The following is a 56,900-nucleotide window of genomic DNA, read 5'->3' as shown; positions in this document are numbered from 1 at the left end:
CATCGAAAAGCGCACGCCGCGGGTCACCAGCTTCTTCTTCCGGCCGTCGCGGCCCTTCGCCTATCGAGCCGGGCAGCATGTCGATGTCAGGCTGACGGCGCCGGATGGTTATCAGGCGCGCCGCTCCTATTCCATAGCCTCCGCGCCCAGGACGGACGGGGCGATCGAGCTGGCGATCGAGAAACTCGATGATGGCGAGGTCTCGCCCTTCTTCCACGAGGTCGCCGCGGTTGGCGACGAGGTCGAACTGCGCGGGCCGCTCGGCGGGCATTTCGTCTGGCCCGATGATGATGGTGGGCCACTTCTGCTGGTCGGCGGCGGCTCGGGCGTCGTGCCGTTGATGTCGATGGTCCGCCATCGCGCCGCACGAAAATCGACGGTGCCCGTCGTTCTGGTCTTTTCGGCGCGCGTCTGGGACGAAGTGATCTTTCGTGACGAGCTGATCGGCCTCGACGACCGCGAGGACGGCTTCGGCCTGGTGCTGACCCTGACGCGCGAAGCCGCGCGCCGGCCGGCCGACTATTCACGACGGGTGGACGTCGCGATGATGGTGCAAGCCATGGCCCGGCTGCCCGAGCCGCCTGACACCGCCTTCGTCTGCGGCTCCAACGCTTTCGTTTCGGCTGCCGCCCAAGCGCTGACCGATGCCGGCGTTGCGGCTGAAATCATTCGCACCGAACGCTACGGGGTCTGAAGGAGGGTCGCTTCGCAGAGGTTGCGCTTGTCGTTTTTCGACGCGTGCCTCTCGTCCCCTCCGGTCTCAGCCGGCCGGCGAGAATTCTGCCGACAGCAATTGGAAAGGCAGTGCGCCATAGGTGGCGACGGCGGCTGCGTCATTCCATTCGCGAAACTGCCGCGACGGCCGCGCCTCCAGCGTCAAGGCCTGTTGTGAGCCGTCCAGCCTCACCTTGCCGCGAAAATGCAGCACCCTTTCCTTGCCGGATCGGCTGATGACCATGGCACGCAGGCGAGCAACATGGTCGTCACCGGCATTGATCTCCATCTCGATGCGGCGCCGGACCGGCGGGACAGCGATCCTGACGGTGACGTCCAGCATTATATCACCGGTTTTCTGCGGACCCGCGATAGCCTGCGAAAACACCAACGGCGCTCGCGCGGCTGGCGGCTTGCGCCCGACCAACTTGCCGCGCCAGGCCTTGGCCGGCGGCTCCTGTTGCAGCCGGCCGCTCTTTCGCTTCAGCCGCAATTGCTTGGCAAGGCCGCGCGACAGCCAGACCAGCCTGCCGAAATCGGTACGCGGCTTGGCCTGCAGCACGGCCGACCAGCGCGAAAGGCCGGTGCGGTCGGCCATCGCCAGCACGCGCGCCAGCACCCCATCCGGCACCGCCACGCCGATACCCAGCGCAAGATAGGAGAGCGCCACCGCCGCGGCGGCGGCAAGGCCTCGCCGGGCGACAATATCGAGGAACACGTCCCAGTCGACTTCGCCGTCGCGGATAGCCACGGCGCAATCGACCAGCCAGTCGCTGTGCGTGTGGGCATCGAGCCCGCCATGCGCGATGGCGAGCGCAATGCGGTCGGCAGGCGACGGCACCAGCACGCCGACACCGCTGAACGCGGCGGCCGCCGCCCGGCTCCAGATGGCCAGGTCGTCTTCATTGCTTTGCTGCGAACCGTCATAAGCCAGCTGGTGCAGGTCGATGTCACCGAAACTGCCCTTGAAGAAGTTCATCGATCGCAGCGACGGCAACCGGGTTCGCAGATATTGCGGGCTGACACCCGAGGCGATCTGCCAGTCGCGGTCGCGCAGCACGTCGAAGGCTGTTTGCATGTCCTGCGGCCGTACCAATATGTCTATGTCGTGCGCCACGCGGCCACGCTGCGCCGACGCGTTCAAGGCAATGCGGCTGGCGCCCTTGATCAGCATCACCATGCATCCGGCGTCCGCCATCGCCTTCAACGCTGGCTCCGCCTCGCGCATGGCCATGCGCGACTTGGTCCACAGCATCTTCTGCAGGCCAACGAGGCGCGGATAGGCGGAATGGCCGGCAAGCTTCCTGCCGAACCTGTCGGAGATGGCGGCAAGCAGCCGGTGCTCGCGGAAGGAGACGAGGTCGATGTCGTTCTCGTCCAGCCAGCGCGCCGCGCAAGCGGCGGCGGCGTCCTCGTCGGAAAGAAGCGCCGCCTTGAGCAACTGGTCGAGCCCGCCGGTCGGCCAGGACCAGCCATAGTCCGGAAAGCGGCGGCCGATGCGGCGAACTGCCTTGGCCGTCAACTCGTGCCCGCCTTGTTCCGTGCTCGCCGCTGCATGGCGAGCCTTGCCACCTGGAGATAGCCGCGATCGCGTGCCGGATCGCGTCCATAGGACAGGCTGCCCGGCCTGATGCGCCGCAACGCCAGCACCTCGTCCATCATATCAAGGACGAAACCGGCTTCGCGCACCCGGGCGATCCAGTCGATCATTTCGCCCCGGCCGCCCGGCGGATCGACGATTGGTCCAACGGTCTCGGCGACCGCGCGGCGGATCATCATGGTGGTCCGCGACCAGCCAGGCAAGGCAGCGGCCTCGGGCGCGTCGGGCCGGTCGTTGCGGAAATTCCGCCAGTGACAGAAAACCCCCGATGTCGCGGGAGATCCCTCGAGATGCGCGAGTTGCCTTTCGATCTTGTTGGGCAGCCACAGATCGTCCGCATCGAGCGTCGCGATGAGTGGCGTCGATAGCGCTGCAATGCCCCGGGTCGTGGCACTGCCGGGCCCGGCATTGTCCTGGTGCAACAGCTTGACCGGCAGGTTCATCGTCTTGATCACCGCGACCGTGTCGTCGGTCGAGCCGTCGTCGACGACGATGATGGTCTCGGGCCTGATCGACTGGGCCACGACCGATCGCAGGGTTTCAGCGATGGTGCCGGCTGCGTTGAAGGCTGGGATGACGACGCCGTATCCGCTCATCACATGAAATGCCAGTCAGCGAGAGGCCTGAGATCGAAGATACCCTCGATTCGACGCCGGGACGGATCTGCCTTGCGGCGGTTCATCGATTTGTAGATAGCGCGCATGAATTCACGGGACTGGACGTCGGTCTGTCGGGTCATGTTGCCGGGATGGCGTCTGTAGTAGAGCGCCACTGTCTCCGGCATCGCATATCTTGGCCCGCTTTCAAAGGTGCGCAGCAGGTAGTCGGTGTCCTCCGCCTGATTGAAGGCTTCGTCGAAACCACCGATTCGCTCGACAAGCCGGCGCGAAAAGATCGCCGCCGACAGATGGATGCCCCGAACCGTGATGCTGTTGCTGCTGGCGGCCGGCTCCAGACGCTCGTCGTCGATCTGGTCGACAAGCATCATTTTTGAATAGGTGAGGTCCAGGTCCGGATCATTCCGGAAGAGTTCGACATCGGCCTCGAAGCGTCCAGCGGGGGAAATGTCGTCCGAATCGAGAAAGGACACCAGTTCCGTTTCCGGATCGAGCAGCCTGAGCCCGGTGTTGCGCGTCCGGGTCACCCCCAGGTTGGGCTGCTGGAACAGGCGGATGCAGGGGTTTTCATCCATCACCGAGCGCACGACTTCGGCCGATCCGTCTGTCGAGCCATCATCGATGACGATGATGTCGAGATCGGCGGCGTCGCGTTGTCTCAACAGCGAGCGCAGGGCCGCGCCGACAAAGGCCTCGCGGTTGTAGACGGGCATGATCACGCTCAGCCTCATTGATGGCTTCACGATCGTTGCGGGCTTGGCCGATCCGAACCGATTGTGTCCGGCATCACAGCATCTGCCAGTTGGCCGGGCCCTTCAGTTCGAAGATGCCCTGGACTTCATGTAACGACGGGTCGGCCTTGCGCCGCCGCATCGACTTGTGGATGGCACGCAAGTGGTTGCGGACCCTGCCGCTATGTTCCCTGGTGACATTGCCAGCGTGGCGCCGGTAGTAGATCGCGACGGCATCCAGCAATTCGTAGTTCGGACCCGTTTCGAAAACACGCAGCAGATAGTCGGTGTCCTCGGCCTGTTCGAAATCCTCGTCGAATTGGCCCGTCCGGTCGACAAGCCCCCTGCTGAACACGGCCGCGCTCAGCGAAATTCCCCGAAGCGTCATGGTACGGCTGTCGGCCGCGGGCTCAAGCCTCTCGTCGTCAATCCGGTCGGCCAGCGTCATCAGCGAATAGGTCAATTCGAGGCGGGGATCGGCCATGAAGCACGCAAGATCTCTCTTGAAGCGTCCCGCCAGCGAGATGTCGTCCGAATCCAGGAACGACACGAACCCGGCCTCCGGCGGCAGCTGCCGCAACCCGGCATTGCGCGCCCTGGCGACGCCCATATTGGCCTGCCGGAACAGGCGGATGCAGGGGGTCTCGCGCATCATCGAGCGCACGGCCTCCGCCGAACCGTCGGTCGAGCCGTCATCGATGACGATGATGTCGAGATCGACGTCGCGCTGCCGCACCAGCGAGCGCAATGCCGAAACGACATAGCGCTCGCGGTTGTAGACAGGCATGATCACGCTCAGTTTCACGAAGCGCCCCGCGCGAGGAAATCCGCGACCGTGCCGGCGATCTCCTGCGGCTGCGTCCCCAGCGACAGACGGTAGCACGGCAGCAGGCGGGTTAGATCACTGAAGAAGCGAAAGCCGCTTTCCCGCTCGCCCGGCATCTGCGCTATGCCGGACGGCGCCAATGCAATCATGGCATCCCTGCGCGACACCGGCATGATCGAGCTTGCCCCGCCACCGCTGATATGTGGCACCACCAGCGCAACGATGTCCAGCGTTGCCGGTACCGGCCGAGGCGCGATGTCGCCAATGTGAAAAGCATGCTTGCCCTGCCAGTTGAGCGGACCGTTGGCGGGCACCCGGCGCTTCAGCCCGAGCCGCGCAAACCCTTGGGGATCTTGTTTCAGCGTTGAAAACAGCGGACGCGCGGTCACGCCGTTGGCGAGGTCGATCAGCACATAGTCGTCGCCGACGCTGTCCAGACCGTTGAGGAGGCCGGCAGCGACGGTGCCGGATTTGCCGGCGCCGCCCGCGCCGGCCAGCAGCACGCCCTTGCCGTTGGCGCCAAGCGTGCCGGCATGGGTCAGCCGCATGCCGCGTGCCGCATACTCCCAGTGCAGGAAGGCGCGCAGCGGCGCGCCAGGTTCCCAGGGCGGAAAGGCGTCGGCCGAGCCCATCAACTGCACGCCAACGCGACGTTGCGGATCGTAGAACTGCCAGAAATCGAGATCGTGAAAATAGTGGCCGCGCAACCCGGCCTCGGCGAGGCGCTCGGCAAAGCCGTGTTCGGTGAAGTGCGCGTCGCCCCACCGTGCCGGCTCCGGGATGCCGTGGATGCCCGGATGAGCAATAAAAATGCGGCAGCGGGAGCTTTCCGGTTGATCACCCCTGCTCTCGACAAAAGCATGGCCGAGCGCATCCGCCAGCACACCGGGACCGAGATGCGCGGTCACTTCCAGCCAGGGCAGGCGGATCTTTCGCGTGAGTGGATAGGGCGCGGACGCGCCTTCGGCGGCGGCGATGAGATAGCGGGCGTAGTCCGGCAAGGTTTCGAGGGTAACGCGCGACATGGCCAGGTCCAGCACCCCTCTGTCACGGATGCGACTGATCGTCAGGATGCCTGCTTGACTGCCGGCCAGCCCAGCGGTTCCTCGACTTCATGGATGGGATCCACGATGATGAGGTCGGCGAGGTCGTCGTGGACACTCACGTTGAGCGGCTCGCTCGTGGCCGCAAGCGCGGCAAGCAGGTCGCCCGGCAGTGGCTGCGCCGGCGCGTCGGAACGCGTCAGGAGCCGCAGTTCGACCAATTGCGATACGAAGCCGTCGAGTTCAGCCGGGCCTATTGTCGAGGCGCCTGCGGTCAGCCCGATCAGGGCCTGGGCATCGACGCCGGACGAAAGCGCCTGCCAGATCCTGCTGCCTGAATCGGAAAACCCGAAATATTTCCCGCTCGAAAGATCGAGCACCACGGCCTCGCCGTCGAAGGACTCAAAGACAATGTCCTTGCTCGCGATTGTGTAGACATTGGCATGGCGCATCGTTCTTGGCCCCGCGGCTTGAGCGACCAGATCGCCGGTCGACGCGGTCGCTCCCCAACAACGCCTGTAAACACTCGGTTCTTCCTTGGCAAGACAACGGGTGCCGGTGAGGCGTCGACCATTTTTGGGAGCGGTCTGGCTCCGGGTGGATCACGCCTCGATTTCGAGCGCCGAAAGTGGTTTCGAGCAGCAGGCGAGGATGAAACCGTCGTCGATCTCATGATCGAGGATACCGCCATTGTGGCTCATCTCGACGGCGCCCGCCACCTTCTTGACCTTGCAGGTTCCGCACAGGCCGAACTCGCAGGCGGCGGGGATACGCACGCCCGAAGCCCGCGCCGTCTGCAGCACGGTCTGGCCGGCGACGCACTCGGCATCGACATCCGAAAGCGAGAAGCGGATCGGCGTGGCGGCTTCGACGGGAACCGCGGTGCCGTCGCGCGCCTGCGCCGCGAACGGCGCCGGGATCTCCTCCACGACAGGCGCCGCAAAGCTCTCCTGATGGTATTTCGTCATGTCGAAGCCGGCGGCCTCCAGCATGCCGCGCACGGCGCGCATGAAGGGATCGGGGCCGCAGCAGAAGATTTCGCGTTCGCGGAAATCAGGCGCCAGCAACGGCAGCCGGATCGCGTCGATGCGGCCCATATGGCCGAACCAGCCCTCGCGGCTCGACCGCTCCTCGATCATGAAGCCGAGCGACAGGCCGGGCATGCGGCTGCCGAGCAGCTCGAGCTCCTTGCGGAAAATGATCTCTTCCGGGCGGCGCGCGCAGTTGACGAAGCCGACATCGGTCCATGGCGCGCAGTCGTTGAGCCAGCGCAGCATCGACATCATCGGCGTCACGCCGGAGCCGGCCGAAATGAACAGGTATTTGGCCGCCGGGTGGCTGTGCAACGAGAAGTCGCCGGCCGGGCCATAGGCCTTGACATGGGTGCCGGGCGTCAGATGATCGAACATCCAGCGTGTGCCGATGCTGCCCGCTTGTGCCTTAACCGTCACCGCGATCGAGAACGGCCGCGACGGCGAGGACGACAGCGTATAGGTGCGCATCAGCGGCCCGTCGGCGGTCGGCAGTTCCAACGTCACGAACTGGCCAGGCTTGTAGCGGAACCAGGTCTGGTTATCGGAGCGGAAGGTGAAGGTCTTTACGTCAGGGGCCTCGTCGGCGACGCCGATCACTTCCAGCACCTGGAGCCTGTCGTTCCAGGGCGCCATCTCGTCGAGATGGCGATAGAGGCCAAGATCCGTCATCGCATTCATCCTCTTGTCCCTTTTGTTCCGTGCATGTCGTGATCCCAAAACCGCTGCGCACTTTTGGGCGACATGCGCTAGGCGACGCTGCGCAGGGCCGGCCTGCCGTCTCCGGCCAGGCGTGGGCCGATGAAACGCGCGTACCAGTCGACGAACTGGATCACGCCGCCCTCATGCAACTCCGAATAGGGACCTGGTTCGTAGGCCGGCGACAGGATGCCGAAGGCGTTTTCCTCGACGATGCGGCGGTCCTGGTCGTTGGTCTCGGTCCACACATGGGTGAGTTCGGCGAGATCGTAGTCGACGCCTTCGACCGCATCCTTGTGCACCAGCCATTTGGTTGTCACCGCGGTCTCCGTGGCGCTGATCGGCAGCACGCGGAAGGTCACCGCATGGTCGATGAGGATGTGGTTCCACGTCGTCGGATAGTGATAGTGCATCAAAGTGCCGATGCGGTCGGCGGAGACGGCTTCGGACAGGTTCTTCTTCACCGCCCGCTTGCCGGTCATCGTGTAGCTGACGGCATCGCGCAGCAGCGGCGCGCGGGTGGCACGGTACTGTCCGGCCGTATCGATGCGAAACTTGCTCGGCAGGCCGGTCGCTTCGCATTTCGCCCAGTGCGCGAGCATTTCAGGATCACTGTCGGCGCCTTGCACGCCGGTCACCGTCGGTGCTTCCGGGAAGGTCTTGCAGAGCTCCGGATGATTGCCGGCGCAATGGTAGCACTCGCGGTTGTTTTCCCAGACCAGCTTCCAGTTGCCCTTCTCGATGATCGTGCTCTCGAAGGCGACTTTTGCCTCACTTAGCCGGTGCGGCTTGAGATAGGGTTCGATCATCGCCCGCATCGGCGCGAAATCCGCCGGCTCCTTGGCCAGGCAAATGAAGATGTAACCGCCGACCGTCTCGCAGGCGACCGGCTTCAGGCCGAACTGGCTCTTGTCGAAACCGTCGGCCATCTGCCTGGCGAACAGCAGCCTTCCGTCCAGCTCATAGGTCCATTGGTGGTAGGGGCAGACCAGCTTTGCCGCCGTGCCCTTGTCGGAATTGCAGACACGGCTGCCGCGATGGCGGCAGGAATTGTGGAAGCCGTTGATCTTGCCTTGCTGGTCGCGGACGATGACGACCGGATAGTCACCGATCTGCACGGTGATGTAGCTGCCCGGCTTCGGCAGTTCGCAATCATGGCCGATGAACAGCCAGTCGCGATACCAGATCAGCTCCATGTCGAGCTTGAAAAAGTCGGGATCGGTGTAGAAGGGCTGCTCTAGTGAAAAGCCTTGCTTGCGGCCATTCAAGAGCCTCAGCATGTCGTTGCGCGCGTCCATGTCCTGTCCTCACAATCAAGGACTGCATCGGAGGGGAAGAGAGGAAGGATCGGACGCAAGCCGGCGATGAGCCGGACATGCACCATCCACCTCTTGACCGCCCACCGCGATCAGTCGAGTCTAGACATCTCCGGCTGGTTTCCGGGCTCTGGAGTTGTCCTTGCGGACGATCGCGACACCTTCCCAGGCTTTCGGCCCAGTGGTCTCCCGTTGCGACTTGAACTCCACCACCGTTGCGGGGGCAGCGCCGGATTCTGACCGGCTTCCCAATTCTCCGCCTCGTCGTCACGAAGCGGCACCTGAGATGTCATGATCTAATCACGACGGCGATTGCGACATCGGCATGAAAGCGACATCGCATCCATGCGGCGCGACACGCATACGAAACGCCCCGGTTGTCGATTGCGGGGCTGAAATCCATCTGCCCGGCTGCCATTTGCCGGCTGCGATCTTCTCGAATCCGGTCGCTTGCGGAGGCCAAGAACGGTTAACGGTTTCGAAAAGTGACTATTAGCTCTCTCTAAAATCGAACCGAACGGTTCGTTTCTGTTGACGATGCGTGCAGGACGGTGTGAACACTGGGCTTGCGACACAGTTGGTGATCGGAGGGATGTTTTAGGCTATCATATTGATATAACACATAAAAATAACCGGTGTAGAAGCCTTTGGCACAATTTCAAGTAGCAGATTCATGGTCCACGCGAAACAACTTCGTGATTGGAAATGGCCGGATGGCTTTCCCACATCGGGGCGGTCCGAACGACGCGAATTCCTTCCAAGACACGCCGCTAGACGGACGGAAATAAGAAGATACTGGAGTATCAAAAATGAAAAAGATTGTCCTCACTGCCGCCGCCCTTCTGGCCATCTCCGGCAGCGCCTTCGCTAATGGTAGCGATCACTACGGTTCGAATGCCCCGGCAGCCACCGCTGTCGACAGCTCGTACACCGCTTCGATCAAGAAGTCGGAACCGGCTGCTCAGACGCCTGCCCAGGGCAGCGACCGTAACCTCTTCGGCAATCACTAACAGCCGATCCCCAGCAGGCGGCGGGCTTGCCCGCCGCCCTGGCGAAATCCAGAAATTCAGGAGTACTTGAAATGAAGAAGATCATCCTTTCTGCCGCCGCCGTTCTGGCCATCTCCGGCAGCGCCTTCGCCGGCAGCGACAACTTTGGCTCCAATGGCGCCAATCAGCCTGCAGCCACCTCGGTTGACAGCTCGCGCACGGCTTCGATCCAGAAGTCGGCTCAGGCTGAAAAGCAGCCCGTCGTTCAGGGCAGCGACCGTAACCTCTTCGGCAACAACTAACAGCCGATTCTCCAGGTGACGGCGGGCTTGCCCGCCGCCCTGGCGAAGTCCAGAAATTCAGGAGTACTTGAAATGAAGAAGATCCTTATCGCCACCGCCGCCCTCCTTGCCATTTCCGGCAGCGCTTTTGCCGGCAGCGACAATTTTGGCTCCAACGGTGCCAACCAGCCCGCCGCTGCGGTCGACAGCTCGTACACGGCTTCCATCAAGAAGTCGGAGCCGGCCGCCCAGGCGCCTGCCCAGGGCAGCAACCGCAACCTGTTCGGCAACAACTAACACCCGACAGCAAGGCGGCGGGGCCAGCCCGCCGCCTTGAACGCGAAAATACCGGAGTATCAAAAATGAAAAAGATTGTTCTTACTGCCGCCGCTCTTCTGATTGCCGCCGGCAGCGCCTATGCCCGCAACGACAACGTTGGCGGCACCGACATCAACAAGCAGGCGACCGTCAATGTCGACACCTCGCATACGGGCTCGATCCGCAACAGCGGCTCGCCCGTCTACAAGCTGCTCAATTCGTCGGGCGACGTAGAGAAGTCAGCCCCTCAGGGCAGCGACCGGAACCTCTTCGGCCACTAACAGCCGAAGTCGATTCCTGAAACAAGAGCGGCGGGCCTTGCCCGCCGCTCTTGTTTTTGTCTCGTCTTGGTCCAGCGGGACTGGCCGCCTCAGGCCGCCTTTGCCTCCGGCTTCTGGAGCGCGAAGGAATGTCCGTCCGCATCGAAGATATGCAGGTCCTCGGCATTGGCGCTCAGCCGCAATGTCGAGCCGCGCTTGACCTCGACATTGCCAGGCAGCTTGGTCACCAGCGGCAGGTCGGCGCGGCCGATGTCGACGTAGACAAGCTGGACCTCGCCGAGCTGTTCGACATAGTCCACCGTTCCTTCGAACAGATAGTCCGCGCCGGTGGCGATGATCAGGTCTTCCGGCCGCACCCCGAAACTCACCGCAGCACCCTTTGCCGAAGCCGGTGTCGAGATCGGCACCGTCGCCTTCCGCCCGCCGACATGGCTGACGACGGTCGGGTTTCCGGTCTTGTCGATGGTCGCCGGCAGGATGTTCATGGCCGGCGAGCCGATGAACTGGGCGACGAACAGATTGCCGGGCTTCTTGTAGAGGTCCATCGGCGTGCCGACCTGTTCGATATGGCCTTCCTTGAGCACCACGATACGGTCGGCCAGCGTCATCGCCTCGACCTGGTCGTGGGTGACGTAGATCATGGTCGTGTTGGGCATCGATTCCTTGAGCTTGGCGATCTCGATGCGGGTGGCGACGCGCAGCGCCGCGTCAAGGTTCGACAGCGGCTCGTCGAACAGGAACACTTTCGGATTGCGCACGATGGCGCGGCCGATGGCGACGCGCTGGCGCTGGCCGCCCGACATCGCCTTGGGCAGGCGGTCGAGATATTTGGTCAGCTGCAGGATTTCCGCCGCCTGCCGCACCCGCTTGTCGATCTCGGTCTTGCTTTCCTTGCCGATCTTCATCGAGAAGGCCATGTTGTCGTAGACGGTCATGTGCGGATAAAGCGCATAGGACTGGAACACCATGGCGATGCCCCGCTTCGACGGCGGCACGTCGTTCACCACCTCGCCGGCGATCTTGAGCTCACCGGAGGTGATTTCCTCGAGCCCGGCGATCGACCGCAGCAAGGTCGACTTGCCGCAACCGGACGGGCCGACGAAGACGATGAATTCGCCCGACTTTATATCGAGGTCGATGCCATGGAGAATGTTCAGATTGCCGTAGGACTTCTTCACTTGTCTTAGCGTGACATCGGCCATTGGTTTCCTCCCAGTGATTTGAAATTCAGTCGATGCGCCCGAACCAGGCGCCGTAGCCGCCGAGCTGTATGGAACCAGTGCTCGTCTGGCCCAAAAATCCGTGCCCGGGCAAAGGGTGCAGCGATCGGTCGCCAAGGTCAATCTCGGTCGGCACGGCTCCCAGATTGAAGACGCAGACGATCTGCTCATTGCCTGCCCGGCGCGTGAAAGCGACCGTGTCGCCCTGGCTTTCGATGAAGGTGATGTCGCCCTTGGCCAGCGCCGGATGGGCGCGCCGGAAGGTGAGAAAGCGCCGGTAATGCTCGAGCAAGGAGTGATCGTCGCCCTGCTGGACATTGACCGCTTGCGAGAGATGCTTTCCGGGCACCGGCAGCCACGGCTTCGCCGTCGAGAAGCCGCCATTCCTGGCGGCGGCATCCCACACCATCGGCGTGCGGCAGCCGTCGCGGCCCTTGAATTCCGGCCAGAAGCGGATGCCATAGGGGTCCTGCAGATCCTCGAACCGCAGGTCGGCCTCGCCAAGGCCGAGTTCCTCGCCCTGGTAGATGCAGACCGAGCCGCGCAAGGACATCAGCAGCGCCGAGATGACCTTGAGATAGGCGGTCGGGTCGGCCTCATTGGCGGCCCAGCGCGAGGCCGGGCGCATCACGTCATGGTTGGAAAAGGCCCAGCACGACCAGCCGTCACGGGCGACCTTGCCGAAGGCTTCCAGCACCGAGCGGACCTTGGCCGCGCTGATCTTTTCGGGCGCCAGGAAATCGAAGGAATAGCACATCTGCACGCGCTTGCCGCCGGCGGTATAGGCCGCCACCACTTCCAGCCCGCGCTGCGAATCGCCAACCTCGCCGACGGCTGCTGCTGCCGGGTATTCGTCGAGCAAGGCGCGGAACCGTTCGAGGAAAGCAAGGTTCTCCGGACGGCTCTTGTCGTAGAGATGGTCCTGGTAATTGTAGGGGTTGACCGCCGGCGCCGTCTGGTCGTTGCGCTCTTCCGGCGGCAGCGGCGGGTTGTTTTCCAGGCCCTGGCTGTGGAAGTAGAAATTGATGGTGTCGAGCCGGAAACCGTCGACGCCGCGCTCGAGCCAGAAACGGGTGACGTCGAGCAACGCGTCCTGGACTTGGCGGTTGTGGAAGTTGAGGTCGGGCTGCTCGGCCAGGAAGTTGTGCAGGTAATATTGCTGGCGGCTGGTGTCCCATTGCCACGCCGATCCGCCGAAGATCGACAGCCAGTTGTTGGGCGGCGTGCCGTCCGGCCTGGCGTCCGCCCAGACATACCAGTCGGCCTTCGGGTTGGTGCGGCTCGATCGGCTTTCCTTGAACCACGGATGATTGTCGGCGGTGTGCGACAGCACCTCGTCGATCATCACCTTCAAGCCCAGCCTGTGCGCCTCGGCTGTCAGCGCATCGAAATCGGCCAGCGTGCCGAACATCGGATCGACGTCGCAATAGTCGGTGACGTCGTAGCCGAAATCCTTCATCGGCGATTTGAAGAACGGCGATATCCAGATGGCGTCCGCGCCGAGTGCCGCGATGTAGGGGAGCCGGCCGATGATGCCCCTGAGGTCACCAATGCCGTCGCCGTTCGAGTCCTGGTAGCTGCGCGGATAGATCTGGTAGATCACCGCGCCTCGCCACCAGTCGCGATCGACGGCGAGGTCAGGTTTCGAACTGGCCTTCAAAGCTGATTGCATGGTCTCAGCCTCCTTTCACGGAACCGGCAAGCAGCCCGCGGACGAAATAGCGCTGCAGCGAGAAGAACACGATCAGCGGCACGATGATGGTCACGAAGGCCGATGTCGTCAGGATCTCCCAATCGCCGCCGCGCGAACCAAGCAAGGCATTGAGCTTGGCTGTCAGCACGATCTGGTCTGCTTCCGTACCCAGGAAAACCATCGCTACCAAGAGATCGTTCCATACCCACAGGAACTGGAAGATGGCAAACGAGGCCAGCACCGGAAATGACAGCGGCAGCACGATCTTGACGAAGATCTCGAAATCGCTGGCGCCGTCGATGCGCGCCGATTCCATGATCTCGCGCGGCAGGCCGGCAATGTAGCTGCGCAACAGGTAGATCGCGAAGGGCAGGCCAAAGCCGGTATGCGCCAGCCAGATGCCAAGATAGGTTTTCGACGGCACGCCAAAGAACGAGCCGACGCCGTTGTAGAGCTTCAGAAGCGGGATCAGCGACATCTGCAGCGGCACCACCAGCAGGCCGATGATGACCGCGATCAGCAGCGCACGGCCGGGAAAGCGCATCCAGGCCAGCGCGTAGGCGGCAAAGGCGGCGATCAGGATCGGGATGACGGTCGCCGGGATGGTGACGGTCAGCGAGTTCATGAAGGAGCGGCCGATGCCTTCGGAAAACAGCACGGTCTTGTAGTTGTCGGTGGTGAATTTCGGCGGCGCCGACGAGGCATAGTAGACGCGCTGGCCGCGATCGCCTTCGAACGCCTTGGGCGAGGCCATGACGAAGCTGCCGTCGGCATTGAGCTGCAAGGTTACGCCGTCGCCGAGATCGGCGACGCTGCCGGCGGGATATTGCGTGGGCGCCGCCGACTTGACGCCGAAAGCACTGATGTTGCGGGCAGCGCCGTCCCCGAAGATGTTGCCCTGAAGGACGAACTTGCCGTCCTTCTCGACTTGCGTCGAGGCGGCCGGCAGGCGGCCGGCTTCCGTCTGGGTGGAACTGGAGAACGAATTCCACCAGCCCGAGGCGATGATCTGGTCCTTGACGCGCAGCGACGAGACCAGGATGCCGAGCGTCGGGATGGTCCAGATGGCAACGAAGACAAGGACGGCAATGTGGACGCCAAAGCGGCTGGCGAAGGAATTTCCGGTCGCGACGGCCATCTCAATGTCCTCCCGTCTCTTTGTTCGCCTGGCGGATGTTCCAGACCATGATCGGAATGACCGCGATCATGATGATGATGGCGATGGTGGCGCCGCGGCCGAAGTCGCCGCCGCCACGGAACATCCAGTCGAACATCAGATTGGCCAGCACCTGGCTGTTCCACTGGCCGTTGGTCATGGTCAGCACGATGTCGAAAACCTTGAGCACCAGAATGGTGATCGTCGTCCAGACGACGGCGATTGTGCCCCAGATCTGCGGCACCATGATCTTCCAGAAGATCTGGAACGGGTTGGCGCCGTCGATGACGGCGGCTTCCAGCGTTTCCTCCGGAATGCCGCGCAGGGCGGAGGAAAGGATGACCATGGCAAAGCCGGTCTGGATCCAGATCAGGATGATCATCAGGAAGAAATTGTTCCAGAACGGCAGCGATATCCAGACCTGCGGCTGGCCGCCGAAATGCTGGATGATGGCGTTGAGGATGCCGATCTGCGTCTGGCCCTCGCCGCGATACTCGTAGATGAATTTCCAGATCACGCTGGCGCCGACGAAGGAGATCGCCAGCGGCAGGAAGATCAGGCTCTTGGCGATCGTGCCCCACCAGATCTTGTCGGTGAGCACGGCGATGATCAGCCCGAGGAAGGTGCAGGCGGCCGGCACCACCGCCAGCCAGATGATGTTGTTGAGGATCGAGTTGCGGAACTCGCGATCGCCGAACGCCCATTCATAGTTGGCCAAGCCGACGAAATTGGCGCCGCCGCGATCGAGGAACGACAGCCGCAGCGTCTCGACCACCGGATAGATCAGATAGATGGTCAGGATGATCATCGCCGGACCGACGAACAGCCATGGCCTGATCAGCCCCTGCCGGCGCAGATTGTCGATGGCGGCGGCACCGGCGACGCCGCGCGACGGGAATATCAGGTCGACCAGCTTGTTGGCGCCCCAGAAATAGGCGACGCAACCGCCGACCCCGACGATGATGACGAATATGGCCGAGAAGATCTGAGACGCCATGGGTTCCTCCCCCTGCGCATGATCCACCAGGGTTGAATGACCTTGGTGACGGGACCAGGCGCCGATTTCAGTTGTTTGGAGCGCGATCGGCCGCAGAACGTTTTGCGGATTGCGCTTCATGTCGATGCGCTCATGACGAAAGGCCGCGGCGCGGGCCGCCGTCGGATCCGGGCCGGCTAGGCCCGGATCCAGTGCGAGAATGAAAGGCTCGCGCGTTGAGTTGCCGAGCCCGGCAGGCCGCCTGCTTGCCGCCCGCCTACTTGATCGCGTCCCAGCTCTTCTGGATGTCGGTGGCGACATCCTGCGCCGACTTGCCGCCGACCAGGTCGATCATGCCGGTCCAGAAGGCGCCGGCGCCGATCTTGCCCGGCATCAGGTCGGAACCGTCGAAGCGGAAGGTCGAGGCATTGGCGAGGATCTCGCCCTGCTTCCTCAGCGCGTCGCTGGCATAGGCTGCCTTGTTGACCGCCTTGAACGGCGTCACGAAACCGCCCTCGGCCATCCAGATCTCGTGCGCCAGCGGCATCTTCAGGAATTCGATGAAGGCGCGCGCGGCCTTGGAGTCCTTGGTGATCATCGCCAGCGTGCCGGCGCCGAGCACGGGCGTGCCCAGGTCAGGCTTCGAGGCATAGGGCGGGAAGTAGAAGAAGTCCGCGTCCTGGCCAACCTTGGTGCCTTCCGGGAAGAAGGTCGGGATGAACGATGCCTGATGGTGCAGGTAGCATTTCGGCGGCACCGAGAAGAGGCCCTTCGGGCTGTCGCGGAAATCGGTCGCCGCAACCGCCTTGGCGCCACCATCAACCATCTTGTCGTCGGTCGCGATCTTGCCGAAGATATCGATGGCGTTGACCACCGCCGGATCGTTGAACGGGATCTCGTTCTTCACCCACTTGTCGTAGACGTCGGGCGTCTGGGTCCGCAGCATCAGGTCCTCGACCCAGTCGGTCGCCGGCCAGCCCGTGGCGCCGCCGGAGCCCAGCCCGATGCACCACGGCTTGCCGCCGTCGGCGATGATCTTCTTCTCGAGATCGGCGAGTTCTTCCTGCGTCTTGGGAACCGTGTAGCCGGCTTCCTTGAAATTGTCGGGCGAGTACCAGACCAGCGACTTCACGTCGGCCTTGTAAGGGAAAGCGAAGAAGCCCGGCTTGCCGTCCTTGTCCTTGAAGGTGCCGAGATCGACCCAGGACTGGCCGGCGCCGTAATTGTCCTTGACCCATTTGGCGGTATCGTCGCCGAGCGGCGTCAGCAGGCCCTTCGACGCCAGGTCCTGAATCAGGCCCGGCTGCGGCAGCACGGCGATGTTGGGCGGGCTGCCGGCCTGCGTGTCGATGACGATCTGCTGTTCGTAATTCTCAGAAGAGGAGTACTTGATCTCGACGCCGGTGGCTTCCGAGAAATAGTCGAGAACGCCGCGCACCAGGCCTTCGTCCTCGCCGCGCCATGGCCCGAAGATGGTCAGCGTCTCGCCCTTGAGATTGACTTTCTTGAGCTCTTCAAAATTCGCCCAGTCGAAGCGGGGATCCTCGCCCGGCTTGAACTTCAGTTCGGCCTGCGCGGGCACGTTCAGGGCGAGCGTGACAAACGCGGCGCCCAGCAAAAGCATTTTCTTCATCGGTATTCCTCCCAGTGGGTCACACACACCGGACGGAACCTCCATTCCGTCCGCCGACGCCGCAGGACTGTGACTCAGTCGGAAAGGAACCGCAACCTTTCGGAGAGTCTTCCAAAGCGCTTTGGCTTTTTTGATCTCGCCATTGAATCGCGCGGAAGTCAAGAGGGTGATGTGCTAATCGATTTAATTTGAGGCCATCCGAGCTCAAAAAGTGCGTTGCAGCATGCTTTTATGGCGGTGCAGCAGCAATTTCTGTTTCAAATCTTGTCAAACCACCCTTATGGTTGCTCATGGCGGCGCCCAGCTACCGTGGTGTCTTGGCCTATTCAATTTAAAAGCGCTTTGAGGCGCGGAGACCTGCTGTGAACCTCAAGCAGCTCGCCCATATGCTGGCGCTTTCGCAGACCACGGTAAGCCGCGCGCTGAACGGCTATCCGGAGGTCAACGAGGAAACGCGCCGGCGGGTGATGGACGCCGCCAAGCGCCACGGCTACCGCCCCAACCCGAGCGCGCGCCGGCTGGCGACCGGCAAGACCGGCATGATCGGCTATGTCCTGCCGACCGGTGCATCCGTCGACATCGATCCGCACTTCGTCGAGTTCCTGTCCGGCCTTGGCGACTATGCCCGCTCGCACGAGCTTGACCTGGTGCTGTCGCCGGCCGATGCCGACGACCAGGAAACGACCTACCGGCGCATCGTCGCCAACCGGCAGGTCGACGCCGTCTACATCTCCTCGCCAACGCCCGCCGACCGGCGCGTGGCGCTGGTCAACACGCTCGGCATTCCGTTCATCGTGCATGGCCGCAGCGAAGGCTTGGATTTCGACTATCCATTCACCGACATCGACAATGAGGGCGCCTTCCACGAGGCGGCCAGGCTTCTCATCCAGCTCGGCCATCGCCGGCTGGCGCTGATCAACGGCGACGACCGTGAGACCTTCGCCATCCATCGCGAGCGCGGCGTGCGCCGCGCCCTGGCGGCAAGTGGCCTGGAACTGGGCGAGCGCCATGTCTGTTCGGTGGCCATGACCGAGGAGAACGGCTATCGCGCCACCCGGCGTCTGCTGGAAGACGGCGACCCGCCGACGGCGATCGCCTGCTCCAGCCTGATCATGGCGCTCGGCGTCGTGCGCGCCGTGCGCGACCTCGGCCTGAGCATCCCCGGCGACGTGTCGCTGATCGCTCATGACGACGTCTTTCCCTGGCTGAGGCCTGAGAATTTCTCCGTGCCGCTGTCGACGACGCGCTCATCCATCCGCCTCGCTGGCGCGCGTATCGCAGAACGGCTGGCCGCACGGATTTCGGGACTGGAAGAGGGCGCCCGCGGCGAGGTCTGGCCGGTCGATCTGGTGGTCAGGGGATCGGTCGCCGGCGCGCCGGCGTAGAGGACAAACCCAACCGTCCCGGGGAGCCGGCCCTCTTGCGGACGTCGCCGGACGATCGATCGCCGTCTCGTGGGATAACGGTCTGTCTGCATCTGCTCTTGATTTGGCTTTTGGGGGATGGCAACCAGTAAGCCAGAGCCATCGATCATTCCTCCAGGATGCGCCACTTGCCCACGTTCCCGTTCTCCGAAACGGATCCAATCCAACATCATGGCCCGCCGCCGAAGACTTCGGAGGTGGTCATTGTTGGCGGCGGTATTGTAGGTGTAACGACCGCTCTTTTTCTTGCGCAGCGCAACATTCCGGTGACGCTGCTGGAAAAGGGACGCGTTGCGGCCGAGCAGTCCTCCCGAAATTGGGGTTGGATTCGAAAGCAGGGACGAGACGCGGATGAGCTGCCGATTGTTATCGAAGCTTGTCGTCTATGGCGGCAACTGGCTGAGGAATGCGGCGAAGACATCGGTCTGAACCAGACAGGTGTGACCTACCTGGCAAGCTCGGACAAGAAAATGGCCGGCTTCGAAGAGTTCATGAAGATCGCCGCGATCCATCAACTCGACACGCGCCTCCTGGACTCGGACGAAACCGCAAAACTCATCAAAGGCGCTTCGCGCAGGTTCAAGGGCGCGATGACGACGCCCTCCGATATGCGTGCGGAGCCTTGGTTGGCGGTGCCCGCGCTTGCTCGGCTTGCCGCTCGAAAAGGCGCCAAGATCGTAGAGAATTGCGCCGTGCGAACCCTCGAAATCTCGGCTGGCAAGATCAGGGGAGTGTGGACCGAGGCGGGATACATCGAGACGTCCAGCGTACTGGTCGCTGGCGGCGCCTGGTCGTCCCTGCTCCTGGCAAGACACGGCGTGTCTATCCCTCAACTCAGCGTCAGGGTAACCGTGGCTGCAACGGCGCCCTTGCCTGAAATCTATCCCGGTGCGGCAGCCGACGAACACATCGCGTTCAGGCGCAGACAGGATGGCGGATACACGCTCGCCCCGGGAGGTAGTAATTTGCTTTACCTTGGGCCCGACGCATTCCGGCATGCAACCAAGTATCTTCCCGCCCTCATGGCCAATCCGTTCGGAACACGTTACTTTCCGTTCGCTCCACCAGGCTACCCCGACAGCTGGTCGACGCCGCGCGATTGGGCACCCGATTCCCGGAGTCCTTTCGAAGGAATGCGGGTGCTCAACCCAGTCGCCGAACGCTCCGGTCTCCGTTCGGTAGAGCGCAATTTCAGACGCCTTTTTCCACAGTTCGAAACAGTTCGCTTAAAGGCGAGCTGGGGAGGCATGATCGACGCCATGCCCGACGTCGTCCCCGTCGTGGATCGCGCAGAGGCAATCGGTGGTCTTTTCGTCGCGACCGGAATGAGTGGTCACGGGTTCGGTATCGGGCCTGGAATCGGTCGCGTCGTTTCCGACATGATACAGGGAAACGAGAGTGGGCATGATCTCAGCCGCTTTCGGCTGTCGCGCTTCTATGATGGAAGCGCCGTTCGATTAGGTCCGGCCCTGTAGCGGATCGCGCGAAGCCATCGTCCATCGCCATGCCGGTGGGCGACTGCATTCCACCCATCTCGGTCGTTCCAAATAGCCAGTGCATGTCGCCCAGGCTCACTCCTTTGCCGCCTCGGCCGCCTTCGTATCCAGCAGCCCATAGCCGAAATCATTGTCGCGCCCCTTGGGTCCGAGGTCTTTCGCTGTTGCCGCCAGTGCCTTTTCGATGTCGTCGGCCGAGCGGTCGGGCGCGGCATGGATGAGGTTGGCGATGGCACCGCTCACGATCGCCGCCGCGAACGAGGTGCCGGTCACCACGTCCGAGCCGGCGCCGCTCGGCGCCACCATCTCGACGCCGGGCGCCGAGATGAAGACATAGGCGCCGCGATTGGCCTGCGGCATCAGCCCGTCCCTGGCATCGGTGGCGGTCACCGCGATGACACCGTCGAAGGCGGCCGGATAGCCGTAAGGCGCCTTCGGCCCGTTGTTGCCGGCGGCGGCAACCAGCACGATGCCAAGCGCCCGCCCATTGCGGCAGGCGGTGCCGAGCAACTCGTTCTTCGGGCCGACGAAGCTCATGTTGATGATGCGGACGTCCTGGTCAGCCGCCCAGTCGAGGGCCGACAGGATGACGTCCATGGTCGACTTGCCGCCCTCGAAGGCGCGGGCGTGGTAGATCCTGGCGCCTGGCGCCATGCCTTCCAGCGCGCCCACCCCGGCTATCAGGCCGTCGACCGAAGTGCCGTGATCGCGCTTTTCGATCGGCACGTCGGGCATCGCGTCGAACTGTCCGGCGATGACGCCGGACAACGCCGGATTGGTGTCGTCGATGCCGGTATCGATCACCGCGATGCGGACGTTCTCTCCGCTGGCCTGCTTGGCATCGAGCGCGATGCGGTCGAAGGCATAGTTGACGATGCTGGCGGCCTGCTGCAGCGAATAGACATGGTTGGGCTCGCGCCGCAGGGTGCGGCCATCAGCGGCAAGCTGCGCCAGCACGATTCCGACAGGGCGGCCATCGGGAATGCCGAAGCGCACCAGCGTGGTGCCAAGCAGCCTGGACTGGCGCTGCGAGCGCACCTGCAGGCCGAAGGAAGCGGCAATCTGCTGCACGGCGCCGGCATCGCCATCGACGGTCACCAGCACTTCGTCGGGCACGAAATCGCCGGCCACCGCGCGCGGCGGCAGGACTGGGATGAGATCGGTCGGCGAGACGATCGGGCCGCCCGCCGGCGGACCGGCCTGCGTGTCGCCAGGCGGTATCGCCGGGTCTGGCCGCGGCGTCGGCACCGGTGCCGGAGGGGCGATCGGATTGGGAAACAGGTCGACGATCAGGGCGGGAAGAAAGACGGCCCCAGCCGCGGCAGGACCCGCGTCGCCCCCACCACCGCCGCCGCCGCTGCCATCCTTGGCGCAGTCGGCGCCGGCCGCATTGGTCCCGTTGCGGCAGTCGATTTTCGTCTGTTCGGGATTGGCGGCATTGGTCTGCGCCGACGCGGGCACGGCGGCGATTGTTATCGCCGCCGCAAGCATTGCCGCAAATCGAATGACCGCCTCAGCCGCCATCAACCGGTTTCCTTCCCTCGATCACAGTGTCGGTGAAGGGCTGGGCGGCAATAAGGCCGAGTTGCTTGGCGTAGTCGGCTGCGGTGGCAGCCGGGATGCCAAGCCGGAACACGCCGTCGGCGGTTGGTCCATCGATGATCTTCAGCCCATTGCTGCCGAGGAAGCCCGCAATGTCCGACATCTTCGCGTCGGGCTTAAACCTGACCAGGGCGAACGGCATTTTTGCCAGATCGTCTTGTGCACCGGCAATCTCGAAATTGCCGCTCTTGCCGCCCGGGTTGACGAGCGACTGCACAATGATCAGCGCCAGCAGCACCGCGGCCGCCGCCCATGCGACGCCGGCCGGCACCGCCATGAAGCGGCCCCAGGCCTGCGCCAGCCAGGACGAGCTTGCCGGCCTGCGCACAGGCCCGGCCTCGGCGTCGAGTGCTTTGGCGAAGCGGCTGAACGCATCAGCCGGTGGCCGGATCGCTTCATTGGCGGCCGTGGCACTGGAGAATTCGGCTTCCGCCTCGCCAAGGGCGGCAAGCGCCGCCGGATCGCTGGCAAGCCATTCCTCGACGGCTTCCAGCTCCGAACCTTCCAGCGAGCCGTTCAGGTAGAACGGCAGCAGCGTTTCCATTTCGTCGCGGCGCGACATCTTCTCAGCGGCGCTCATGGCCACCCCCTGTCGTAACCGGCGGCCTTGAGGGCTTCGCCGAGTTTCTTGCGGGCGTAGAACATCCGGGTCTTGACGGTCGCGACCGGGATGCCGAGCACCTCGCCGATCTCGGTGACCGACTGCCCGTGATAATAGGCAAGGTCGATGACCGTGCGATGCTCTTCGGGCAAGGCGTCGACGAAGCGGCGCAAGGCGGCAGCCTTGTCCTCCTTCATGGTGACGACTTCCGGAGTGTCGGCGCCGTCGGGCACCGCGGCGGCGGCCTCGTCGTCGATCCAGTTTTCCTTCCTCTTGCGCAGCAGGGACAGCGCCTTGAAACGGGCGATGCCGAGCAGCCACGTCGAGACTTCGGAGCGTCCCTCGAAGCCTGGCGCCTGGCGCCATAGCTCGAGAAACACTTCGTTCGCGATATCGTCAGCCATCATTTCCGATCCCGTCTGGCGCGCCACGAAGCGGTAGACCCGCGCGTGGTGACGCATGAACAGGAGCCGCACGGCGGCACGATCGCCCTTCGCGACCCGGTCGACAAGCGCGCGATCGGTCTCCGTCGCTGCCGTCATGGCCGGTCGAGCCGCCTGGCTCCTGTCTGCTCTGTCGCTGATCGGTCCAAAAAGGTTCATCCTCCGCCAAGGAATTCTGGGGAGGCTAACCGAAGAAGGGAAGCGTTGCCAGAGTATCTCCCTTCTCCCCGTCACTATACGGGGAGAAGGTGCCGGCAGGCGGATGAGGGGCGGCGCCGGCGTCGCGTTCACCCGGCCCTTCGCAGGCTCAGGGCGTTCGAAGCTCGAAAAGCCAAGCAATTGGCTTTTCGTTCGCCTGCGCGAACCGCTTCTCACCCCAGGAACGGCTTCGCCTTCATCGTCGCAGGCACCGGAACACCCAGCCGGCTCAGGATGGTCGGCGCCAGCTGCAGCTGGTCGAGCAGCGTGTCGGCCTGTGGGCCTTGCCCTGGGCCGAAATAGTACAACGCGAAATCCTGCATCTCGTCGTCATGGCCGCCATGGTGGCCGCGGTCGGTCTGGCCGTGGTCGGCGGTGACGATGACCTCGTAGCCGGCTTCGATCCAGCGCGGCAGGAAAGCCGCCAGCATGCCGTCCATCGCATAGACGGCATGGTCCATCTCGTGGCAGTCGTGGCCGAAGCGGTGGCCCATCGAGTCCAGCGTGCAGGTGTGCAGGATGCCATAGTCGATGCCGTGGCGCCTCGTCAGCATGGTCAGCGTCGCGAACAGGTCGACGTCGCTCGGCGTCATCTGGTTGCGGGCGTTGTAGCCGGTCATGGTGTGAAACCGGCCATGCGTGATCGGCCCGCCCGGCTCGTCGAATTCCATGTCCTCGACCAGGTCGAACGGATAGGCGCGGAAGAATTCCGACCAGTAGGAATGGGTGACCGCGCCGGTCTTGCCACCGGCCTTGCTGACCTCGGAGAAGATATCGGGTTGCCCGACGCGGAAGCGGTTCTCGTTGGACAGGATGCAGTGCACCTGTGGCGGCACGCCGGTGTGGATCGAGGCGTAGCAGCAGGCGGAGGTCGACGGCAGCACGGAGCGCATCTTCCACACCCGCGCCTCGCCCGATTGCACCCAGCCTTCGAGATTGCCCATCAGCCGGCGCCAGTTCCTGTAAGGCACGCCATCGAGGATGATCAGCAAGAGCTTGGATTTGAGCGCCATGGGCTGCTCCATGCGGTTTGGCAGTTGACAAGGGAACGCCGTGTGCCGTTCCGGGCACACGGCGTTCTGCAGGTGAATCAAACGAGCATGATTTCGACTATGCGTTCAGCCAGCACTCGCCGAGCGCATAGCCATCCATCATTTCGCCGATCGGGCTCTTGGCGAAGCCGCCGATCTTGTTGGTGGCGGCGGCGTCGATGAACTGGTTGAAGAAGGGCACGATCAGTCCGCCTTCATCGCGCATCATCACCGCCATGTCGTGGTAGATCGCCTTGCGCTTGGCCTGGTCGAGCTCGCCGCGCGCCGCAAACAGCATCTTGTCGAATTCCGGCCGCTTGAACCGCGTGTCGTTCCAGTCGGCGGTCGAAACGTAGCCGGTGGAATACATCTGGTCCTGCGTGGCGCGCCCACCCCAGTAGGAGAGCGAGAAGGGCTGCTTGTTCCAGACCTCCGACCAGTAGCCATCGCCGGGCTCGCGCTTGATCTCGATCTTGATGCCGGCCTTGGCGCAGGACTGCTGGTAGAGCTGGGCGGCATCGACGGCGCCGGGGAAGGCGACGTCCGAGGTGCGCAGCACGATCGAGCCGCTATGGCCGGATTTCTTGTAGAGCGCTGCCGCCTTTTCCGGATCGAACTTGCGCTGTTCGATGTCGCTGGAAAACAGCGGATAGGCTTCGTTGATCGGGAAGTCGTTACCGACCGAGCCGTAGCCGCGCAGGATCTTCTCCAGCATCTCGTCGCGGTCCATGGCGAGTTTCAACGCCATCCGCAGGTCGTTGCTGTCGAAGGGGGCGGTGTCGCAGAACATGTTGAACGGGTAGTAGCCCTTGCCCGACACGTTCTCGATGGTGACGCCGGGAATGCGCTTGACCAGGTCGACCACCTTGGGCTCAACGCGGTTGATCATGTGCACCTGGCCGCCCTGCAGGGCGGCAAGCCGTGCGGTCGCGTCGTTGATGACGACGATCTCGATCTGGTCGGCATGGCCCATCTTGTCGCCTTGCCAGTAATTGGCGAAGCGCTCGCCGCCATGGCGCACGCCCGGCTGGTTGACGGCGACCTTGTAGGGGCCGGCGCTGATGCCGGCATTCGGATTGTCCTTGCCGCCATTCGGCTGGATAACGAGGTGGTAGTCGGCCATCAGATAGGGGAAGTCGGCATCGGCGTCGCCAAGCGTGACGATGACTTCCTTGCCGCTCGCCTTGACGCCCTTGATGTTCTTGAGGATGCCGAGCGCGCCCGACTTCGATTTCTCGTCGGCATGGCGTTCGATGGTGGCCGCGATGTCTTCCGCGGCAACGGTCTTGCCATTGTGGAATTCGATGCCGTCGCGCACCTTGATCGTCCAGGTCTTGGCGTCCTTGGCGGCGCCGATTTCCTCGGCGATCATGTTTGTCAGGCTATTGTCCGGCATCAGCCGGACCAGGTATTCGCCCCATTGCTTGCCGAAACTGTAGGTTACCTGGCTCAGGTTGAGCGCCGGATCGAGGCTGTTGGTCGATTCGCCGCCTTGCAGGCCGGCCTTGAGGATGCCGCCCTTGACCGGCGCCTGCGCGAAGGCTTTTCCCGCCAGTGTCGTTGCCAGCGCCGCCGATACGCCCAGTGCCGCGGTGCGGCCGAGGAAGTCGCGGCGCGATATCCGCCCCTGGCCGGCGAGTTCAGTGAGATGGTCGAGTTCAGTCTTCATTTGTCTACCCCCCTTTAAAACAATTTCACACGAGCGGCGCCCGTCCAGGAGGACGTGTGGCGCTGTAGTGTTGCATGCGGATGACGGTGGCCGTCTTCCCTGACCGGCGGATCAGGTCCATCCCTTTGTCTTGGCGCAATTCCCTGGGGAAAGCGCCACGCGCTTTTCCCGGAATTGCTCTAGTTCCCCGCGCTGGCCATGCGCCGTCCCTTGATCGCCTTTTCCAGCCAGCCGATCTCCATCTCCGGGACCGACGACAAGAGAAGGTCGGTATAGGCGTCGAAGGGCGGCGTCAGCACCTTGCTCTTCGGCCCATAGCGCACCACCTCGCCGCGATACATCACCGCGATCGAATCGGCGATCGACTTCACCGTGGCGAGATCATGGGTGATGAACAGATAGGCGACATTCTCCTCCTTCTGCAGCTCGAGCAGGAGCTCGAGGATGCCGTGCGCGACCAACGGATCGAGCGCCGATGTCACCTCGTCGCAGATGATCAGCTTCGGCTTGGCGGCGAGCGAACGGGCGATGCAGACGCGCTGCTTCTGCCCGCCCGACAGCTCGGCCGGATAGCGGTCGATGAACCCCTTGCCCATCTCGATCTTGTCGAGCAGCTCGGCGACGCGGGCGTCGCGCTGCTTGCCGCGCATGCCGAAATAGAACTCCAGCGGCCGGCCGATGATGGTGCCGACGGTCTGGCGCGGGTTCATTGCCACATCGGCCATCTGGTAGATCATCTGCAACTGGCGCAAATCCTCCTTCGGCCGGTCGGCCAGCCGGTTGGCCAACGGGCGCCCGTCGAAGGTCACCGTGCCCTGTTCAGGCGGCAAAAGCCCGGTGATGGCGCGCGCCAGCGTCGACTTGCCCGAACCGGATTCGCCGACGACGGCCAACGTCTGGCCTGGATAGATGTCGACCGAGACGTTCTTCAGCACCTTGACGTGGCCGCCGCCATAAGCGGCGGTGACGTTCTTCACCGACAGGAATGGCGTCGTGCCTGGCTTCTGTTCGGCATGTTCGATCTCGTGCACCGACACCAGCGCGTTGGTGTATTCCTGGCGCGGCTCCTTGATGATCTGGCGGGTGCCGCCCCATTCGACCAGCCGGCCATGGCGCAGCACCATGATCTCGTCGGAGACCTGGGCGACGACGGCAAGGTCATGGGTGATGTAGAGCGCCGCGACATGGGTGTCGCGGATGGCGTCCTTGATCGCCGCCAGCACGTCGATCTGCGTCGTCACGTCGAGCGCCGTCGTCGGCTCGTCGAAGACGATCAGGTCCGGCTCGGAGCACAGCGCCATCGCCGTCATCACGCGCTGCAACTGGCCGCCCGAAACCTGGTGCGGAAAGCGTTCGCCGATGGTTTCCGGGTTCGGCAGGCTGAGCTTCTTGAACAGCGCGACGGCGCGCTTTTCGGCTTCCGCGCGAGTCGCCGTGCCGTGCAGAAGGGTGGCCTCCACCACCTGGTCCATCAGCTTGTGCGCCGGGTTGAAGGCGGCCGCCGCCGATTGCGCGACATAGCAGACCTCGCGGCCGCGCAGTTTGCGGAAGCCGTCCTTGCCGCCCTTAAGGATGTCGCGGCCATTGAGGATCACCTCGCCGCCGGTGATGCGCACGCCGCCGCGGCCATAGCCCATCGACGACAGGCCGATCGTCGACTTGCCGGCGCCGGATTCACCGATCAGCCCCAGCACCTTGCCCTTCTCCAGCGTCAGCGAGACGTCGTGGACGAGGGTGATCGTCTTCGGCGGCTCGCCGGGCGGGTACACCGTGGCCTCGATGCGCAGATTGCGGATGTCGAGCAGCAGGCCAGGCTTCGCTTTGCTGTCGGCCATCACCCGCGTCCTCCCTTCAGGCTTGTCGTGCGGTTGAGCACCCAGTCGGCGACAAGGTTGACCGAAATCGCCAGCATGGCGATCGCCGCCGCCGGGATCAGTGCGGCCCCGATGCCGAAAACGATGCCGTCCTTGTTTTCCTTGACCATGCCGCCCCAGTCGGCATCCGGCGGCTGTACGCCAAGGCCGAGGAAGGACAGCGTCGACAGGAACAGCACGGCATAGATGAAGCGCAGGCCGAGTTCCGAAACCAGCGGCGACAGCGCATTGGGCAGGATCTCGCGGAAGATGATCCAGGCGCTGCCTTCGCCGCGTAGCTTGGCCGCCTCGACATAGTCCATGACATTGATGTCGACGGCGACCGCTCGCGAAAGGCGATAGACGCGGGTCGAATCGAGAATGCCCATCACCAGGATCAGCGTCACCAGGTTGGACGGCAGCACGGAGAGCACGACGAGGCCCATGATCAGCGTCGGGATCGACATCAGCAAGTCGACGAGACGCGACAGCAGCGTGTCGAACCAGCCGCCGAACACCGCCGCCGAGAAGCCGAGGATGGCGCCCAGCGAGAACGACAGCGCTGTGGCGAGCACTGCGATGAACAAGGTGATGCGGGCGCCGTAGATCATGCGCGACAGCAGGTCGCGGCCGAGATTGTCGGTGCCCAGCCAATGCGTCGCCGACATCGGTTCCCAGACGTCGCCGACGATCTCGCCATTGCCGTGCGGCGCGATCCACGGCGCGAAGATCGCCGCCAGGACGAACAAGGCGGTCAGGACTATGCCGATCAGCGCCGGGATGGGGATGCGTTTGATATCGAGCATACCCGCCCCCTTACTTTGGATGCCGAAGGCGCGGATTGGCGACGATCGCCGCTATGTCCGCAATGATGTTCAGCCCGATATAGACAGCGGCGAAGATCAGCCCCACCGCCTGCACCACCGGCACGTCGCGCTTGGTGACGTGGTCGACGAGATATTGCCCCATTCCGGGATAGACGAAGATCACCTCGACCACGACGACGCCGACGATGAGATAGGCGAGGTTGAGCATGACGACATTGATGATCGGCGCAATCGCGTTGGGGAAGGCGTGCTTGCGGATGACGTTGAAGGCCGACAGGCCCTTCAGTTCCGCCGTCTCGACATAGGCCGACTGCATGACGTTGAGGATCGCCGCGCGCGTCATGCGCATCATGTGGGCGAGCACCACCAGCGTCAGCGCCGTCGCCGGCAAGGCGATCGCCTGCATGCGCTCGCCAAACGGCATGCCGTCATAGACGGTCGAGATGCCCGGGAAGATCTGCCATTTCACGGCAAAGAAATAGACGAGCACGTAGCCGATGAAGAATTCGGGGAAGGAGGTCGACGCGAGCGCCAGGCCGGAGATCAGCTTGTCGACCCAGCCATTGCGGTAGCGCACCGCGATCAGGCCCAGGATGATCGCCAGCGGTACCGCGACGATCGCCGCCCAGAAGGCGAGGAACAGCGTGTTCCACAACCGGCCCTTGATCGATGTGGCGATATCCTGCCCGCTCGACATCGCCGTGCCGAGGTCGCCGGTCACCACGCCGCCGAGCCAGCGGAAGTACCTGACATAGGCCGGGTCGTTCAGCCCGAGCTGCTCGCGCAGATTGGCGAGCGACTCCGGCGTCGCCGATTGTCCGAGAATGGCTTGCGCGACGTCGCCGGGCAGGATCTGGGTGCCGGCGAAAATCAGGACCGAAACGGCCAGCAACAGGAGAATGCCCAGCGCGATGCGCTGGGCAACTAGCTTCAGGATGGGTGAAGACATATCCGCAAAGCCGGGCTCAAGCCTGGAGCCAGCACTTCGCCAGGGCGTAACCGTTCATCAATTCCTGATGCGGATCATCGACCCAACCGTCGACCTTGGCGCCGGTCGCGTCGATGAACTGGTTGAACATCGGCAGGATCAGACCACCCTCGTCGCGCACCATGACGGCCATGTCGTGGTACATCGCCTTGCGCTTGGCTTCGTCGAGCTCGGCGCGCGCCGCCAGCACCATCTTGTCGAAATCGGGACGCTTGAAGCGCGTGTCGTTCCAGTCGGCCGTCGACAGATAGGCGGTCGAATACATCTGGTCCTGCGTCGAGCGTCCGCCCCAGTAGGAGGCGCAGAAGGGCTGCTTGTTCCAGACTTCAGACCAGTAGCCGTCGCCGGGCTCGCGCTTGACCTCGAGCGTGATGCCGGCCTTGGCCGCGCTCTGCTGGAAGAGCTGCGCGGCATCGACGGCGCCGGGGAAGGCGACATCCGAGGTGCGGAGCAAGATGGAGCCGTCATGGCCCGACTTCTTGTAGTGGAACTTCGCCTTGTCGGGATCGTATTTGCGCTGCTCGATCTCGGTGAACAGCGGGTAGGCCGCGTTGATCGGGAAGTCGTTGCCGAGCGAGCCGTAACCACGCAGCACCTTGTTCAGCATCTCCTCGCGGTCGATCGCCAGCTTCAGCGCCATGCGCAAATCGTTGTTGTCGAACGGCGCCGTGTTGCAATGCATGATGAACACGTAGTGGCCGGGACCGGCATGGTTGCGGATGGTCACGCCCGGCACCCGCTTGATCAGGTCGACGATCTTCGGCTCGACGCGATTGATCATGTTGACCTGGCCGCCCTGCAGGGCCGCCGTGCGCGCGGTTGCGTCGTTGATGACGATGATCTCGATCCGGTCGGCATGGCCCATCTTGTCGCCCTGCCAGTAGTTGGCGAAGCGTTCGCCGCCATGGCGCACGCCGGGCTCGTTGGTGGTGACCTTGTAGGGGCCAGCCGAGATGCCGGCGTCGGCCTTGTCCTTGCCGCCATTGGGCTGGACGATCAGGTGATAGTCGCTGAGCAGGTAGGGAAGATCGGCATTCGGCTCCTTCAGCGTCAGCACGACTTCCTTGCCGCTGGCCTTGATGGTCGCGATGCCCTTCATGTAGCCGAGCGCGCCGGACTTCGACTTTTCGTCCGAATGGCGCTCGAGCGTGGCGGCCACGTCCTCGGCGGTCACGGTCTTGCCATTGTGGAACTCGACGCCGTCGCGGATCTTCAGCGTCCACACCTTGGCGTCGTCCGAAGAGCCGATCTCCTCGGCGATGCGGTTCTCGAGCTTGCCCTCCGGCGACAGCTCGACGATCATTTCACCCCACATCTTGCCGAAGGCGAACGGCACTTGCGTCATGAACAGGGCCGGGTCGAGGCTGTTGGTGGATTCGCCACCGACCAGGCCGGCCTTGAGCGTGCCGCCCTTGACCGGGCCAGCCGCGCGCGCCGCACTTGAAAGCAGCGAGTTGGCGAAGGGCGCGGTGACGCCGAGCGCCGCCGCCCGACCGAGAAAATCACGACGGCTCAGTTTGCCCGCCGCGACACGCCGGCTAAGGAATTCCAGTTCGTTTGACATGTTGAGTTCCTCACTCTGTTGGTTCGACTCTGCGGCCGATTTTCTTGTTTCTTGTGAGGAGAATAATGACCGCAAGGGAAAGCGGTAAGCAAGACGGAATGCGACATGCCGTGGCGTAAATCGTACGTCGCATTTGGACCAACGAAACCGTGCCTCGATCGAGGCTCAAAGGAGCGCGCGTGGTACCTTTTCCTCGAAATTGCGTTCGAAAACGAGAGTTTCGCCCTCATAGGCTTCGATTCTGGCGCTGACGATGAAGTTTTGCGCGTCCGATCGCATTTCCGCCGATGTCTCCGTGCGCACCGACCATCCATTTCGCGACAGGGTTTGCGTCCAGTGCGTTTTTCCCGAGGCCGACAGCGGATCGTCGGGATGGATCGTCCAGGTCTCGCGGGCAATGCTGCCATTGGCCAGGCCGTGGGCGAGATCGCGCACCTCGCCGAAATCGTCCGTAATGGAAAGCGTGACAATCCCGGTCTTTTCGTCGCGATCGACATGGCGCTCGGAACTGGTGGCGCGGATCGTTTCCGTTGCCCAGGGAGCGGCGCCTTCCGGCTCGGCGAACGTCACTTCGGCGCCTGTCGCCACCGGGCGCAATGGCAGGGACAGCGTCGCGGCCGGCATGGTGAGCTGGACCGGTTCCGGCGATGGCCAGATCATCGGCCAATAGGCGTTCGAAACGGCAATACGCAGGCGGTGGCCGGCTGGCACGCGGTAGGCGCATTGATCGAGCACCACGCGCGCCGACACGGTTTCGCCGGGCACCAGCGCTTCGGGGAATTCGTGCGAGTTGCGGTGTGTCAGGTTGAGCACGCCGTAGGAAATCAGTTCCGAGGCACCGTCCGGGTGCACGTCGCACAGCCGGATCGCGATGTTGGCCTGCGGGCGGTCGGAGGATAGCCGCACCTCGACTTCGGGCGCGCCGACGATATCGATCGCCGCACTGAGTTCCGGCTGGTCGAAACATACCGACAGCGCATCGTCGGGGCGCTGGTCGCCGGGCAGTTCCGGACCGAAGGTGAACGGAAAATACTCGCCACCGGCGAGGCCACAGCTCTGTGGCGAGGCGACGATTGCCGCCTTGCCGCCCTCGGGGATCAGCGCAATCTGTTGTGTCTTGATGTTGGGCGATGGCCACTCCTGTTCCGCCACCCAGCGGCCCGGCCGCTCGGGATGCCAGCGCGCCGGGCGCACGCTGTCCATCACATAGGCGCGGTAGGCCGCGTCGGCCTCGACGCCGGTGTCGATACCCTTCAGCCAGCGGTCCCACCAGCGCAACGCCTCCTGCAGGAAGCCGATGCGCGGGGCCGGTGCCGCGTAGTGTGGATATTTGTGAATCCAGGGGCCAATGATGCCCTTGACCGGGGCTTCGATGTTGGTGGCGAGATGCGAGACGGTGTTGCGGTAGCCGTCGTGCCAGCCGCCGATCGACAGCACCGCCGCGCGGACGGCGGAAAAATCCTCGCAGATCGAGCCGCGTTTCCAGTAGGCGTCGCGGTGCTGATGCTTCAGCCACAGCGGTGCCAGGAAGGGCTGGTTCTCCAGCCTTGTCAGCCACAGGTCGCGCCACCGGTTTTCGCCAGCCAGGAGCGGGTCCGGCGGCCGCGACGAATAGGAGAGCATTGTCGACGCCCAGCCGAAATTCTCGATCAGCAGGCAGCCGCCCTTGTAGTGGATGTCGTCGGCATAGCGGTCGACGGTCGAGCACAGGCTGATCACCGCCTTCAGCGCCGGTGGCTGCTTGGCCGCCACCTGCAGGCAGTTGAAGCCGCCCCAGGAGATGCCCATCATGCCGACATTGCCATTGCACCAGGGCTGGCTAGCCGCCCAGGCGATGACGTCGCAGGCGTCCTGCAATTCCTGCTCGGAATATTCGTCGTCCATCAACCCTTCGGAATCGCCATTGCCGCGCATGTCGACGCGGATCGAGGCATAGCCGTGGCCGGCGAAATAGGGATGCGTCAACTGATCGCGAAAAATGGTGCCGTCGCGCTTGCGGTAGGGCAGGTGCTCGAGGATCGCCGGCACTGGATCATCGTCGGCATCTTCCGGCATCCACACCCGCGCCGACAACCGGCAGCCGTCGGGCATGACGATGGCCATGTCCGGAAATTCGACGACCTTGCGGGGAAATTCGGTGACGGTTTTCATGCCGGGACTCCAGGATCGCCAGATGATGGAGCCGGTGGGGTCGCGTCATGGGCCAGCCAACGAATTCGGCTGGTCAATCCGCGTCAATTCAGCGGTATGTCGTTTTCGGCCTTGCTCGCCTGGTAGGCCTCCGACAATTCGTCATAGCGGGCCGAAATCCTGCCGATGCGCGTTTCGAGACGCTGGCGCTCGGCCTCGGGCAGTGACCGCACCAGCCTGCGGATCGAAAAGCTCTTCCAATACGCATTCTCTGCGTTGTAGCCGCCTGGGTCGAGCGTGAAGACTTCTTTCAGGATCCTGAGATCATGCGGGATGGCGAAGCTGTCGCGCGAATCCTCGTGGCTGAACAAATAGTAGAAATTGTCGAAGCCGGTCCAGGTGATCGCCGACAGGCAGAGAGGGCAGGGTTCGTGCGTGGCTAGGAAAATGGCGTCCGTGGTATCGACGCGCTCGGCCTTCGGCATTTCGTAGAAACGCTTCAGGCAATGCACCTCGCCATGCCAGAGCGGGTTTTCCATCTCGTTGTTGGTCTCGGCCAGCACCAGCGAACGGTCGTCCTTGCGCAGGATCGCCGCGCCGAACAGCTTGTTGCCATGGGCAACGCCTTCTTCCGTCTTCGGCACGATGTCGTGCTCGATGACGTCGAGCAGGCGGTCGATCAGCGAAATGTCGGTCATTATCGGGTCTCCTGCTGCATGTCGCCCAAAAGTGCCCCCGGTTTTGGGGTAACGACATGCACGAAAAACTATGGGAGATGGATCTCGTAGGCATGCGAGAAATGGAATTCTTCGAGATTGGAGCCGTCGCCGCCGCGGTCGACGATCAGGAAATCCTGCGTTTCGCCGATCGGCGTCAGCACGCCATGCCAGAGATTGCGGGAATAGTTGATGCCTTGTCCGGGCGCGGTGATGAAGGCGTGCGGCTTGCCAGGCCCCTCGTCGCCGTCATGGCAGACGACGACCAGGAACGGGCGCGGCGACAGCGGGATGAAGGCCTGGCTGCCAAGGGGGTGGCGCTCGACCATATTCAGTTTCAGCGGCAGTTCGTAAGGTGTGCCGCGCACCATCGAGATCAGCACGCGGGCGTTCGGCCCTGCCGCTTCAGCGGTCGCAAGATCATGGTAGCGCTCGGCCTTGCCGCCATTGATCGGGTAGTGGTTGCCGCCGCCCATGTCGATGACGTCGCCGAATTCGGCAAAGCTCTCGCGGGTCAACGGCCGCGCGACGATGCGGGTCACCGCGCGCGATCTCCGAGGCCCGCCCCGCCAAGTTTGGCGTGCCGGTTGACGTCCTTGTAGAGCAGATAGCGGAATTTTCCCGGGCCGCCGGCATAGCAGGCCTGCGGGCAGAAGGCGCGCAGCCACATATAGTCGCCGGCCTCGACCTCGACCCAGTCCTGGTTGAGGCGATAGACCGCCTTGCCTTCCAGCACATAGAGCCCGTGCTCCATGACGTGGGTCTCGGCAAAGGGAATGACCGCGCCCGGCTCGAGCGTGACGATGGTCATGTGCATGTCGTGGCGCAAATCGGCCGGATCGACGAACCGCGTCGTTGCCCAGTGGCCCTCGGTGCCGGGCATCGGCGACGGCGCGATCTCCTGTTCGTTGGTGAAGAAGGCTTCAGGTGTCTCCAAGCCGTCGACAGCTTCGTAAGCCTTGCGAATCCAGTGGAAGCGGACATCGGCCTTGCTTTCGTTGCGAACCGTCCAGCCGCTTGCCGGTGGCAGGAAGGCAAAGCCGCCGGGCTTCAAACGATGCTTCTTGCCGGCGAGCAGAACCGTCAGTTCGCCCTCGACCACGAACAGGGCGCCCTCGGCGCCTTCATCCGGTTCCGGCCGCTCGCTGCCGCCGCCGGGCGCGACCTCGACGATGTATTGCGAGAAGGTCTCGGCAAAACCGGACAGCGGTCGCGACAATATCCAGACGCGGGTCTTGTCCCAGAACGGCAAGGCGCTGGTGACGATGTCCTGCATCACACCCCTGGGAATGACGGCATAAGCCTCGGTGAAGACGGCGCGGCCGGTCAGCAGCTCGTTCTGGCCGGAATGGCCGCCATGCGGCGCGTAATAGGTTCGGTCGGGCATCCTGATCGTATCCATGGGTTCAAACCTATTGTGGAAGCATGTCCTTGAGGCGGAGCAGGGCTATGCGCTCGACCTGTCTGCAGGCGGTCTCGAATTCGACGCCGCGGCCGTTGCCGATGCGCGTTTCGAACTCCGCCAGGATTTCCTCCTTGGTCTTGCCCTTCACCGCGATGATGAAAGGGAAGCCGAAGGTGGTGACGTAGGCGGCATTGAGCTTGGAGAACAGTTCGCGCTCCTTGTCGGTCAGCGCGTCGAGGCCAGCCGAGGCCTGTTCCCTGGTCGATTCCGCCGTCAGCCGCTTGGCTTTTGCCAGCTTGCCGGCAAGATCGGGATGGGCATTGAGCACGCCGAGCCGCTCAATCTCGCTTGCGGCGCGGAAGATGCGGCAAAGTGCATTGTGCAGGCCGCCCGAGGTGTCGTGCGCCGGGCCCAGCTCCAGCTCATAGGCGCGTTCGGCGATCCATGGCGAATGCTCGAACACGCCGCCGAAGGTGTGAACGAAGGCCTCGAATTCCATCTTCGACGGACGCAGTGCCGCCGGCTGGTAAGGATTGACCTCTTGCCAGTGCCTGGCGATATCGATGCGCCGCGCCAGCCAGACCTTGTCGTGCGACTTCACATAGTCGACGAAGCGTTTCAGCGCCGCCACCCGGCCCGGCCGCCCGACGAGGCGGCAATGCAGGCCGATGTTCATCATGCGCGGCCGGCCGGCCTTGCCCTCGGCATAGAGCGTGTCGAAGCTATCTTTGAGATAGGCGAAGAACTGGTCGCCCGAATTGAACCCTTGCGGCGTGGCGAAGCGCATGTCGTTGGCGTCGAGCGTGTAGGGAATGATGAGCTGTGTGCCGCCCTCGTGCTCGAACCAGTAAGGCAGTTCGTCGTCATAGGTGTCCGACACATAGTCGAAGCCGCCTTCTTCCGCCGCCAGCCGCACCGTGTTGACCGATGTGCGGCCCGTGTACCAGCCGGTCGGGCGTGCGCCCGTCACTTCGTAGTGCAGTCGGATCGCCGCTTCGAGATCGCGGCGCTCGTCCTCGGCGCTGTGGTCGCGATAGTCGATCCACTTCAACCCGTGCGAAGCGATCTCCCAGCCGGCTTCCTGCATCGCCGTGACCTGGTCGGGCGACCGGGCGAGCGCGGTGGCGACGCCGTAGCAGGTGACGGGCACCTTGGCCTCGGTGAACAGGCGATGGAGCCGCCAGAAGCCGGCGCGGGCACCGTACTCGTAGATCGATTCCATGTTCCAATGGCGCTGCCCCACCCAGGGTGCCGCGCCGACGATTTCCGACAGGAAGGCTTCCGACGCCTTGTCGCCATGCAGCACGCAGTTCTCGCCGCCCTCCTCGTAGTTGACGACGAACTGCACGGCGATATGCGCACCACCAGGCCATTTCGGATCCGGCGGATTGGCTCCGTAGCCGCGCATGTCCCGTTCGTAACGCATTGTCACTCCTGCCGGATATTGTGATGAGGATAGTCGAAAGGGTTGCCCGCGCATTCCCCCGAAAATTTTTGAAAGTGTTTTTGTCGCGCTCCGCTCGACCGGGACTTATGCATGGCCTTTAATTGGCGCACAATTCATCACTATGTTCGATTGTATCGGGCCAATTCGTTCATACTGGAAATGGGAGGCGGCCAATGGCAGAAACGTCGAAAGCCGATGGCGGACGTCTGACGACCCACGTCCTCGACACGGCGACCGGCAAGCCGGCGGCGGGGCTGTCGATAGCGCTTTTTCACCTCAATGGCGACGCGCGGACACATCTGAAGACTGTTGTCACCAATGCCGATGGCCGTTGCGACGCGCCGTTGCTGGCGGGCGCGGAATTCCGCACGGGAGAATACGAACTGGTGTTCGCCGCCGGCGACTATCTGCGGCGGCAGGGAACAAGGCTGCCGGAGCCGGCCTTCCTCGACAGCGTGCCGATCCGCTTCGGCATGGCCGAGCCGGTGCACTACCATGTGCCGCTGCTCGTCTCGCCCTACGGCTATTCGACTTACAGGGGGAGTTGAGGCGTGGCCAAGGTCAGTATCCGCAACGAGATACGCTTCATCCTCAATGGCGAGGACGTCACGCTCGCAAAGGTGGCGCCCGATGAGACCTTGCTCGACTGGCTGCGGCTCAACCGGTCGCTGCGCGGCACCAAGGAAGGCTGCGCCGAAGGCGATTGCGGCGCCTGCACTGTCCTGGTCGGCAAGCTTTCGGCCGGCGGGCTGGTCTATGAAAGCGTCAATGCCTGCATCCGCTTCCTCGGCTCGCTGGACGGTACCCATGTCGTGACCGTCGAGCACCTGCGCGGCGAGGCTGGCAAGCTGCATCCGGTACAGCAGGCGATGGTCGATTGCCACGGCTCGCAATGCGGCTTCTGCACGCCGGGCTTTGTCATGTCGCTCTATGGCCTGTGGATGAAATCGCCCGACCCATCGAACGCTGCTATCGAAAAGGCGTTGCAGGGCAATCTCTGCCGTTGCACCGGCTACGAGGCGATCATGCGCGCGGCACATACCATCTCCAGCTATGGCAAAGCGGCGAAGGATCCGTTGGCGGTGGAGCGCAAGGCGATCACGGCAAAGCTCGAGGCGATGCATGACGGCGCGCGGGTCGAGATCGGCGGCGGCAAGGCGCGCCTAGTCGTGCCGGCCAACGTCGACGATTTCGCCGCCGTGCTCGACAAGGAACCCGGCGCCACCATCGTTGCCGGTTCGACCGATGTCGGCCTGTGGGTGACCAAGCACATGCGCGACATCTCGCCGGTGATCTTCATCGGCGATCTCGACGGGCTGTGCACCATCTCCGAAGACAGCGGCGTTATCTCGATCGGCGCCGGCGTTACTTACACCGAAGCCTTCTCGATGCTGGCCAAGCGTGTCCCGGCGCTGGGGCCGCTTTTTGATCGCATCGGCGGCGAACAGGTGCGCAACATGGGCACGATCGGCGGCAACATCGCCAACGGTTCGCCGATCGGCGACACGCCGCCGCCCTTGATCGCGCTCGGCGCGCGGCTGACGCTGCGCAAGGGCAGGAAGCGGCGCACGATACCGCTCGAAACCTTCTTCATTGCCTATGGCAAACAGGACCGGCGGCCAGGCGAATTCGTCGAGGCGGTGCATGTGCCCGTGCCGGCCAAGGCAACGAAATTCGCCGTCTACAAGATCACCAAGCGCCGCGACGAGGACATCACTGCGGCACTCGGCGCTTTCTTCCTGACACTGGCCAAGGACGGCACGGTCACGGATGTGCGCATCGCCTATGGCGGTATGGCGGCGACGCCGAAGCGGGCGTCTTCTGTCGAAAAAGCGCTGCTCGGCAAGCCTTGGACCGAAGAAACGGTCGAGGCGGCGATGGCGGAATACGCCAAGGATTTCACCCCGCTCACCGACATGCGGGCGTCAGCCGAATACCGGGCTCTTGCGGCCAGGAACCTGTTGTTGCGCTTCTTTGTCGAAACCACCGGCACCAGGGCGCCCTTCCAGGTGTCCCGCAACGAGGCGGCATGATGAACAAGCACGCCACATCAAATCTCAAGGCGCAGAAGATCATCGGCGGCGTCGCCACCGATCAGCGGCATGATTCCGCCCACAAGCATGTCAGCGGCACCGCCATCTATATCGACGACATGCCGGAACCGGCCGGCACGCTGCATGGCTGCCTCGGTCTTTCGGCTGCGGCGCACGCCACCATCACCAGCATGGACCTTTCGGCGGTGCGCGCCGCTCCGGGAGTCGTCGACGTGCTGACGGCAAAGGACGTGCCGGGCGAGAATGACATTTCGCCGACCGGCCGCCACGACGAGCCGGTGCTCGCCGACGGCAAGGTCGAGTTCTACGGCCAGCCGATCTTCTGTGTCATCGCTGAAACGCGCGAGCAGGCGCGTCGCGCAACCAGGCTGGCCAAGGTCGAATACAAGGAATTGCCCTTCGTCACCGACATCGGCGCGCTCGATCCGAAAAAGGACAAGCTCGTCACGCCGCCACTCACGCTGAAGCGCGGCGATGCCGCCACAGCGATCCGTCAGGCGCCGCGCCGGCTGAAAGGAAAAATGCGCGTCGGCGGTCAGGAGCATTTCTACCTCGAAGGCCATATCGCGATGGCCGTTCCCGGCGAAGACCAGGACGTCACCATCTATTCCTCGACCCAGCATCCGAGCGAAATCCAGCACATGGTCAGCCATGCGCTCGGCGTGCCGAGCAACGCCATCACGGTGGAAATCCGCCGCATGGGCGGCGGCTTTGGCGGCAAGGAAACGCAAGGCAATCAGTTTGCCGCGCTCGCAGCCATCGCTGCCAAGAAACACCATCGCGCCGTGAAAATCCGGCCCGACCGCGACGACGACATGATCGCCACCGGCAAGCGGCATGATTTCCTCGTCGACTACGAAGTCGGCTTCGACGACGAGGGCAACATTCTGGGTGTCGATTTCATGTTCGCGGCGCGCTGCGGTTTCTCGGCGGATCTGTCAGGCCCGGTCACAGATCGCGCGCTGTTCCATTGCGACAACACCTATTTCTGGCCGGCGGTGCATGCCCAGTCGGCGCCGCTCTACACCAACACCGTGTCGAACACCGCCTTCCGTGGGTTCGGCGGTCCGCAAGGCATGGTCGGCGCCGAACGCGTCATCGACGAGGTCGCCTTTGCCGTCGACAAGGACCCGCTCGAGATCCGCAAGAAGAACTTTTATGGCACCTCGGACCGCAACATCACGCCCTACCACCAGACGGTTGAGGACAACATCATCCAGCGCATCGTCGCCGAACTGGAGGAGAGCGCCAGCTATGCCCGGCGGCGGCGCGAAATATCGGCCTTCAATGCCAACAGCCGCTTCATCAAGCGCGGCCTGGCGCTGACGCCGGTCAAGTTCGGCATCTCGTTCACGGCCACGCACTACAACCAGGCTGGAGCGCTGGTGCATGTATACAACGACGGTTCGGTGCATCTGAACCACGGCGGCACGGAGATGGGGCAGGGCCTCTACGTCAAGGTGGCGCAGGTGGTGGCGGAGGAATTCCAGATCGACCTCGACCAGGTGAAGATCACCGCGACCACCACCGGCAAGGTGCCGAACACCTCGGCCACGGCGGCGTCGTCCGGCACCGACCTCAACGGCATGGCGGCGCAGAACGGCGCTCGCCAGATCAAGGATCGGCTGACCGATTTCGCCGCTGAAAAATACCAGGTGCCGCGCGATCAGGTGCTGTTCCTGCCCAACCGGGTGCGCATCGGCAACCAGGAGATCGCTTTCGCCGACCTCGTCAAGCAGGCCTACATGGCTCGCATCCAGCTTTCGGCGGCGGGCTTCTACAAGACGCCGAAAATCCACTGGAACCGCGACAAGGGCGAAGGCCGCCCCTTCTACTATTTCGCCTATGGCGCCTCGTGCTCGGAAGTCTCGGTCGACACGCTGACCGGCGAGTACATGGTAGAGCGCACCGATATCCTGCACGAGACCGGCCGCTCGCTGAACCGCGCCATCGACCTCGGCCAGGTCGAAGGCGGCTTCATCCAGGGGATGGGCTGGCTGACGACGGAGGAATTGTGGTGGGACGCCAAGGGCCGGCTGCGCACCCATGCGCCGTCGACCTACAAGATCCCGCTCGCCTCCGACCGGCCGAAGATCTTCAACGTCACCTTGGCCGACTGGCCGGAGGCAGGCGAGCCGACGATCCACCGCTCCAAGGCGGTCGGCGAGCCACCGTTCCCGCTCGGCATGTCGGTACTCCATGCGCTGTCGGACGCGGTGGCAAGCGTCGCCGACCACAAGATCTGTCCGCGCCTCGATGCCCCCGCGACACCCGAACGCGTGCTGATGACGATCGAGCGGCTGAAAGACGAGGCCAAGGCCTGAGGCTGGCAAAACGTGCAATTCGGGCCGGAAAACTCTATGTTTCCCGCACGGGAATGCGAATGATGAATTCGAAAGTGCAAAGCCTGAAAGACTTCCTTGCCGGGCAAGGCCGCGTCGCTTTGGTCGAAGTGGCCGGCACCAAGGGCTCGACACCGCGCGAGAAGGGCGCCTTCATGCTCGTCTCGGCGACGACGATGTCAGGCACGATCGGCGGCGGTCAGCTCGAATACATGGCGATCGACAAGGCCAGGCAGATGCTCGGGTCTTCACCCTCCCCCTTGCGGGGAGGGTCGGCCGGCAAAGCCGGCCGGGGTGGGGGTACGGATGGTCGTGCCACGCGCGCCCCTACCCGGTTCGAAGTCGACGAGATGTACGCCACGCTCGACGTGCCGCTAGGCCCCGAGATCGGACAATGTTGCGGCGGGCGCGTCGAAGTGCTGATCAGGCTCGTCGATGCCGCGCTTGCAGCCGACCTGATTGCTGCGGCGGAGGCCGAAGAGGCACATCTGCCGCATGTCTACATCTTTGGCGGTGGCCATGTCGGCCAGGCGCTGGCGTCGACGATCGCACTTCTACCGGTGCGCGGCGTCGTCATCGAGACACGGGCCGAGGCGCTGGAAGGCATGCCGGAAACCGTCGAGACGCGATTGACGCCGATACCCGAGGCCGAGGTGCGAAACGCTCCGGCCGGTACCGCTTTCGCCATCCTGACCCATGACCACGCGCTGGATTTCCTGATTGTCGCGGAAGCGCTGAAACGCGACGACACCGCCTATGTCGGCATGATCGGCTCGAAGACCAAGAAAGCCACGTTCAGGAACTGGTTCCTGAAATCGGTGGACGGCAGCGAAGCGCAACTTGCCCGCCTCGTCTCACCGATCGGTGGCGACGCCGTCAAGGACAAGCGCCCGCAAGTCATCGCGGCGCTCGCGGCCGCCGAGATCATGACGGCGCTGGTCACTCACACAGCCGCGTCAAATGCCGATCACCAGGCGCGTTGTAACAAGGTGACAGCCGGCTGACCTCATCGATCAGGTCACAGCTGCTCGTCGATTTCTTCGGTTCTCAAATCACTTGGGAGGGTGTTTCCTGCGCGCCTTGGGAGTACGAGGTGGAAGCAGATGGACGTACTGAAAATCGCAGCCTTTTCGGATGGCGACACCGGCGGCAATCCCGCGGGAGTCCTGATAGGCGACGTCTTGCCCGATGCAGTCGCGATGCAGCGCATGGCGGCCGAAGTCGGGTTCTCGGAAACCGCTTTTGCCGCACCGGACGGCAATGGCTGGCGGGTCCGCTATTTCTCGCCGGAATCGGAAGTTCCCTTCTGCGGCCATGCCACCATTGCGCTTGGTGCGGCGCTGGTCCGGCAATTCGGCGATGGAATTTTCCCGTTGACCCTCAACCAGGCGAGCATCACCGTCGAAGGGTTCCGTGATGGCGCGAATGTCGCTGCTGCCTTGCAGTCGCCGCCGACACGCAGCAAGCCGGCACCGCCGCAGCTCATTGCCGAGGCGCTAGTGCTGTTCGGCTACGCATCCAGCGATCTCGATCCGGCCATTCCACCGGCCTTGATCCATGGCGGTGCGGACCATCTTGTGCTGGTTCTCAAGTCGCGCGAGGCGTTGGCCGCCATGCGCTACGATCTGAAAACCGGCCAGGCCCTGATGCGGCGCGAAGGGCTGGTGACGATCCTGCTTGCCCATGCCGAAACGCCTCGGCTGTTCCACACGCGCAATCCGTTTGCCTCCGGTGGCGTCTATGAGGACCCGGCAACGGGAGCGTCGACGGCCGCCTTCGCCGGCTATCTGCGTGACATCGGCTGGCCGCATGGCGGCGCGATCGATGTCGTGCAGGGCGAGGACATGGGCATGCGCTCGCGCTTGCATGCCGACATTCCACCCGCGCCGGGCAGCTCGATCAGGGTGTCGGGAACCGCGCGGATGATGGACGAGGCGTAGGCGCGCTCGATCTCAGGCGGGCCGCCTCAAGCCCAGATGCTCGCGCAGCGTGTGCCCTTCATAGTCCTTGCGGAACAGGCCGCGCCGCTGCAGTTCCGGCACGACCAGCGTGGCGAAGGCATCGAGCTCGCCGGGGAAATAGGAAGGCATGACGTTGAAGCCGTCGGCCGCACCACCCTCGAACCGCGCCTGCAACTCGTCGGCGACCTGGGCGGCTGTTCCGACGATGCGCCAATGGCCCCGCGCGCCGGCGAAATGGCGGGCAAGCTGACGAATGGAAAGGTTGTCGCGGCGCGACTGCTCGATGACCAGCGCTTGCCGGCTCTGCATGCCTTCTGTCGCTGGCAGCTCCGGCAGCGGCCCGTCAATCGGATAGCGCCAGAGATCGGCGATGCTGAGATAGCTGGACAGCAGCGCAACACCGACATCGTCGGGGATCAGTTCCTGCAATTCCTCGTATTTTTCCCGCGCTTCCGCTTCCGTTTCCGCCACTACGGGCGCAACGCCCGGCATGATCTTGATGTCGTCCCGCTCACGCCCATAGGCCGCCAGGCGCCCCTTGAGATCGTCGTAGAAGGCCTTCGCTTCCTCGAAAGTCTGCGCCGCCGTGAACACCACGTCGGCTGTTCGGGCGGCAAGGTCGCGGCCGACATCCGAGGCGCCGGCCTGAACCATGACCGGCGCGCCCTGAGGCGAACGCGGCAGGTCGAGCGGACCCCGAACCGAAAAGCTCTGGCCATCGTGACCGGATCCGGAAGTCCCGTCGAGCTTGCCGTGCCAAAGCCCGGTCACCACCTCGGCGAATTCACGCGCCCGCTCGTAGCGGTCGGCGTGCGGACGCAAGCCGGTCGAGCCGAAATTGGCGGCTTCGATCTGGCTGGCTGATGTAACCAGGTTCCAGCCGGCACGGCCACCGCTCAGATGGTCGAGCGACAGGAAGGTCCGCGCCAGCCCGTAAGGCTCGTTGTAGCTTGTCGAGGCGGTGGAGACGAGACCGATGCGGCTGGTCTGGACGGCGAGCGCCGACAGCAGGCTGATGGGCTCGAAACCGATCGAGCGCGAGGTCTGGCTGGCGATGCCGACATCGGCCTCGCGCAGGCCGGCGGCGTCCTCACAGAACAGCAGGTCGAATTTCGCCGCTTCCGCGGTGCGCGCCAGCTGGATGTAGTGGTCAATGTCGATGCCCGCCGTCACATGCGCTTGTGGATGGCGCCAGGCGGCGATGTGATGGCCCGTCGCCCACAGGAAGGCGCCGAGCTTCATCTGGCGGGACGCGGCGGTCATTGGTCGCCTCCGCCGCCAAGTCCGAGATGCGAGCGCAGCGTCGCGCCGCGATAGCCCTGTCGAAAAAGGTCCCGCCGCCGCAACTCCGGTAAAACCAGATCGACGAAATCGTCGATCGCCGAAAGCTCTGCCGGCATGAGGATGTTGAACCCGTCGCAGCTTGTCGAGCGGAACTGTTCTTCCAACTTGTCGGCGAGGCCGGCCGGCTCACCACCGGTGACGGGCAAGACGTCCATCAGCACCTTCACGGCATCCGGGTCCCGCCCACGGGCAGCGACGCGGCGCTTCAGATCGTCACGGCTTGCCTTGGTCTCTTCCGCCGGCCGTTCTTCCAGCAGGATGACATCCGCGGTGCGGGCGGCAATATCCATGTCTGATACCGACAGGCCGGACAGCACCAGCACCGGCCTGTCCTGCGGCGATCGCGCGACGTTCAGCGGTCCGCGCACGGAAAAGAACTCGCCCTTGTGGTCGAGCAGATGCATCCTGTCGGGGTCGTGGAAGCGGCCGCCGCCTTTGTCGAACAACAGCGCGTCCGCGTCCCAGCCGGTCCACAAACCTTGAACGATGCCGATATACTCCTCCGTGCGGCGGCGAAAATCGTCGCGGGAAAAGCCTCCCGGCCGGCTGAAATTGGCCGCTTCGCGTGGCGCTTGCGCCATCGTCGCATGCCAGCCGGCGCGGCCATGGCTGATGATGTCGAGCGAGGCGAAACGGCGCGCCAGATTGTAGGGCTGGTGGGCGACCGTCGAAGCCATTGCGACGAGGCCGATCCTGCTTGTCACCGTCGCCAGTGCGGCCAGCAAGGTCGTCGCTTCGAAGGGCACTTGCCGGTTCGCGGCATCGCCGCCGGAAGCCGGCGCGGCATCGGCAAGCAGCACCATGTCCAGCCCGGCGGCTTCGGCCTTCTGCGCAAACCGCGCCAGACGATCGAATTCCGGCTCGGCCCCACGCGATGCGTCGGTGGTTCCCGGACACAGCGAGACGGCAAGATGCATTGTGGCGCCGTTGTCCATCGATGGTCCCTGCAGCACGAAATCGATCGGAACTATGTTTGCCGCTTCCCGGGATGGCAACCGCTGGCACTGGGCCAATCGCCGGTCTCTTGCCGGCCAGCTATCACTTGCCCGCGAGAAGGTCGTTGATCAATCGCTGGCAACGCTCCGCCATGAAGTCGAGCAGCAGCCGCACTTTCGGGTCCTGCAGCTTCTTGTGCGGATAGACGGCGGCAAATTGCACCGGCGTCGGCGGCGTGCTGCTCAGGATGACTTTCAGCCGCTGGTCGCGGATGAACGGTTCCACCTCGAAGCGCGGCTTGTTGATGATGCCGCGCCCGGACAGCGCCCAGCCGGTCAGCACATCGCCGTCATCCGTATCATACGGACCATGCACCTCGAATTTCTGCGGACCCGTGGGGGTCTGCAGCGTCCACACATATTCGCGCGCGCCGGAATAGCGCAGCATCAGGCAGTCGTGCTTCTTGCCGATCAGTTCCTGCGGTTCCGTCGGCTCGCCGCGCGCCTCCAGGTATTTCGGTGCCGCCACCAGCACGCGCTCGCATTCCATGATGCCGCGCATCCTGAGGCTGGAATCCTCGATGATGCCGAGCCGGAAGGCGACGTCGATGCCTTCCTTCATGATGTCGACATTGTGGTCCGAGAGCCTGAGCCGCACCTCGATGTCAGGATATTTGTCGTGGAAATCGGGAATGCCCGAGGCCACCAGCCGCCGGCCGAGGCCAAGTGGCGCGGTGACGCGGATGGTGCCGCGTGGCTGGCCGGACAGCGCCGAGACCGCCGCTTCCGCCTCGGTGATCGCCTCAAGCACCTGCTTGGCGCCAGAGTAGAAAACCGTGCCATGCTCGGTCGGCATCAACTGCCGTGTCGTACGGTTGAACAGCCGCACACCAAGATGCTTCTCCAGTTCCTTGATGCGGTTGGAGGCGACCGCCGGCGAAATGCGCATGTCGCGCCCAGCCGCCGACAGATTGCCGAGTTCGACGACGCGAACGAAGACGGCGATGTTGTCGAGATAGGCCATGCTGTTTCGTGGCTCTCACGCGGCTGAGTGGGAACAGCCTAGTATTTTCCATTTTTTTTTGAAAGTCATCGTGCGCCTCGCCTCTTTCCGTTTGCGCTCCAGCCCGTAAAGTCGTGTGATCGGCAGGGACGACTTCAATGATGGATTTCGCGATTTTCTGGGAATGGCTGAGTTTTGCCGTGCGCTGGCTGCACGTCGTCACGGGCATCGCCTGGATCGGCTCGTCCTTCTATTTCGTCGCGCTCGATCTCGGCCTGCGCCAGCGTCCGGGCATGCCCGTCGGCGCCTTTGGCGAGGAATGGCAGGTGCATGGAGGCGGTTTCTACCACATCCAGAAATATCTGGTGGCGCCGGCCGAGATGCCCGAGCACCTGACCTGGTTCAAATGGGAATCCTACGCCACCTGGCTGTCCGGCTTCGCCATGCTCTGCGTCGTCTACTATGCCGGGGCCGATCTGTTCCTGATCGATCCCAATGTGCTGCCCATGTCGGTGCCGGTCGGCATCCTGCTGTCGCTGGCGACGATCGGCGTCGGTTGGGTGGTCTATGATCTCCTGTGCCGCTCGCCGCTGGGAAAGAGCGACACCGGCCTGATGCTGGTGCTCTACTGCGTGCTGGTGTTCATCGCCTGGGGGCTGACGCACCTGTTCACCGGCCGCGCCGCGTTCCTGCATCTGGGCGCCATCACCGCCACAATCATGTCGGCCAATGTCTTCATGGTGATCATCCCCAACCAGAAGATCGTCGTCGCCGACCTGATCGCCGGCCGCAAGCCCGACCCCAAATACGGCAAGATCGCCAAGCAGCGCTCGCTGCACAACAACTATTTGACGCTGCCGGTGCTGTTCCTGATGCTGTCGAACCACTACCCCTTGGCGTTTGGCACTGAGTTCAACTGGGTCATCGCCTCGCTGGTGTTCATCATCGGTGTGCTGATCCGGCACTATTTCAACACCGTCCATGCGCGCAAGGGCAACCCGCACTGGACCTGGTTGGGCGCCCTCGTCCTGTTCATCATCATCATCTGGCTGTCGACCGCGCCGAAGGTGCTGACCGGCGAACCCAGCGCCTCGGCCGCGGCGCAGGTCTATGTCGCCTCGGCGCATTTCCCCGCCGTGCGCGACACCGTGCTCGGCCGCTGCTCGATGTGCCACGCGGCGGAGCCGGTCTATGAGGGCATCTACCATGCGCCCAAGGGTGTGATGCTCGACACCGACGCGGCAATCGCCAACCACGCCCGCGAGATCTATCTGCAGGCCGGCCGCAGCCACGCCATGCCGCCCGCCAACGTCTCGCAGATTACCGACAAGGAGCGGGCGCTGCTGGTGGCCTGGTTCGAAGGCGCGGGAAAGTAAGCATGACCTCGACACTTCTGCGCGGCCGCACGCTTTCCTTTGTAAGCTGGCCCGAGACCATCGACGACCATTCCGCCTGGCGCTACGAGGAGGATGGCGGCCTGCTGATCCGCGATGGCCGGATCATCGCCGCCGGCGCCTATACGCAAGTCGAGAAACAGGCCGGCGAAGCGGCGAAAAGAATAGACCACCGCCCGCATCTGCTGCTGCCGGGTTTCATCGACGCGCATGTGCATTTCCCGCAGATGCAGGTCATCGCCTCCTACGGCGCGGAGCTGCTCGACTGGCTGAACACCTTCACCTTCCCGGAAGAGACGAAATTCTCCAACGCGCAGCATGGCCGCCGCATCGCGCGGCTGTTCCTCGACGAGATGGTGCGCCATGGCACCACGACGGTTGCCGCGTACTGCTCGGTGCACAAGGCGTCGGCCGAAGCCTTCTTCGCCGAGTCGCATGACCGCAACATGCTCAACATCGCCGGCAAGGTGATGATGGACCGCAATGCGCCCGACGGCGTGCTCGACACGCCGCAGTCCGGCTATGACGATAGCAAGGCGCTGATCGCGCAATGGCACGGCAAGGGACGGCAGCTTTATGCCATCACGCCGCGCTTCGCCATCACCTCATCGCCGCAACAGATGGAGATGGCCGGCGCGCTGTGCCGCGAACATCCCGGCCTGCACATGCAAACGCATCTGTCGGAAAACCATGCCGAAATCGCCTTCACGCGGGAGCTCTATCCGTGGTCGCGCGACTACACCGACGTTTACGAGCACTATGGGCTGTTGGGGAAGAAGAGCTTGTTCGGCCATTGCATCCATCTGTCAGAGCGTGAGGCGGATGCGCTTTCGGACAGCGGCTCGGTGGCGGTGTTCTGCCCGACCTCCAACCTGTTCCTTGGCTCCGGCCTGTTCGACTATCAGCGCTTTCGCCGCCGCGACAAGCCGATCAGGATCGCGGCCGCCACCGATGTCGGTGGCGGCACCAACTATTCCATGCTGCGCACCATGGACGAAGGCTACAAGGTGATCGCGCAGAACGGCGAGAAGCTCAACCCGTTCCAGTCCTTCTGGCAGATGACGCGCGGCAATGCCGAGGCGCTGTCGGTGGCGGAAAAGATCGGCACGCTCGACGAAGGGACTGATGCCGACATCGTCGTGCTGGATGCCAGGGCAACACCGGCGATGCGGCTCAGGATGGAAACGGCCGAGACGTTGGCGCAGGAACTGTTTCTCCTGCAGACGCTCGGTGACGACCGCGCTGTGCGCGAGGTCTATGTGGCGGGGCGGGCGGCGAAGACCGACATGGCGATTTAGGCATGCTGATATTCAGGTGATGCCGGCCTGCAAGCGGCGGCGTCCTGCGCTTCCGGCGCTCACGTACCTAAAAGTACGCTCCGCTCCGGTTCTCGGAAGCCACCACTTTCGGCTCGGCCTGACCTGAATCTCAACATGCCTTGGCACTTACGAAGTCGCGCAGACGCTTGACCCGGCGGTAACCATCGGCCAAAGCGTGCGGCGAAGTTGACAGGGGAACGACATGGCCGTTGCTGATGACATCGCTCTGATCAAGAGACAGGAAGAGGTTCTTGTCTTTCCAGCCTTCGATGAGGCGGTTGCCTTCAAGATCGGTTCGGCCATCCGCGACCGCGCGCTCGCCGGGAACCTGCCTGTCATCGTCGACATCAGGACCTTCGACCGGCCGCTGTTCTATGCCGCGATGCCGGGCTCGAACGCTTCCAACCCGGACTGGGCGCGGCGCAAGATCAATGTCGTCAAGCGGTTCCTGCGCAGCACCTACCGCATGGTGCTGGAGCAGCAGCGCCCCGACCGCACCTTCAAGGTCGGTGAAGGCCTCGACATATCGGACTTTGTACTGGCCGGCGGCGGCTTTCCGGTCACTGTGAAGGACGCCGGCGTGATCGGAGTCATCGCCGTTTCGGGCTTGCCCGAGCGCGAGGACCACGGCGTGGTGGTCGATGCGCTGTGCGATCATCTCGGTGTCGACAAGCGCGGGCTGGTATTATCTCCGGAAACAAATTCTTGACGCTGGCGCCGCCCCTCATCCGCCTGCCGGCACCTTCTCCCCGTATAGTGACGGGGAGAAGGGAAGCGCTCCAACGCCGGCGATCCCCCTCTCCCCGTTTTTCACGGGGAGAGGGTAAGGGTGAGGGGCAGCGCAAACGGCGCAGAAGTTTGCAGAACGTCGGTGGCAGCTCGGTATGACCATTCTCGACCCCAAGGCCTTCCTCACATCCATTTTCAACGCCGCCGTCGCTGCCGCCGATCCTGAGCGGACCATCCGCGATCATTTGCCGGCCAAGCCCAGGGGCCGCACAATCGTCATTGGCGCGGGCAAGGGCTCGGCGCAGATGGCTGCGGCGTTCGAGAAGGTCTGGGACGGACCGATCGAAGGGCTGGTCGTCACCCGCTATGGCTATGGAGCGGCCTGCGAGCGCATCGAGATCATCGAAGCGGCGCATCCGGTGCCGGATGCCGCCGGGCTTGAGGCGTCGCGGCGGCTGCTCGAAAAAGTCCAGGGGCTGACAGCGGATGATCTGGTCGTGGCGCTGATTTCCGGCGGCGGCTCGGCGCTGTTGCCGTCACCGGCCGGAAGCCTGACGCTGGCCGACGAGATCGCCGTCAACGAGGCGCTGCTCGCCTCCGGCGCGCCGATCGCGGCGATGAACACCATTCGCAAGCATGTCTCCACCATCAAGGGCGGCAGGCTGGCGGCGGCCGCCTGGCCGGCCAGGGTGGTGTCGCTGGTGGTTTCCGACATCCCAGGCGACAACCCCGCACTGGTCGCCTCCGGCCCGACCGTTCCCGATACCGGCAGCCGCGAGGACGCGCTCGCGTCGATCGTTGCCTACGGCATGAAGCTCCCGCCCGCGGTGATGGCGCACATCAACTCGCCGGCCGCCGATGCGCCAGGTCCGGATGATCAACGCTTTTCGCGCAACGAGGTGCACCTGATCGCCTCCGCCGGTGTATCGCTGGAAGCGGCGGCATTGGAAGCGAAACGGCAAGGCATCGAAGCTGTCATCCTCTCGGATGCCATCGAGGGCGAGGCGCGCGAGGTCGGCGGCGTGCATGCCGCAATCGCGCGCGAGGTGGCGACACGCGATCGGCCATTCCCAAAGCCGGTGCTGATCCTGTCCGGCGGCGAGACAACCGTGACCTTGCGTGCCAAGGGCAAGGGCGGCCGCAATTCGGAATTCCTGCTCGCCTTCGCCATCGGCATCAACGGCGTGCAAGGCATTCACGCCCTGGCCGCCGACACCGACGGCATCGACGGTTCGGAAGACAATGCCGGCGCCTTCGCCGATGGCTCGACTGTTTCGCGCATGCGCGCGGCGGGTGTGGACGCCAAGGCGATGCTGGCCGGCAACAACGCCTGGACGGCCTTCAATGCCGTTGGCGATCTTTTCGTGCCCGGCCCGACGGGCACGAATGTCAACGATCTCCGGGCGATACTCATTCGTTAGGGCGCGTCGCATTGCGCTGCACAAGCGTTAGCGCTGCCCCTCATCCGCCTGCCGGCACCTTCTCCCCGTATAGTGACGGGGAGAAGGGGACTAACCCCGCCTTCGCGCTCCTCTTGGAACCTTGGCTATTAGCGAAAGCCGCGACGACAGCGTCTTTCTCCCCGTCACCATACGGGGAGAAATGTCCGGCAGGACAATGAGGGGCGGCGCTAACCGACAGCCTGATCAAGCAGCCATCAGCCGCTTCACTTCTCTCATATCTTTCAGAAACCGTTCGCGCTCCGCTTCCTTCTCCGCCGATTCATGGATGCGCAGGATGAACGAGGGATGGATCGTAACGAACACACGCAAGCCGTCCTCGCGCTCGATCACCTGGCCGCGCATCTTCGTCACCGGGATCGCCTTGCCGAGCAGCGACAGCGCCGCGGTTGCGCCCAGCGCCACGGCGAGATCCGGCTTGATCAGCTCGAATTCCCTGTCGATCCACCAGCGGCAGGCCTGAACCTCGCCGGCATTCGGCTTGGAATGGATGCGGCGCTTGCCGCGCGGCTCGAACTTGAAGTGCTTGACCGCATTGGTGACGTAGACTTTCTGGCGGTCGACGCCCGCGTCGTCCAGTATAGCGTCGAACACGTTGCCCGCCGGGCCGACGAAAGGTTTGCCGGCGAGGTCTTCCTGATCGCCCGGCTGTTCGCCGACGAAGATAACCCGGGCGTCATCGGGTCCTTCGCCGAACACGGTCTGTGTCGCGTCGCGCCAAAGCGGACAGCGGCGGCAACCCTTCGCCGCCTCGCGCAACTTTGGAATGGTGCGGGCAGCATCCGGCTCGGCCGGCTCAGTCGCCTTCGACCAATGCTTGGCCTGCACCTTGGCGTGGTGCGGCGCTGGCGTCGTCGGCATCTTGGCAATCATGGCTGTGGCGGCCTTGTCCGCTCCTGCTATCAGATCTGGAATGAGCGAGGCCTCGGGAAGGTTCCGCCAGTATTTCTTCGGCATCTCCTTCTGCATCGCCTTCACCTTCAGCCGCGCCGGGTTGAAGATGTTCTCGAAATAGGTGCGCCACAGCGCCTCGGTATCGTCTCCAGCGGGGGCATCGCCCTTGGCGGCGCCCGGCCCGATGGCCAGCCTTTCGCCATTCCAGTCGGCGGAGGCATAGGGTGTCAGGATCGTCCAGCGCATGCCGGTGAACCGCCTGACGAAGAAATCCGCGTTGCGCTCGACGATGAAATGATCCGGCTCGAACCAGGCGACATAACGCTCCTCGTCGCCGTCGCCGATCTTCCGGAAGCGCACGAAGGCATGCATCTTGTGGCTGTCGCGCCGCACCGCCTTTTCCATGGCTTCGAGCCGCCTGGTGTCAGGATCCGATGCGATCGCCAGCAACTTCGGCTCGCGGCGCAGTCGCCACAGCAGCCGGTAGAGAAAAGCGAACCGGCCTGGGTCTGAATGGCAGAAGGCGGTCTCGGCGTGTTCGATGAATTCGCGCGGCACCAGGAGCTGCACGCCCCCAGGCATGGCCGGCAAATCGGTCTGGCATCCGTCAGGATCCGGCGCGACATGCCAGCTGATGTCCTCGGGCTTGACCTCGTTCAGTGCCAGCCGCCGCGCAGCGTCGCGCCAGCCGGAAAAATCGGTCTGGCTATCGAGCCGTACACTGTATCGGGCAAGATCGAGCTCAGCCGGCTGCATGGTCAAAACAGCGACAGTTGTTCGCAGGATTGCACGATCTTGCCGCGCAGGCCCGCCTTGTCGGTGAGTGCGCCCGGCGACCAGCCTTCCGCGATGATGAAGGGCCGCAATTTGGCGATCGACTGGCAAAGCCGCCCGAGATCTTCGAGCCGCATGCGCCGGTGGCGGCGGGTCTCCAGGATTTTCGCCACCACCTTGGTACCGAGACCCGGCACGCGCAACAGCGCCTCACGCTCGGCGCTGTTGACATCGACGGGGAACAGTCCCCGGTTGCGCAGCGCCCAGGCGAGCTTGGGGTCGATGGCGAGGTCGAGCATGCCGTCATTGCTGCCGGCCAGGATCTCGGGCTGCGAAAAGCCGTAGAAGCGCATCAGCCAGTCGGCCTGATAGAGCCGGTGTTCGCGCATCAGCGGCGGCTTCTGCAAGGGCAGGGACGACGACGAATCCGGGATCGGGCTGAAGGCGGAATAGTAGACGCGCCGCAGATGGTAGCTGCCATAAAGCCGCGCGCTGGCATGCAGGATGCCGTCGTCGGAAGTCTTGTCGGCGCCGACGATCATCTGTGTCGACTGGCCACCCGGCGCAAAGCGCTCGCGCTTCTTGGTCTTCAGCGTCGGCTCGGCCTTTTCCTCCATCTTCTGGCGCAGCCTGGCCATGGACAGCCGGATCGTTTCCGGCTTCTTTTCCGGCGCAAGCCGCTTGACGCCCTCGTCGGTCGGCAGCTCGACATTGATCGACAGCCGGTCGGCATAGAGGCCTGCCTTCTCGACCAGTTCAGCCGAGCTTTCCGGGATGGTTTTCAGATGGATATAGCCGCCAAATTTTTCGTCGAGTCGCAGCCGCCGCGCCACCTCGACCATTTCGCCCATGGTCTCGTCGGGCGAGCGGATGACGCCCGACGACAGGAACAGGCCCTCGATGTAGTTGCGCCGGTAGAAATCCATGGTCAGCTTCACCACCTCGTCGACGGTAAAGCGGGCACGCCGCACATTGGACGACGAGCGGTTGATGCAATAGCTGCAATCGTAGATGCAGAAATTGGTGAGCAGGATTTTCAGCAGCGAAATGCAGCGGCCGTCGGGCGCATAGGAATGGCAGATGCCCATGCCTTCGGTGGAGCCGATGCCACCGGACTTCAGCGAATCGCGCTTGGCCGAACCCGATGAAGCGCACGATGCATCATATTTGGCCGCATCGGAGAGAATCGCCAGCTTTTCGCGAACAGTGAGTGCGGACATTTGTTCATGATATGTTCTTAGTGGCTGGCGCGCTACCTCATTCGATGGGGGCGGCGAAAAAGTGATCGCCGCCGGATCATTCAGCCATCAGACTTCGTGCAGATAGAGATGGTAATCCAGTTCGCTGACCGTGCGCGCCACACGCAGATACTCGGACTGCTTGATCGCCACGAAGGTGCGGTGCAGGTCTTCGCCGAGCGCCTCTTTCAGGAACGCCGACCCCCTGGCCGCTTCGATCGCGGCGCGCCAGTCGACAGGCATCGTCGTGCGCGTGACCGCGGCCTCATAGCCGTTGCCGGTGGTTTCCGGGCCGGGATCGAGACCTTCGTCGAGACCCTTGATGATGCCGGCGAGCACGGTCGCCGCGATCAGATAGGGGTTGGCGTCAACGCCGGACGGGCGGTGTTCGATGCGCCGGTTCTTGGCGTCGCCGGCCGGCACGCGCAGCGCCACCGAGCGGTTGTTGACGCCCCAGGTCGGCGCCACCGGCGCATAGGATTGCGAGACGAAACGCCGCCAGGAATTGGCGTGCGGCGCAAACACCAGCATCGATTCCGCCATCGTCTGGATGAGGCCGCCGAGCCCCTGCAGCAGTGGCAGCGACCAGCTCTCGCCACCGGCTTCGGCAAAGACGTTTCGGCCGGCCTTGTCCTGCAGCGAGACGTGGAAATGCATGCCCGAGCCAGCATATTTCTCGATCGGCTTGGCCATGAAGCAAGCGGTGACGCCGTGGCGGCGCGCCTGCGCCCGCACCAGCCGCTTCAGCATGACGAGATCGTCGGCCGCCCGCATCACGTCCTTGCGGTAGTTCAGCGTCAATTCGTACTGGCCGGGCGCATATTCGGAAATGACGGTCTCGGCCGGGATGCCTTGTGCCTTGGCCGCGGCGTAGATGTCGGAAAACAGCGGTTCCATGCCGTGCAGATGATCGACCGAATAGACCTCGGTCTTGCCCGAGACGCGGCCGTCGAGCACGGCGCGCGCCGGCTGCACCTTGCCATCGGCATCGCGCTCATTCGCCAGCAGGAAGAATTCGAGCTCGAAGGCGCCGGCCGGATAGAGGCCCCTGGATGCCAATATGTCGACCTGCCGGGCCAGCGCCAGCCGCGGATCCGACGACATCGGCCGGCCGTCGAGCTGGTACATCGCCATCAGCAACTGGCCGCGCGGCGGGTTTGTGCCGTAGAGCGGGACCAGCGTGCCGGGGATCGGCCATGCCCTGAGATCGCCGTCGCCGGTCGTCCAGATCAGCCCGGTCTCGTGCACATCCTCGCCGGTGATGTCGAGGCCGAGGATGGAGATCGGCATATGGCGGCCGCCCTCGAAGATGCTTTTCAGCTCATGCCGGCGCACGATCTTGCCGCGGCCGACGCCATTGGCGTCGGTCAGCACGATATCGAAGGCTTCGATCTCGGGATGAGCGTCGAGAAAGGCTTGCGCCTCGGTGGGCGTCGAGCCCGAAGGTGAGGTCATGATGGAACCTGGTTTGGCTTGCGCGCCCATTTGCTAGCGGCTTGTCTCATGCCGCAAGCTTTGCCGCAACCGCGCCGAAGGCGGTGATCAGCCGGTTGACCTGGGCACCTGACGTCGCCGGCGAGATCAGCATCATGTTGTGGAAGGGCGCGATCAGCACGCCGCGATTGACCAGCGCGACATGGATGGCCGCTTCCAGTTCCGGCGCATGCGCCACCTCCGCCTCGGCGCCATTCCGCAAGGGGCCGGGTGCGCAGATGAACTCGACGCGGGCGCCGACGCGGGCAACATGCCAGGGCAGGCGGTAGCGGTCGATGACCCCGGTCAGCCCGGCATCGAGCCGCCGCGCCAGATGATCCATGCGGTCATAATTCTCACTGGTCATCACCTCTTCGAGCGTGGCGCGCATGGCCGCGAATTGCAGCGGGTTGGCTGACAGGGTCGTGCCCATGCCGGAATAGCCGGGTTCCTTGCTTCTGTTGTAGGCGGCATAGCGCGAGGCGACGTCATCGCTCATGCCCCACACGCTCGCCGGCACACCGCCGGCGATCGGCTTGCCCAGCACGAACAGGTCCGGCTCCAGCCCGTACTTTCTGGTGTAGCCGCCGGGGCCGGTCGAGATCGTATGCGTCTCGTCGATCAACAGCAGCGTGCCGGCCGCGCGCGTCAGCCTGCGCAGCGCATCATGGAAGCCCGGATCGGCCAGCACCATGCAGGAATTGGTCAACACCGGCTCGGCGATGACGCAAGCCACGTCCTTGTCCCTCAGGGCGGTTTCCAGCGCGGCAACATCGTTGAACTCGATCACCTTTGCCGTGCGGGTCAGGTCGCGGAACTCGCCCGCCAGTCCCGGCCGGTTGACCGGCTTGCCATCGATCAGCCGCACCATCGTCTCGTCGACCGAGCCGTGATAGCAGCCGTTGAAGACGAGGATCTTTTCGCGGCCGGTGATGGCGCGCGCAACGCGCAACGCAAAGCGGTTGGCGTCGGTCGCCGTCGTCGCGATCTGCCAGAAAGGCAGGCCGAAGCGTTGTTGCAGCAGCGGTCCGATGGCGAGCGCGTCTTCCGAAGGCAGCATATAGGTCAGGCCGCGTCCGGCCTGGCGGCGGATGGCGCGCGCCACCGGCGGCGGCGAGTGGCCGAACATCGAGCCGGTGTCGCCAAGGCAGAAATCATCGAGCCTGATACCGTCGATGTCGGTGATGGTTGCGCCTTTGGCGCTGTCGACCAGGATCGGAAACGGCGTCGGCCAGTCGTTCATCCAGTGCATTGGCACGCCGCCGAAGAAACCTGGTAGGCCGTTGCCGACTTTCGCTTGCGATCGCGGCCGCGCCTTGCGGAAGGCCTCACCTTCGGTCTCGCGAAGATCGGCAATGCGGTCGCGGCCGATGCCGCCGATGGACGTCCTTGAAGTGTCGCTGCTGTGCATGGAAACCCCTCTTGTCCGTCACTCTTAGCCAATCCATGTCCGTAACCGCAA

General features: G+C 63.8%; 50 protein-coding genes and 1 riboswitch (1 of these 51 only partly in view). Of the genes, 16 read left to right on the top strand and 34 right to left on the bottom strand.

All coding sequences use genetic code 11. From position 1 onward, the window contains the following. Positions 1–694, top strand: the 3' portion of a protein-coding gene (locus tag OOJ09_RS05095; RefSeq protein WP_269904154.1) for an FAD-binding oxidoreductase. Its footprint begins 53 nt before the window's first position; 694 of the gene's 747 nt are visible here — the last part of the coding sequence; the start codon falls outside the window, past its left edge; its stop codon occupies positions 692–694. Between the two features lie 66 nt (positions 695–760). On the opposite strand, the gene OOJ09_RS05090 is transcribed toward OOJ09_RS05095, so the two are convergent. The 8 genes from OOJ09_RS05090 to OOJ09_RS05055 form a co-directional block, all read right to left on the bottom strand. Further along, positions 761–2,236, bottom strand: coding sequence for a nucleotidyltransferase family protein (locus tag OOJ09_RS05090; protein WP_269904153.1), 1,476 nt, complete (start codon positions 2,234–2,236; stop codon positions 761–763). After that, positions 2,233–2,910: a glycosyltransferase family 2 protein gene (locus OOJ09_RS05085; protein WP_269904152.1), complete on the bottom strand. Its 678-nt coding sequence runs from the start codon at positions 2,908–2,910 to the stop codon at positions 2,233–2,235. The genes OOJ09_RS05090 and OOJ09_RS05085 overlap by 4 nt, the downstream gene beginning before the upstream one ends. After that, positions 2,910–3,662 (bottom strand): glycosyltransferase family 2 protein, encoded by a 753-nt coding sequence (locus tag OOJ09_RS05080; protein ID WP_269904151.1) that lies wholly within the window; start codon positions 3,660–3,662, stop codon positions 2,910–2,912. The genes OOJ09_RS05085 and OOJ09_RS05080 overlap by 1 nt, the downstream gene beginning before the upstream one ends. 55 nt (positions 3,663–3,717) lie before the next feature. Then, positions 3,718–4,467 (bottom strand): glycosyltransferase family 2 protein, encoded by a 750-nt coding sequence (locus OOJ09_RS05075; RefSeq protein ID WP_269904150.1) that lies wholly within the window; start codon positions 4,465–4,467, stop codon positions 3,718–3,720. After that, positions 4,464–5,513 carry a serine kinase gene (locus tag OOJ09_RS05070; RefSeq protein WP_269904149.1) on the bottom strand — a complete coding sequence of 350 codons (1,050 nt, stop codon included), beginning with the start codon at positions 5,511–5,513 and terminating at the stop codon, positions 4,464–4,466. The genes OOJ09_RS05075 and OOJ09_RS05070 overlap by 4 nt, the downstream gene beginning before the upstream one ends. A gap of 41 nt (positions 5,514–5,554) precedes the next feature. Then, the gene (locus OOJ09_RS05065; protein ID WP_269904148.1) at positions 5,555–5,983 is read right to left on the bottom strand and encodes a PqqD family protein; all 429 of its coding nucleotides are present in this window, start codon (positions 5,981–5,983) and stop codon (positions 5,555–5,557) included. A 150-nt stretch (positions 5,984–6,133) separates the two neighbouring features. Then, positions 6,134–7,234 carry a hybrid-cluster NAD(P)-dependent oxidoreductase gene (locus OOJ09_RS05060; RefSeq protein WP_269904147.1) on the bottom strand — a complete coding sequence of 367 codons (1,101 nt, stop codon included), beginning with the start codon at positions 7,232–7,234 and terminating at the stop codon, positions 6,134–6,136. A 77-nt stretch (positions 7,235–7,311) separates the two neighbouring features. Continuing rightward, the gene (locus OOJ09_RS05055) at positions 7,312–8,559 is read right to left on the bottom strand and encodes an aromatic ring-hydroxylating oxygenase subunit alpha (protein WP_269904146.1); all 1,248 of its coding nucleotides are present in this window, start codon (positions 8,557–8,559) and stop codon (positions 7,312–7,314) included. 114 nt (positions 8,560–8,673) lie between these two features. Beyond that, positions 8,674–8,877: riboswitch (cobalamin riboswitch) on the bottom strand. A 509-nt stretch (positions 8,878–9,386) separates the two neighbouring features. On the opposite strand from OOJ09_RS05055, the gene OOJ09_RS05050 reads away from it, so the two are divergent. The 4 genes from OOJ09_RS05050 (at position 9,387) to OOJ09_RS05035 (ending at position 10,446) form a co-directional block, all read left to right on the top strand. Next, entirely contained in the window at positions 9,387–9,587 is a 201-nt protein-coding gene (locus OOJ09_RS05050; protein ID WP_269904145.1) for a DUF680 domain-containing protein, read from the top strand. A gap of 71 nt (positions 9,588–9,658) precedes the next feature. Further along, positions 9,659–9,868: a DUF680 domain-containing protein gene (locus tag OOJ09_RS05045; RefSeq protein ID WP_269904144.1), complete on the top strand. Its 210-nt coding sequence runs from the start codon at positions 9,659–9,661 to the stop codon at positions 9,866–9,868. 72 nt (positions 9,869–9,940) lie between these two features. Next, the gene (locus OOJ09_RS05040) at positions 9,941–10,144 is read left to right on the top strand and encodes a DUF680 domain-containing protein (protein ID WP_269904143.1); all 204 of its coding nucleotides are present in this window, start codon (positions 9,941–9,943) and stop codon (positions 10,142–10,144) included. Positions 10,145–10,209: 65 nt separating this feature from the next. Then, positions 10,210–10,446 carry a DUF680 domain-containing protein gene (locus OOJ09_RS05035; RefSeq protein ID WP_091586240.1) on the top strand — a complete coding sequence of 79 codons (237 nt, stop codon included), beginning with the start codon at positions 10,210–10,212 and terminating at the stop codon, positions 10,444–10,446. Between the two features lie 89 nt (positions 10,447–10,535). Here OOJ09_RS05035 and OOJ09_RS05030 read toward each other — a convergent pair whose 3' ends face one another. The 5 genes from OOJ09_RS05030 to OOJ09_RS05010 all read right to left on the bottom strand — a co-directional run bounded on the left by OOJ09_RS05030 (position 10,536) and on the right by OOJ09_RS05010 (position 17,124). Further along, positions 10,536–11,648, bottom strand: a complete 1,113-nt coding sequence (locus OOJ09_RS05030) for an ABC transporter ATP-binding protein (protein WP_269904142.1) — start codon at positions 11,646–11,648, stop codon at positions 10,536–10,538. 25 nt (positions 11,649–11,673) lie between these two features. Continuing rightward, positions 11,674–13,338, bottom strand: a complete 1,665-nt coding sequence (locus OOJ09_RS05025; RefSeq protein ID WP_269904141.1) for an alpha-glucosidase — start codon at positions 13,336–13,338, stop codon at positions 11,674–11,676. Between the two features lie 4 nt (positions 13,339–13,342). Further along, a complete protein-coding gene (locus tag OOJ09_RS05020; protein WP_269904140.1) occupies positions 13,343–14,497 on the bottom strand; it encodes a carbohydrate ABC transporter permease in 1,155 nt (384 codons plus the stop codon). Between the two features lies 1 nt (position 14,498). Further along, positions 14,499–15,512 (bottom strand): carbohydrate ABC transporter permease, encoded by a 1,014-nt coding sequence (locus tag OOJ09_RS05015; protein ID WP_269904139.1) that lies wholly within the window; start codon positions 15,510–15,512, stop codon positions 14,499–14,501. Between the two features lie 256 nt (positions 15,513–15,768). Further along, the gene (locus OOJ09_RS05010; RefSeq protein WP_269904138.1) at positions 15,769–17,124 is read right to left on the bottom strand and encodes an ABC transporter substrate-binding protein; all 1,356 of its coding nucleotides are present in this window, start codon (positions 17,122–17,124) and stop codon (positions 15,769–15,771) included. Between the two features lie 362 nt (positions 17,125–17,486). Between OOJ09_RS05010 and OOJ09_RS05005 the strand changes: the two genes are divergently transcribed. Together OOJ09_RS05005 and OOJ09_RS05000 are read left to right on the top strand one after the other, a co-directional pair. Continuing rightward, on the top strand, positions 17,487–18,509 hold the full coding sequence (locus OOJ09_RS05005; protein WP_269904137.1) for a LacI family DNA-binding transcriptional regulator: 1,023 nt from the start codon (positions 17,487–17,489) through the stop codon (positions 18,507–18,509). Between the two features lie 167 nt (positions 18,510–18,676). After that, a complete protein-coding gene (locus tag OOJ09_RS05000) occupies positions 18,677–20,023 on the top strand; it encodes an NAD(P)/FAD-dependent oxidoreductase (protein ID WP_269904136.1) in 1,347 nt (448 codons plus the stop codon). Between the two features lie 96 nt (positions 20,024–20,119). Here OOJ09_RS05000 and OOJ09_RS04995 read toward each other — a convergent pair whose 3' ends face one another. The 14 genes from OOJ09_RS04995 to puuE form a co-directional block, all read right to left on the bottom strand. Next, positions 20,120–21,568 (bottom strand): S8 family serine peptidase, encoded by a 1,449-nt coding sequence (locus OOJ09_RS04995; RefSeq protein ID WP_269904135.1) that lies wholly within the window; start codon positions 21,566–21,568, stop codon positions 20,120–20,122. Further along, positions 21,558–22,226 carry an anti-sigma factor gene (locus tag OOJ09_RS04990; RefSeq protein ID WP_269904134.1) on the bottom strand — a complete coding sequence of 223 codons (669 nt, stop codon included), beginning with the start codon at positions 22,224–22,226 and terminating at the stop codon, positions 21,558–21,560. The genes OOJ09_RS04995 and OOJ09_RS04990 overlap by 11 nt, the downstream gene beginning before the upstream one ends. Further along, positions 22,223–22,789, bottom strand: coding sequence for a sigma-70 family RNA polymerase sigma factor (locus OOJ09_RS04985; RefSeq protein ID WP_269904133.1), 567 nt, complete (start codon positions 22,787–22,789; stop codon positions 22,223–22,225). The genes OOJ09_RS04990 and OOJ09_RS04985 overlap by 4 nt, the downstream gene beginning before the upstream one ends. Positions 22,790–23,061: 272 nt before the next feature. Next, entirely contained in the window at positions 23,062–23,901 is an 840-nt protein-coding gene (locus OOJ09_RS04980; protein WP_269904132.1) for an alkaline phosphatase family protein, read from the bottom strand. Positions 23,902–23,998: 97 nt separating this feature from the next. Then, positions 23,999–25,588 (bottom strand): ABC transporter substrate-binding protein, encoded by a 1,590-nt coding sequence (locus OOJ09_RS04975; RefSeq protein WP_269904131.1) that lies wholly within the window; start codon positions 25,586–25,588, stop codon positions 23,999–24,001. A gap of 179 nt (positions 25,589–25,767) precedes the next feature. Next, positions 25,768–27,423, bottom strand: a complete 1,656-nt coding sequence (locus OOJ09_RS04970) for an ABC transporter ATP-binding protein (RefSeq protein ID WP_269904130.1) — start codon at positions 27,421–27,423, stop codon at positions 25,768–25,770. Next, positions 27,423–28,247, bottom strand: coding sequence for an ABC transporter permease (locus OOJ09_RS04965; RefSeq protein WP_091581031.1), 825 nt, complete (start codon positions 28,245–28,247; stop codon positions 27,423–27,425). Before OOJ09_RS04965 ends, OOJ09_RS04970 begins: the two co-directional genes overlap by 1 nt. 10 nt (positions 28,248–28,257) lie before the next feature. Beyond that, on the bottom strand, positions 28,258–29,217 hold the full coding sequence (locus tag OOJ09_RS04960; RefSeq protein WP_269904129.1) for an ABC transporter permease: 960 nt from the start codon (positions 29,215–29,217) through the stop codon (positions 28,258–28,260). Between the two features lie 16 nt (positions 29,218–29,233). Beyond that, positions 29,234–30,820: an ABC transporter substrate-binding protein gene (locus OOJ09_RS04955; protein WP_269904128.1), complete on the bottom strand. Its 1,587-nt coding sequence runs from the start codon at positions 30,818–30,820 to the stop codon at positions 29,234–29,236. Positions 30,821–30,985: 165 nt separating this feature from the next. Further along, positions 30,986–32,971, bottom strand: coding sequence for a CocE/NonD family hydrolase (locus tag OOJ09_RS04950; protein WP_269904127.1), 1,986 nt, complete (start codon positions 32,969–32,971; stop codon positions 30,986–30,988). A gap of 83 nt (positions 32,972–33,054) precedes the next feature. After that, positions 33,055–33,648: a nucleoside deaminase gene (locus tag OOJ09_RS04945; RefSeq protein ID WP_269904126.1), complete on the bottom strand. Its 594-nt coding sequence runs from the start codon at positions 33,646–33,648 to the stop codon at positions 33,055–33,057. Positions 33,649–33,716: 68 nt separating this feature from the next. After that, the gene (locus OOJ09_RS04940; RefSeq protein ID WP_269904125.1) at positions 33,717–34,208 is read right to left on the bottom strand and encodes an ureidoglycolate lyase; all 492 of its coding nucleotides are present in this window, start codon (positions 34,206–34,208) and stop codon (positions 33,717–33,719) included. Continuing rightward, positions 34,205–35,068 carry a bifunctional allantoicase/(S)-ureidoglycine aminohydrolase gene (locus OOJ09_RS04935; protein WP_269904124.1) on the bottom strand — a complete coding sequence of 288 codons (864 nt, stop codon included), beginning with the start codon at positions 35,066–35,068 and terminating at the stop codon, positions 34,205–34,207. Before OOJ09_RS04935 ends, OOJ09_RS04940 begins: the two co-directional genes overlap by 4 nt. 10 nt (positions 35,069–35,078) lie before the next feature. Further along, entirely contained in the window at positions 35,079–36,497 is a 1,419-nt protein-coding gene (gene puuE / locus OOJ09_RS04930) for an allantoinase PuuE (protein WP_269904123.1), read from the bottom strand. Between the two features lie 194 nt (positions 36,498–36,691). On the opposite strand from puuE, the gene uraH reads away from it, so the two are divergent. The 5 genes from uraH to OOJ09_RS04905 all read left to right on the top strand — a co-directional run bounded on the left by uraH (position 36,692) and on the right by OOJ09_RS04905 (position 42,854). Next, positions 36,692–37,066 carry a hydroxyisourate hydrolase gene (gene uraH / locus OOJ09_RS04925; RefSeq protein WP_269904122.1) on the top strand — a complete coding sequence of 125 codons (375 nt, stop codon included), beginning with the start codon at positions 36,692–36,694 and terminating at the stop codon, positions 37,064–37,066. Positions 37,067–37,069: 3 nt separating this feature from the next. Then, positions 37,070–38,551: a xanthine dehydrogenase small subunit gene (xdhA, locus tag OOJ09_RS04920; protein WP_269904121.1), complete on the top strand. Its 1,482-nt coding sequence runs from the start codon at positions 37,070–37,072 to the stop codon at positions 38,549–38,551. Beyond that, positions 38,551–40,896 (top strand): xanthine dehydrogenase molybdopterin binding subunit, encoded by a 2,346-nt coding sequence (gene xdhB, locus OOJ09_RS04915; protein WP_269904120.1) that lies wholly within the window; start codon positions 38,551–38,553, stop codon positions 40,894–40,896. The genes xdhA and xdhB overlap by 1 nt, the downstream gene beginning before the upstream one ends. A 62-nt stretch (positions 40,897–40,958) precedes the next feature. Further along, positions 40,959–41,918 (top strand): xanthine dehydrogenase accessory protein XdhC, encoded by a 960-nt coding sequence (xdhC, locus tag OOJ09_RS04910; protein WP_269904852.1) that lies wholly within the window; start codon positions 40,959–40,961, stop codon positions 41,916–41,918. Positions 41,919–42,017: 99 nt separating this feature from the next. After that, entirely contained in the window at positions 42,018–42,854 is an 837-nt protein-coding gene (locus OOJ09_RS04905) for a PhzF family phenazine biosynthesis protein (protein ID WP_269904119.1), read from the top strand. A 12-nt stretch (positions 42,855–42,866) separates the two neighbouring features. Here the strand turns inward: OOJ09_RS04905 and OOJ09_RS04900 are convergent, their stop codons facing one another. The 3 genes from OOJ09_RS04900 to OOJ09_RS04890 all read right to left on the bottom strand — a co-directional run bounded on the left by OOJ09_RS04900 (position 42,867) and on the right by OOJ09_RS04890 (position 46,178). Continuing rightward, on the bottom strand, positions 42,867–44,138 hold the full coding sequence (locus OOJ09_RS04900) for an LLM class flavin-dependent oxidoreductase (protein WP_269904118.1): 1,272 nt from the start codon (positions 44,136–44,138) through the stop codon (positions 42,867–42,869). Next, positions 44,135–45,154, bottom strand: a complete 1,020-nt coding sequence (locus tag OOJ09_RS04895; RefSeq protein ID WP_269904117.1) for an LLM class flavin-dependent oxidoreductase — start codon at positions 45,152–45,154, stop codon at positions 44,135–44,137. The genes OOJ09_RS04900 and OOJ09_RS04895 overlap by 4 nt, the downstream gene beginning before the upstream one ends. 103 nt (positions 45,155–45,257) lie before the next feature. After that, positions 45,258–46,178: a LysR family transcriptional regulator gene (locus tag OOJ09_RS04890; RefSeq protein ID WP_091580992.1), complete on the bottom strand. Its 921-nt coding sequence runs from the start codon at positions 46,176–46,178 to the stop codon at positions 45,258–45,260. A 137-nt stretch (positions 46,179–46,315) separates the two neighbouring features. Here OOJ09_RS04890 and OOJ09_RS04885 point away from each other — a divergent pair, with 137 nt between their 5' ends. The 4 genes from OOJ09_RS04885 (at position 46,316) to OOJ09_RS04870 (ending at position 51,020) form a co-directional block, all read left to right on the top strand. Further along, positions 46,316–47,533, top strand: coding sequence for a urate hydroxylase PuuD (locus OOJ09_RS04885; protein WP_269904116.1), 1,218 nt, complete (start codon positions 46,316–46,318; stop codon positions 47,531–47,533). A 2-nt stretch (positions 47,534–47,535) separates the two neighbouring features. Continuing rightward, positions 47,536–48,849 (top strand): guanine deaminase, encoded by a 1,314-nt coding sequence (gene guaD, locus OOJ09_RS04880; RefSeq protein ID WP_269904115.1) that lies wholly within the window; start codon positions 47,536–47,538, stop codon positions 48,847–48,849. Positions 48,850–49,072: 223 nt separating this feature from the next. Then, positions 49,073–49,579 carry a heme-degrading domain-containing protein gene (locus tag OOJ09_RS04875; RefSeq protein WP_269904114.1) on the top strand — a complete coding sequence of 169 codons (507 nt, stop codon included), beginning with the start codon at positions 49,073–49,075 and terminating at the stop codon, positions 49,577–49,579. A 175-nt stretch (positions 49,580–49,754) separates the two neighbouring features. Further along, positions 49,755–51,020: a glycerate kinase type-2 family protein gene (locus tag OOJ09_RS04870; protein ID WP_269904113.1), complete on the top strand. Its 1,266-nt coding sequence runs from the start codon at positions 49,755–49,757 to the stop codon at positions 51,018–51,020. A 225-nt stretch (positions 51,021–51,245) separates the two neighbouring features. On the opposite strand, the gene OOJ09_RS04865 is transcribed toward OOJ09_RS04870, so the two are convergent. From OOJ09_RS04865 to OOJ09_RS04850, 4 genes are all read right to left on the bottom strand, one after another. After that, positions 51,246–52,709 carry a UdgX family uracil-DNA binding protein gene (locus tag OOJ09_RS04865; protein WP_269904112.1) on the bottom strand — a complete coding sequence of 488 codons (1,464 nt, stop codon included), beginning with the start codon at positions 52,707–52,709 and terminating at the stop codon, positions 51,246–51,248. 2 nt (positions 52,710–52,711) lie between these two features. Then, complete coding sequence (locus tag OOJ09_RS04860) at positions 52,712–53,947, bottom strand: putative DNA modification/repair radical SAM protein (protein ID WP_269904111.1); 1,236 nt, start codon at positions 53,945–53,947, stop codon at positions 52,712–52,714. Between the two features lie 87 nt (positions 53,948–54,034). Next, positions 54,035–55,420 (bottom strand): glutamine synthetase family protein, encoded by a 1,386-nt coding sequence (locus OOJ09_RS04855; protein WP_269904110.1) that lies wholly within the window; start codon positions 55,418–55,420, stop codon positions 54,035–54,037. Between the two features lie 46 nt (positions 55,421–55,466). Next, positions 55,467–56,849 carry an aspartate aminotransferase family protein gene (locus OOJ09_RS04850; protein WP_269904109.1) on the bottom strand — a complete coding sequence of 461 codons (1,383 nt, stop codon included), beginning with the start codon at positions 56,847–56,849 and terminating at the stop codon, positions 55,467–55,469. Positions 56,850–56,900 lie beyond the last annotated feature (51 nt).

The organism is Mesorhizobium qingshengii (genome assembly GCF_027563465.1).
Taxonomy (GTDB): Bacteria; Pseudomonadota; Alphaproteobacteria; order Rhizobiales; family Rhizobiaceae; genus Mesorhizobium; species Mesorhizobium qingshengii_A.
The sequence above is the reverse complement of the archived record's forward strand: the minus strand, read 5'-3'. Positions and strand labels throughout refer to the sequence as shown.

What these genes read in the sequence shown, in the direction of transcription:
- OOJ09_RS05085 (WP_269904152.1), bottom strand. Translation starts at nt 2,910, where the DNA reads ATGAGCGGATACGGCGTCGTCATCCCAGCCTTCAACGCAGCCGGCACC.
- OOJ09_RS05080 (WP_269904151.1), bottom strand. Translation starts at nt 3,662, where the DNA reads ATGAGGCTGAGCGTGATCATGCCCGTCTACAACCGCGAGGCCTTTGTC.
- OOJ09_RS05070 (WP_269904149.1), bottom strand. Translation starts at nt 5,513, where the DNA reads ATGTCGCGCGTTACCCTCGAAACCTTGCCGGACTACGCCCGCTATCTC.
- OOJ09_RS05065 (WP_269904148.1), bottom strand. Translation starts at nt 5,983, where the DNA reads ATGCGCCATGCCAATGTCTACACAATCGCGAGCAAGGACATTGTCTTT.
- OOJ09_RS05060 (WP_269904147.1), bottom strand. Translation starts at nt 7,234, where the DNA reads ATGACGGATCTTGGCCTCTATCGCCATCTCGACGAGATGGCGCCCTGG.
- OOJ09_RS05055 (WP_269904146.1), bottom strand. Translation starts at nt 8,559, where the DNA reads ATGGACGCGCGCAACGACATGCTGAGGCTCTTGAATGGCCGCAAGCAA.
- OOJ09_RS05050 (WP_269904145.1), top strand. Translation starts at nt 9,387, where the DNA reads ATGAAAAAGATTGTCCTCACTGCCGCCGCCCTTCTGGCCATCTCCGGC.
- OOJ09_RS05045 (WP_269904144.1), top strand. Translation starts at nt 9,659, where the DNA reads ATGAAGAAGATCATCCTTTCTGCCGCCGCCGTTCTGGCCATCTCCGGC.
- OOJ09_RS05040 (WP_269904143.1), top strand. Translation starts at nt 9,941, where the DNA reads ATGAAGAAGATCCTTATCGCCACCGCCGCCCTCCTTGCCATTTCCGGC.
- OOJ09_RS05035 (WP_091586240.1), top strand. Translation starts at nt 10,210, where the DNA reads ATGAAAAAGATTGTTCTTACTGCCGCCGCTCTTCTGATTGCCGCCGGC.
- OOJ09_RS05030 (WP_269904142.1), bottom strand. Translation starts at nt 11,648, where the DNA reads ATGGCCGATGTCACGCTAAGACAAGTGAAGAAGTCCTACGGCAATCTG.
- OOJ09_RS05025 (WP_269904141.1), bottom strand. Translation starts at nt 13,338, where the DNA reads ATGCAATCAGCTTTGAAGGCCAGTTCGAAACCTGACCTCGCCGTCGAT.
- OOJ09_RS05020 (WP_269904140.1), bottom strand. Translation starts at nt 14,497, where the DNA reads ATGGCCGTCGCGACCGGAAATTCCTTCGCCAGCCGCTTTGGCGTCCAC.
- OOJ09_RS05015 (WP_269904139.1), bottom strand. Translation starts at nt 15,512, where the DNA reads ATGGCGTCTCAGATCTTCTCGGCCATATTCGTCATCATCGTCGGGGTC.
- OOJ09_RS05010 (WP_269904138.1), bottom strand. Translation starts at nt 17,124, where the DNA reads ATGAAGAAAATGCTTTTGCTGGGCGCCGCGTTTGTCACGCTCGCCCTG.
- OOJ09_RS04995 (WP_269904135.1), bottom strand. Translation starts at nt 21,568, where the DNA reads ATGGCGGCTGAGGCGGTCATTCGATTTGCGGCAATGCTTGCGGCGGCG.
- OOJ09_RS04990 (WP_269904134.1), bottom strand. Translation starts at nt 22,226, where the DNA reads ATGAGCGCCGCTGAGAAGATGTCGCGCCGCGACGAAATGGAAACGCTG.
- OOJ09_RS04985 (WP_269904133.1), bottom strand. Translation starts at nt 22,789, where the DNA reads ATGACGGCAGCGACGGAGACCGATCGCGCGCTTGTCGACCGGGTCGCG.
- OOJ09_RS04980 (WP_269904132.1), bottom strand. Translation starts at nt 23,901, where the DNA reads ATGGCGCTCAAATCCAAGCTCTTGCTGATCATCCTCGATGGCGTGCCT.
- OOJ09_RS04975 (WP_269904131.1), bottom strand. Translation starts at nt 25,588, where the DNA reads ATGAAGACTGAACTCGACCATCTCACTGAACTCGCCGGCCAGGGGCGG.
- OOJ09_RS04970 (WP_269904130.1), bottom strand. Translation starts at nt 27,423, where the DNA reads ATGGCCGACAGCAAAGCGAAGCCTGGCCTGCTGCTCGACATCCGCAAT.
- OOJ09_RS04965 (WP_091581031.1), bottom strand. Translation starts at nt 28,247, where the DNA reads ATGCTCGATATCAAACGCATCCCCATCCCGGCGCTGATCGGCATAGTC.
- OOJ09_RS04960 (WP_269904129.1), bottom strand. Translation starts at nt 29,217, where the DNA reads ATGTCTTCACCCATCCTGAAGCTAGTTGCCCAGCGCATCGCGCTGGGC.
- OOJ09_RS04955 (WP_269904128.1), bottom strand. Translation starts at nt 30,820, where the DNA reads ATGTCAAACGAACTGGAATTCCTTAGCCGGCGTGTCGCGGCGGGCAAA.
- OOJ09_RS04950 (WP_269904127.1), bottom strand. Translation starts at nt 32,971, where the DNA reads ATGAAAACCGTCACCGAATTTCCCCGCAAGGTCGTCGAATTTCCGGAC.
- OOJ09_RS04945 (WP_269904126.1), bottom strand. Translation starts at nt 33,648, where the DNA reads ATGACCGACATTTCGCTGATCGACCGCCTGCTCGACGTCATCGAGCAC.
- OOJ09_RS04935 (WP_269904124.1), bottom strand. Translation starts at nt 35,068, where the DNA reads ATGGATACGATCAGGATGCCCGACCGAACCTATTACGCGCCGCATGGC.
- puuE (WP_269904123.1), bottom strand. Translation starts at nt 36,497, where the DNA reads ATGCGTTACGAACGGGACATGCGCGGCTACGGAGCCAATCCGCCGGAT.
- uraH (WP_269904122.1), top strand. Translation starts at nt 36,692, where the DNA reads ATGGCAGAAACGTCGAAAGCCGATGGCGGACGTCTGACGACCCACGTC.
- xdhB (WP_269904120.1), top strand. Translation starts at nt 38,551, where the DNA reads ATGAACAAGCACGCCACATCAAATCTCAAGGCGCAGAAGATCATCGGC.
- xdhC (WP_269904852.1), top strand. Translation starts at nt 40,959, where the DNA reads ATGAATTCGAAAGTGCAAAGCCTGAAAGACTTCCTTGCCGGGCAAGGC.
- OOJ09_RS04905 (WP_269904119.1), top strand. Translation starts at nt 42,018, where the DNA reads ATGGACGTACTGAAAATCGCAGCCTTTTCGGATGGCGACACCGGCGGC.
- OOJ09_RS04900 (WP_269904118.1), bottom strand. Translation starts at nt 44,138, where the DNA reads ATGACCGCCGCGTCCCGCCAGATGAAGCTCGGCGCCTTCCTGTGGGCG.
- OOJ09_RS04895 (WP_269904117.1), bottom strand. Translation starts at nt 45,154, where the DNA reads ATGGACAACGGCGCCACAATGCATCTTGCCGTCTCGCTGTGTCCGGGA.
- OOJ09_RS04890 (WP_091580992.1), bottom strand. Translation starts at nt 46,178, where the DNA reads ATGGCCTATCTCGACAACATCGCCGTCTTCGTTCGCGTCGTCGAACTC.
- OOJ09_RS04885 (WP_269904116.1), top strand. Translation starts at nt 46,316, where the DNA reads ATGATGGATTTCGCGATTTTCTGGGAATGGCTGAGTTTTGCCGTGCGC.
- guaD (WP_269904115.1), top strand. Translation starts at nt 47,536, where the DNA reads ATGACCTCGACACTTCTGCGCGGCCGCACGCTTTCCTTTGTAAGCTGG.
- OOJ09_RS04875 (WP_269904114.1), top strand. Translation starts at nt 49,073, where the DNA reads ATGGCCGTTGCTGATGACATCGCTCTGATCAAGAGACAGGAAGAGGTT.
- OOJ09_RS04870 (WP_269904113.1), top strand. Translation starts at nt 49,755, where the DNA reads ATGACCATTCTCGACCCCAAGGCCTTCCTCACATCCATTTTCAACGCC.
- OOJ09_RS04865 (WP_269904112.1), bottom strand. Translation starts at nt 52,709, where the DNA reads ATGCAGCCGGCTGAGCTCGATCTTGCCCGATACAGTGTACGGCTCGAT.
- OOJ09_RS04860 (WP_269904111.1), bottom strand. Translation starts at nt 53,947, where the DNA reads ATGTCCGCACTCACTGTTCGCGAAAAGCTGGCGATTCTCTCCGATGCG.
- OOJ09_RS04855 (WP_269904110.1), bottom strand. Translation starts at nt 55,420, where the DNA reads ATGACCTCACCTTCGGGCTCGACGCCCACCGAGGCGCAAGCCTTTCTC.
- OOJ09_RS04850 (WP_269904109.1), bottom strand. Translation starts at nt 56,849, where the DNA reads ATGCACAGCAGCGACACTTCAAGGACGTCCATCGGCGGCATCGGCCGC.